The 55,239-nt window shown below is 63.0% G+C and carries 50 protein-coding genes, 4 tRNA genes, 1 other RNA gene and 3 pseudogenes (1 of these 58 running past the window's edge); 23 read left to right on the forward strand and 35 right to left on the reverse strand.

From position 1 onward, the window contains the following. Nucleotides 1–81: 81 nt before the first annotated feature. Entirely contained in the window at nt 82–495 is a 414-nt protein-coding gene (locus ACZ1G8_RS01140; protein WP_472680021.1) for a pyridoxamine 5'-phosphate oxidase family protein, read from the forward strand. A 67-nt stretch (nt 496–562) separates the two neighbouring features. Here ACZ1G8_RS01140 and ACZ1G8_RS01145 read toward each other — a convergent pair whose 3' ends face one another. Continuing rightward, nucleotides 563–1,993 carry a sodium-dependent transporter gene (locus ACZ1G8_RS01145; RefSeq protein WP_472680022.1) on the reverse strand — a complete coding sequence of 477 codons (1,431 nt, stop codon included), beginning with the start codon at nt 1,991–1,993 and terminating at the stop codon, nt 563–565. A gap of 131 nt (nt 1,994–2,124) precedes the next feature. Between ACZ1G8_RS01145 and panB the strand changes: the two genes are divergently transcribed. Together panB and ACZ1G8_RS01155 are read left to right on the forward strand one after the other, a co-directional pair. Then, a complete protein-coding gene (panB, locus tag ACZ1G8_RS01150) occupies nt 2,125–2,997 on the forward strand; it encodes a 3-methyl-2-oxobutanoate hydroxymethyltransferase (protein ID WP_472680023.1) in 873 nt (290 codons plus the stop codon). A 14-nt stretch (nt 2,998–3,011) separates the two neighbouring features. After that, nucleotides 3,012–4,079, forward strand: coding sequence for a DUF475 domain-containing protein (locus tag ACZ1G8_RS01155; protein ID WP_472680024.1), 1,068 nt, complete (start codon nt 3,012–3,014; stop codon nt 4,077–4,079). On the opposite strand, the gene ACZ1G8_RS01160 is transcribed toward ACZ1G8_RS01155, so the two are convergent. The 6 genes from ACZ1G8_RS01160 to ACZ1G8_RS01185 form a co-directional block, all read right to left on the reverse strand. Continuing rightward, nucleotides 4,012–5,013 carry a bile acid:sodium symporter family protein gene (locus tag ACZ1G8_RS01160; RefSeq protein WP_472680025.1) on the reverse strand — a complete coding sequence of 334 codons (1,002 nt, stop codon included), beginning with the start codon at nt 5,011–5,013 and terminating at the stop codon, nt 4,012–4,014. The two genes, ACZ1G8_RS01155 and ACZ1G8_RS01160, sit on opposite strands and share 68 nt — an antisense overlap. Nucleotides 5,014–5,051: 38 nt before the next feature. Next, a complete protein-coding gene (gene prsR, locus ACZ1G8_RS01165; protein ID WP_472680026.1) occupies nt 5,052–6,419 on the reverse strand; it encodes a PEP-CTERM-box response regulator transcription factor in 1,368 nt (455 codons plus the stop codon). Then, on the reverse strand, nt 6,419–6,718 hold the full coding sequence (locus ACZ1G8_RS01170; RefSeq protein ID WP_472680027.1) for an ATP-binding protein: 300 nt from the start codon (nt 6,716–6,718) through the stop codon (nt 6,419–6,421). The genes prsR and ACZ1G8_RS01170 overlap by 1 nt, the downstream gene beginning before the upstream one ends. Next, on the reverse strand, nt 6,630–8,531 hold the full coding sequence (gene prsK, locus ACZ1G8_RS01175; protein ID WP_472680028.1) for an XrtA/PEP-CTERM system histidine kinase PrsK: 1,902 nt from the start codon (nt 8,529–8,531) through the stop codon (nt 6,630–6,632). The genes ACZ1G8_RS01170 and prsK overlap by 89 nt, the downstream gene beginning before the upstream one ends. Before the next feature lie 148 nt (nt 8,532–8,679). Continuing rightward, complete coding sequence (locus ACZ1G8_RS01180; RefSeq protein ID WP_221428151.1) at nt 8,680–8,976, reverse strand: hypothetical protein; 297 nt, start codon at nt 8,974–8,976, stop codon at nt 8,680–8,682. Between the two features lie 82 nt (nt 8,977–9,058). Then, nucleotides 9,059–10,447: a helix-turn-helix domain-containing protein gene (locus ACZ1G8_RS01185; RefSeq protein ID WP_472680029.1), complete on the reverse strand. Its 1,389-nt coding sequence runs from the start codon at nt 10,445–10,447 to the stop codon at nt 9,059–9,061. Between the two features lie 147 nt (nt 10,448–10,594). Here ACZ1G8_RS01185 and ACZ1G8_RS01190 point away from each other — a divergent pair, with 147 nt between their 5' ends. Together ACZ1G8_RS01190 and ACZ1G8_RS01195 are read left to right on the forward strand one after the other, a co-directional pair. Then, nucleotides 10,595–12,193, forward strand: coding sequence for an isocitrate lyase (locus ACZ1G8_RS01190; RefSeq protein WP_472680030.1), 1,599 nt, complete (start codon nt 10,595–10,597; stop codon nt 12,191–12,193). Between the two features lie 20 nt (nt 12,194–12,213). Then, nucleotides 12,214–12,396 (forward strand): hypothetical protein, encoded by a 183-nt coding sequence (locus tag ACZ1G8_RS01195; protein WP_221429562.1) that lies wholly within the window; start codon nt 12,214–12,216, stop codon nt 12,394–12,396. An 80-nt stretch (nt 12,397–12,476) separates the two neighbouring features. Here ACZ1G8_RS01195 and ACZ1G8_RS01200 read toward each other — a convergent pair whose 3' ends face one another. The 7 genes from ACZ1G8_RS01200 to efp form a co-directional block, all read right to left on the reverse strand. Next, nucleotides 12,477–13,814, reverse strand: coding sequence for an amidohydrolase (locus tag ACZ1G8_RS01200; protein WP_472680031.1), 1,338 nt, complete (start codon nt 13,812–13,814; stop codon nt 12,477–12,479). Nucleotides 13,815–13,948: 134 nt separating this feature from the next. Continuing rightward, nucleotides 13,949–15,748, reverse strand: coding sequence for an SLC13 family permease (locus ACZ1G8_RS01205; protein WP_472680032.1), 1,800 nt, complete (start codon nt 15,746–15,748; stop codon nt 13,949–13,951). Between the two features lie 45 nt (nt 15,749–15,793). Continuing rightward, a complete protein-coding gene (locus ACZ1G8_RS01210; RefSeq protein WP_472680033.1) occupies nt 15,794–16,396 on the reverse strand; it encodes a hypothetical protein in 603 nt (200 codons plus the stop codon). Nucleotides 16,397–16,490: 94 nt separating this feature from the next. Next, nucleotides 16,491–16,575 (reverse strand) — tRNA-Leu (locus ACZ1G8_RS01215). Nucleotides 16,576–16,616: 41 nt separating this feature from the next. After that, nucleotides 16,617–17,438 carry an inositol monophosphatase family protein gene (locus tag ACZ1G8_RS01220; RefSeq protein ID WP_472680034.1) on the reverse strand — a complete coding sequence of 274 codons (822 nt, stop codon included), beginning with the start codon at nt 17,436–17,438 and terminating at the stop codon, nt 16,617–16,619. 9 nt (nt 17,439–17,447) lie between these two features. After that, nucleotides 17,448–17,804, reverse strand: a complete 357-nt coding sequence (locus tag ACZ1G8_RS01225) for a hypothetical protein (protein ID WP_472680035.1) — start codon at nt 17,802–17,804, stop codon at nt 17,448–17,450. Between the two features lie 24 nt (nt 17,805–17,828). Next, the gene (efp, locus tag ACZ1G8_RS01230) at nt 17,829–18,392 is read right to left on the reverse strand and encodes an elongation factor P (protein WP_222442633.1); all 564 of its coding nucleotides are present in this window, start codon (nt 18,390–18,392) and stop codon (nt 17,829–17,831) included. Between the two features lie 140 nt (nt 18,393–18,532). Between efp and ACZ1G8_RS01235 the strand changes: the two genes are divergently transcribed. After that, on the forward strand, nt 18,533–18,895 hold the full coding sequence (locus tag ACZ1G8_RS01235; protein ID WP_472680036.1) for an elongation factor P: 363 nt from the start codon (nt 18,533–18,535) through the stop codon (nt 18,893–18,895). Here ACZ1G8_RS01235 and ACZ1G8_RS01240 read toward each other — a convergent pair. The 5 genes from ACZ1G8_RS01240 to ACZ1G8_RS01260 are packed head-to-tail and all read right to left on the reverse strand — an operon-like array spanning nt 18,892 to nt 22,448. Beyond that, complete coding sequence (locus ACZ1G8_RS01240) at nt 18,892–19,221, reverse strand: M23 family metallopeptidase (protein WP_472680037.1); 330 nt, start codon at nt 19,219–19,221, stop codon at nt 18,892–18,894. The two genes, ACZ1G8_RS01235 and ACZ1G8_RS01240, sit on opposite strands and share 4 nt — an antisense overlap. Before the next feature lie 13 nt (nt 19,222–19,234). Continuing rightward, the gene (locus ACZ1G8_RS01245) at nt 19,235–19,582 is read right to left on the reverse strand and encodes a hypothetical protein (protein ID WP_472680038.1); all 348 of its coding nucleotides are present in this window, start codon (nt 19,580–19,582) and stop codon (nt 19,235–19,237) included. Between the two features lie 17 nt (nt 19,583–19,599). Further along, nucleotides 19,600–20,823, reverse strand: coding sequence for a L,D-transpeptidase family protein (locus ACZ1G8_RS01250; protein ID WP_472680039.1), 1,224 nt, complete (start codon nt 20,821–20,823; stop codon nt 19,600–19,602). Nucleotides 20,824–20,880: 57 nt separating this feature from the next. Then, entirely contained in the window at nt 20,881–21,513 is a 633-nt protein-coding gene (thiE, locus tag ACZ1G8_RS01255; protein ID WP_472680040.1) for a thiamine phosphate synthase, read from the reverse strand. Nucleotides 21,514–21,560: 47 nt separating this feature from the next. After that, nucleotides 21,561–22,448: a fructose bisphosphate aldolase gene (locus tag ACZ1G8_RS01260; RefSeq protein WP_472680041.1), complete on the reverse strand. Its 888-nt coding sequence runs from the start codon at nt 22,446–22,448 to the stop codon at nt 21,561–21,563. Between the two features lie 126 nt (nt 22,449–22,574). On the opposite strand from ACZ1G8_RS01260, the gene ACZ1G8_RS01265 reads away from it, so the two are divergent. Beyond that, on the forward strand, nt 22,575–23,330 hold the full coding sequence (locus ACZ1G8_RS01265) for a flavodoxin family protein (RefSeq protein ID WP_472680042.1): 756 nt from the start codon (nt 22,575–22,577) through the stop codon (nt 23,328–23,330). Here the strand turns inward: ACZ1G8_RS01265 and ACZ1G8_RS01270 are convergent. Genes ACZ1G8_RS01270 through tkt form a run of 4 tightly spaced genes read right to left on the reverse strand, consistent with a single transcriptional unit; the run spans nt 23,327 to nt 28,198 of the window. Continuing rightward, complete coding sequence (locus ACZ1G8_RS01270) at nt 23,327–23,968, reverse strand: 2OG-Fe(II) oxygenase family protein (protein ID WP_472680043.1); 642 nt, start codon at nt 23,966–23,968, stop codon at nt 23,327–23,329. The two genes, ACZ1G8_RS01265 and ACZ1G8_RS01270, sit on opposite strands and share 4 nt — an antisense overlap. A 4-nt stretch (nt 23,969–23,972) precedes the next feature. After that, on the reverse strand, nt 23,973–25,172 hold the full coding sequence (locus tag ACZ1G8_RS01275; protein WP_472680044.1) for a phosphoglycerate kinase: 1,200 nt from the start codon (nt 25,170–25,172) through the stop codon (nt 23,973–23,975). An 11-nt stretch (nt 25,173–25,183) separates the two neighbouring features. Next, nucleotides 25,184–26,191 (reverse strand): type I glyceraldehyde-3-phosphate dehydrogenase, encoded by a 1,008-nt coding sequence (gene gap, locus ACZ1G8_RS01280; RefSeq protein WP_221428133.1) that lies wholly within the window; start codon nt 26,189–26,191, stop codon nt 25,184–25,186. 27 nt (nt 26,192–26,218) lie between these two features. Then, nucleotides 26,219–28,198, reverse strand: coding sequence for a transketolase (tkt, locus tag ACZ1G8_RS01285; protein WP_472680045.1), 1,980 nt, complete (start codon nt 28,196–28,198; stop codon nt 26,219–26,221). A 179-nt stretch (nt 28,199–28,377) separates the two neighbouring features. On the opposite strand from tkt, the gene ACZ1G8_RS01290 reads away from it, so the two are divergent. From ACZ1G8_RS01290 to ACZ1G8_RS01315, 6 genes are all read left to right on the forward strand, one after another. Further along, on the forward strand, nt 28,378–28,572 hold the full coding sequence (locus ACZ1G8_RS01290; protein ID WP_472680046.1) for a hypothetical protein: 195 nt from the start codon (nt 28,378–28,380) through the stop codon (nt 28,570–28,572). 5 nt (nt 28,573–28,577) lie between these two features. Next, complete coding sequence (locus tag ACZ1G8_RS01295; RefSeq protein WP_472680047.1) at nt 28,578–28,895, forward strand: cell division protein ZapA; 318 nt, start codon at nt 28,578–28,580, stop codon at nt 28,893–28,895. A gap of 11 nt (nt 28,896–28,906) precedes the next feature. Then, nucleotides 28,907–29,078: non-coding RNA, 6S RNA (gene ssrS, locus ACZ1G8_RS01300), on the forward strand. Nucleotides 29,079–29,226: 148 nt separating this feature from the next. Further along, entirely contained in the window at nt 29,227–29,796 is a 570-nt protein-coding gene (locus tag ACZ1G8_RS01305) for a 5-formyltetrahydrofolate cyclo-ligase (RefSeq protein ID WP_472680048.1), read from the forward strand. Further along, nucleotides 29,796–30,011, forward strand: a complete 216-nt coding sequence (locus ACZ1G8_RS01310) for a DUF2842 domain-containing protein (protein WP_472680049.1) — start codon at nt 29,796–29,798, stop codon at nt 30,009–30,011. The genes ACZ1G8_RS01305 and ACZ1G8_RS01310 overlap by 1 nt, the downstream gene beginning before the upstream one ends. Nucleotides 30,012–30,059: 48 nt before the next feature. Further along, nucleotides 30,060–31,493: an MFS transporter gene (locus tag ACZ1G8_RS01315; RefSeq protein ID WP_472680050.1), complete on the forward strand. Its 1,434-nt coding sequence runs from the start codon at nt 30,060–30,062 to the stop codon at nt 31,491–31,493. A 44-nt stretch (nt 31,494–31,537) separates the two neighbouring features. Here the strand turns inward: ACZ1G8_RS01315 and ACZ1G8_RS01320 are convergent. The 5 genes from ACZ1G8_RS01320 to thyA form a co-directional block, all read right to left on the reverse strand. Further along, nucleotides 31,538–31,614, reverse strand: a tRNA-Asp gene (locus tag ACZ1G8_RS01320). Between the two features lie 360 nt (nt 31,615–31,974). Then, nucleotides 31,975–33,273, reverse strand: a complete 1,299-nt coding sequence (locus tag ACZ1G8_RS01325) for a dihydrolipoamide acetyltransferase family protein (RefSeq protein ID WP_472680051.1) — start codon at nt 33,271–33,273, stop codon at nt 31,975–31,977. A gap of 5 nt (nt 33,274–33,278) precedes the next feature. Further along, nucleotides 33,279–34,340, reverse strand: coding sequence for an alpha-ketoacid dehydrogenase subunit beta (locus ACZ1G8_RS01330; protein ID WP_472680052.1), 1,062 nt, complete (start codon nt 34,338–34,340; stop codon nt 33,279–33,281). After that, nucleotides 34,337–35,653, reverse strand: coding sequence for a thiamine pyrophosphate-dependent enzyme (locus tag ACZ1G8_RS01335; protein WP_472680053.1), 1,317 nt, complete (start codon nt 35,651–35,653; stop codon nt 34,337–34,339). Before ACZ1G8_RS01335 ends, ACZ1G8_RS01330 begins: the two co-directional genes overlap by 4 nt. Before the next feature lie 91 nt (nt 35,654–35,744). After that, the gene (thyA, locus tag ACZ1G8_RS01340) at nt 35,745–36,707 is read right to left on the reverse strand and encodes a thymidylate synthase (RefSeq protein ID WP_472680054.1); all 963 of its coding nucleotides are present in this window, start codon (nt 36,705–36,707) and stop codon (nt 35,745–35,747) included. Between the two features lie 110 nt (nt 36,708–36,817). On the opposite strand from thyA, the gene ACZ1G8_RS01345 reads away from it, so the two are divergent. The 4 genes and pseudogenes from ACZ1G8_RS01345 to ACZ1G8_RS01360 all read left to right on the forward strand — a co-directional run. Further along, nucleotides 36,818–36,894, forward strand: a tRNA-Pro gene (locus tag ACZ1G8_RS01345). Between the two features lie 112 nt (nt 36,895–37,006). Continuing rightward, nucleotides 37,007–37,480, forward strand: a complete 474-nt coding sequence (locus tag ACZ1G8_RS01350) for a low molecular weight protein-tyrosine-phosphatase (protein ID WP_472680055.1) — start codon at nt 37,007–37,009, stop codon at nt 37,478–37,480. Next, a pseudogene (locus tag ACZ1G8_RS01355) lies at nt 37,473–38,805 on the forward strand (ABC1 kinase family protein). Before ACZ1G8_RS01350 ends, ACZ1G8_RS01355 begins: the two are co-directional and overlap by 8 nt. A gap of 104 nt (nt 38,806–38,909) precedes the next feature. Beyond that, nucleotides 38,910–39,611 (forward strand): annotated as a pseudogene (locus tag ACZ1G8_RS01360) (fructosamine kinase family protein); the annotation flags it as partial. Here ACZ1G8_RS01360 and ACZ1G8_RS01365 read toward each other — a convergent pair. The 3 genes from ACZ1G8_RS01365 to recG form a co-directional block, all read right to left on the reverse strand. Continuing rightward, nucleotides 39,566–40,285 carry a hypothetical protein gene (locus tag ACZ1G8_RS01365; RefSeq protein WP_472680056.1) on the reverse strand — a complete coding sequence of 240 codons (720 nt, stop codon included), beginning with the start codon at nt 40,283–40,285 and terminating at the stop codon, nt 39,566–39,568. The pseudogene ACZ1G8_RS01360 and the gene ACZ1G8_RS01365 overlap by 46 nt on opposite strands. A gap of 52 nt (nt 40,286–40,337) precedes the next feature. Then, nucleotides 40,338–40,895, reverse strand: a complete 558-nt coding sequence (locus ACZ1G8_RS01370) for a hypothetical protein (RefSeq protein WP_472680057.1) — start codon at nt 40,893–40,895, stop codon at nt 40,338–40,340. A gap of 93 nt (nt 40,896–40,988) precedes the next feature. Then, nucleotides 40,989–43,052, reverse strand: a complete 2,064-nt coding sequence (recG, locus tag ACZ1G8_RS01375; RefSeq protein WP_472680058.1) for an ATP-dependent DNA helicase RecG — start codon at nt 43,050–43,052, stop codon at nt 40,989–40,991. A 54-nt stretch (nt 43,053–43,106) separates the two neighbouring features. Here recG and ACZ1G8_RS01380 point away from each other — a divergent pair, with 54 nt between their 5' ends. Together ACZ1G8_RS01380 and mfd are read left to right on the forward strand one after the other, a co-directional pair. After that, complete coding sequence (locus tag ACZ1G8_RS01380) at nt 43,107–43,385, forward strand: FAD assembly factor SdhE (RefSeq protein WP_472680059.1); 279 nt, start codon at nt 43,107–43,109, stop codon at nt 43,383–43,385. Nucleotides 43,386–43,421: 36 nt separating this feature from the next. Then, entirely contained in the window at nt 43,422–46,913 is a 3,492-nt protein-coding gene (gene mfd / locus ACZ1G8_RS01385; protein ID WP_472680060.1) for a transcription-repair coupling factor, read from the forward strand. Between the two features lie 11 nt (nt 46,914–46,924). Here the strand turns inward: mfd and ACZ1G8_RS01390 are convergent, their stop codons facing one another. After that, on the reverse strand, nt 46,925–48,244 hold the full coding sequence (locus ACZ1G8_RS01390; RefSeq protein ID WP_472680061.1) for an EAL domain-containing protein: 1,320 nt from the start codon (nt 48,242–48,244) through the stop codon (nt 46,925–46,927). A 128-nt stretch (nt 48,245–48,372) separates the two neighbouring features. Here ACZ1G8_RS01390 and ACZ1G8_RS01395 point away from each other — a divergent pair. Both ACZ1G8_RS01395 and ACZ1G8_RS01400 read left to right on the forward strand, forming a co-directional pair. Further along, nucleotides 48,373–49,156 (forward strand): annotated as a pseudogene (locus ACZ1G8_RS01395) (NAD kinase). A 96-nt stretch (nt 49,157–49,252) separates the two neighbouring features. Further along, nucleotides 49,253–49,327 (forward strand) — tRNA-Asn (locus tag ACZ1G8_RS01400). Nucleotides 49,328–49,334: 7 nt separating this feature from the next. On the opposite strand, the gene ACZ1G8_RS01405 is transcribed toward ACZ1G8_RS01400, so the two are convergent. Beyond that, on the reverse strand, nt 49,335–50,072 hold the full coding sequence (locus tag ACZ1G8_RS01405) for a sulfite exporter TauE/SafE family protein (protein ID WP_472680062.1): 738 nt from the start codon (nt 50,070–50,072) through the stop codon (nt 49,335–49,337). A 66-nt stretch (nt 50,073–50,138) separates the two neighbouring features. Between ACZ1G8_RS01405 and ACZ1G8_RS01410 the strand changes: the two genes are divergently transcribed. Further along, complete coding sequence (locus ACZ1G8_RS01410) at nt 50,139–50,753, forward strand: GNAT family N-acetyltransferase (RefSeq protein WP_472680063.1); 615 nt, start codon at nt 50,139–50,141, stop codon at nt 50,751–50,753. 28 nt (nt 50,754–50,781) lie between these two features. Here the strand turns inward: ACZ1G8_RS01410 and secA are convergent, their stop codons facing one another. Next, nucleotides 50,782–53,544, reverse strand: coding sequence for a preprotein translocase subunit SecA (secA, locus tag ACZ1G8_RS01415; RefSeq protein WP_472680064.1), 2,763 nt, complete (start codon nt 53,542–53,544; stop codon nt 50,782–50,784). Nucleotides 53,545–53,638: 94 nt separating this feature from the next. Then, complete coding sequence (locus tag ACZ1G8_RS01420) at nt 53,639–53,911, reverse strand: hypothetical protein (protein ID WP_472680065.1); 273 nt, start codon at nt 53,909–53,911, stop codon at nt 53,639–53,641. Between the two features lie 111 nt (nt 53,912–54,022). Between ACZ1G8_RS01420 and argJ the strand changes: the two genes are divergently transcribed. Then, nucleotides 54,023–55,239: the 5' portion of a bifunctional glutamate N-acetyltransferase/amino-acid acetyltransferase ArgJ gene (gene argJ / locus ACZ1G8_RS01425; protein ID WP_472680066.1), read on the forward strand. 10 nt of this gene lie beyond the right edge of the window; only the first 1,217 of its 1,227 coding nucleotides appear in the window; its start codon is at nt 54,023–54,025; its stop codon lies beyond the right edge, outside the window.

The raw sequence follows: 55,239 nt of genomic DNA on the forward strand, positions 1-55,239 counted from the left end.
GTACTCAAATGAAATATGCCGATGGCAACCCCGACGCGCTCAAGAAGAAGTTCTGGCTGGCGCTTTCCGATCTCGCCCTTTGTGTTCCTCGAACTCAAGGGTCAGTCGGACACTGCCGTGCCGATGACCGCGCAGCTCGACAAGGACGCCGACAGCGCGATCTGGTTCTTCACACACAAGAACTCGACCTTCGCCAAGCTGGGTAAAGTCACCGCAAGCTTCGCCGGCAAGGACCACGACATGTTCGCCCGTTTCGACGGCCGACTGTCGGTCGAAAACAGCAACGAACGTTTCGACCAGTTCTGGAACAACTTCGTCGAAGCCTGGTACGAAGGTGGACGGGACGACCCCAACATCCTCTTCCTGCGCATGGACCTCGGCGATGCCGAAATCTGGAGCGGCGACCTTGGCGTACTGAACACGGCCAAGATGGCGCTCGGAATGAATGTCCACGATGAAGCGGAAGAACGCCACGTGGAATCGGTCGATCTCTAAGACGACCCAATAACGACAATCAGAGTCGCGAAGGGCCGCTCCTTGCCGGAGCGGCCCTTTTTGTTCGTTACTCGCCCAGGATGGACGGGAAGAGGCCGGTCACCAGGATGATGGAGACGGCGATCGGGCAGAGCCACGCGATCAGGAAACGCCACAGGCTGAAGGCCCAGGGCGAAAGACCGGTAACAGTCCGCAGCAGATTGGCGTCAGCCTTCCACCCGATGAATATCGAGGTCAGCAGCGCGCCGACCGGCAGCATGACCTTGCCGGTGAAGCCGTCGATCGTGTCGAGGATGTCGGTATTCTCGAAGAGCGACCAGAAGCCGAGCGGGCGGACGTCCGAAAGGACATTGTAGCCCAGCAGGCACAGGATGCCGATCGCGAAGGCTCCGACACCGAAGATCAGCGCCGACTTGTGACGGCTCCAGCCGCGCTCGCCGATGCCCCATGCGGTAGGCACCTCGAGCAGCGAGATCGAGCTGGTGATCGCTGCGACCAGGATCAGCACGAAGAACAGGAAGCCGAACAGCGCGCCTGCAGGCATTGTCTGGAAAGCGAACGGCAGCGTCTGGAATACCAGCGTCGGGCCGGCAGCCGGGTCGAGGCCGACGGCCAGCACGATCGGGAAGATCATCAAGCCGGCGAGCAGTGCCACGCTGGTGTCGGCCACGGCGATCATCGCCGCGGTGCCGCCGAGGTTGCTCTTTTCCTTGATGTAGGAGCCGTAGGTGATGAGGCCAGCCACACCGAGCGAAAGCGAGAACAGCGCCTGTCCGAGCGCCGAGTTCATCACCTGAGGCGTCAGCTTCGACCAGTCGGGCGTGAAGAGGAATGCGACGGCATCGCCGATATCGCCCTCGATCGCGCCGTAGACCACAAGGCCCACGAGCAGCACGAAAAAGGCAGGCATGAGATAAGTTGCCGCCTTCTCGATACCCGAGCTGACGCCGCGCGCGACGATGAAGAGCGTCAGCCCCATGAAGCCGAGATGCATGGTGAGAAGCAGGCCGGGATTGGCGAACATGTCGCTCAGCCGCTGCTGGATTTGCGCCTCGTTTTCTCCTGCGAGCGCCCCACGGAAAGGATCGCCGGCCATGATGGCTTGCAGGAGGTCCCAGCCCATCACGCCTGCGTAATAGAGAACCCAACCGGCAACGACCGAATAAAAGGAGACGATGAGGAACGCCGCAATAGCGCCTATGCCGCCGAAAATGGACCAGCTGGGCGAAGCTTTCAGATCCTGCGCAACCTTGCGGATCGAGCCGACAGCGTCGGTCTGGCCCACGCGTCCGATGAAGATTTCGGAGAGAACCAGCGGAAGGCCGAGCAGGAACACGCAACCGATGTAGAAGATAACGAAGGCGCCGCCCCCGCTTTCACCTGCAAGCGTCGGAAAACGCCAGATATTTCCAAGGCCCACTGCGGCGCCGACCGCCGCGAGAATGAATGCAGTACGCGAGGACCAGCCCTCGCCCGTGGTTTTACCGGCAGCGACCATTGTCGTGTAATTCCTCTCCGTCCGCGACGCGCCCTCTCGCATCGCACCTGTGGCGGGGCTTAAAGCACGGAATTCCGCCACTGTCCAAGCCTTGCTTCCAACTGTCGACAGCACTTGCTAGGGCGCTGCGCATGTCGACTACATTCAAGCTCGATACGAGCACCAGCCGGGCCAATCCCACACCCCAGCCGATGAAGCGGCTGACGGTGCCCAAAATCCGCGCGCACAAGACGGATGGCGAGACAAAAGACCCGCTGGTGATGCTCACCGCATACACCGCGCGGCAGGCGCAGTTGCTCGACGCGCATTGCGACATGCTGCTGGTCGGGGATTCGCTCGGACAGGTTATCTACGGCCTGCCCTCCACCATTCCAGTGACGCTCGACATGATGGCAAACCACGCCGCCGCAGTCGTGCGCGGAAGCTATCACTCGGTCGTAGTCGTCGATATGCCGTTCGGCTCATACGAGGCCTCGAAGGAACAAGCCTTCGAAAGCGCCTCGCGCTTGCTCAAGGAAAGCGGCGCGGCCGCAGTGAAACTCGAGGGCGGCGAGCAGATGGCCGAGACCGTTTCCTTCCTAAACCAGCGCGGTATCCCTGTCATGGGCCATGTCGGCCTGACCCCGCAGGCGGTGAACGTCCTTGGCGGCTACATGGCGCGCGGACGCAGCGATGCCGAGGCGGAGAAGATCGTAGGAGATGCAAAGGCGCTCGACGAAGCCGGAGCCTTCGCAATCGTGCTCGAAGGTGTCCTAGAACCCATCGCGATTGAGGCAACCAAAGCGGTTTCCTGCCCCACGATCGGTATCGGCGCATCTGCTCAATGCGACGGGCAGGTGCTTGTCACCGAGGACATGCTCGGCATGTTCGAGCGCGTGCCCCGCTTCGTGAAGAAGTACGAGAATATCGCCGAGGTCATCGAAAAGACCGTCGCCCAATATGCCGAGGAAGTGCGCGCGCGCAGCTTCCCGACCGCAGACCAGACCTACCAGCCCAAGGGCTGAGGAAGCCCCGCTCCATGGAAACCATCCGCCAGTACTATACCTTTTCGCTCGCCTTCACAGCGGTCTGCTTCGTGCTGGCCGGCTGGTACGGCTGGAGCAGCACCGGTTCGATCACCGCGACGCTCGGCATCCTGTGGATCGTTCTGGTCCTGTCGATCCTCGAGGTCTCGCTGAGCTTCGACAATGCCGTCGTGAATGCGACAGTGCTGCGGGACATGGACCCGGTGTGGCAGCAGCGCTTCCTGACCATCGGTATCCTTATCGCCGTATTCGGCATGCGGATCGTTTTTCCCATCGCGATCGTGTCCATCGCCGCGCAGGTCGGCCCGATGGAGGCCATCTCGCTTTCGCTGAACGACCCGGCCGAATACGAGCGGATCGTCTCGGGCGCACATATCGGCATCGCCGGTTTCGGCGGTGCCTTCCTGGCGATGGTGGGTCTCACCTTCTTCTTCGAGGAGGACAAGGACGTCCACTGGATCGCGGCGCTCGAACGCACGATCAACAAGTTCTCGACTGTGCCCGCCGTAGAGATCGGGCTGGTCCTCGGCCTCGTCTACGGCGTTTCCACGATGCTTGCTCCCGAGGACGCGATCACTTTCCTGACCGCTGCCATCCTCGGCCTCGTGACCTTCATTGCGGTCCACGCCATCGCGGCAATCATCGAAGCGCGCGAAGCCCGCAAGAAGGCAGCCGGCGAGATCGTGAAGTCGGGACTTGGCGGCTTTCTCTACCTCGAGGTGCTCGATGCGAGTTTCAGCTTCGACGGCGTGATCGGCGCCTTCGCCCTGTCCAACAACATGGTCATCATCGCTCTCGGCCTCTCGGTCGGGGCGATGTTCGTACGCTCGATGACAATCCATCTCGTACGCACAGGCACTTTGGCGCAGTATCGCTATCTCGAGCATGGCGCTTTCTGGGCGATCATCGTGCTCGGCATCATCATGCTGCTATCGGCGCGCTGGCACATTCCGGAAACGATTACGGGCCTGCTAGGCGCGGTGCTGATCGGTCTCAGCTTCTGGTGGTCGGTGCGGCATAATCGCCGCCATCCTGAGGATGCGGTGACGACAGCCGACTAGCGAGCGGTGCGGCCAGCACGAGCTGGAAGAAGTGATACAGCAATAGCGGCAGGACGATGAACCCTGCCTCCTCGCGCGCGAACAGGATCGTAGCGAGCGGCACCCCGACCGCGGCACTCTTCTGCGCGCCTGCGAAGAGGAAGGCGATCCGGTCACGCCTCGGCAAGCGCAGCGCTCCCGATGCCAGCCATGCCCCCGCGTTACCGACCGCAAGGAACAGTGCAATTCCGAGGGCAAGCATCCCCCATGCGGCAGGATCGATCTTGCCCCAGATCCCCTGCTCTACGGCACCCGAGAATGCGACGTAGACGGCCAGGGCAATGACCAGCCGGTCAAGCCAGACCACCCGCGACTTGTGCCGGGCCACCCATTCGCTGGTCCATCCCTGCACCAGCTGTCCGATCACGAACGGCAGGAGCAGGATCAGCGCGATCCGCTCGATCGTCTCCATTCCTACCGCTCCCTCACCCGTGCCGCCAAGCAGGAGGAAGATCGGCACCGACACGAAGACTCCGAGGATGTTGAGCAGCGCCGCCGAGATAACCGATAGCCCCACATTGCCGTCTGCCAGCGTCGTGTACGAAGTCGCCGACTGGACCGTAGACGGCAGCACTCCGAGGTACAGGAAGCCGACCGCCACCAAGGGTGGCAGGCCTATTGCCAGCAACTTGCTCAGGCCCAAGCCTGCAAGCGCCATGGCTCCGAAGACCCACAGCACCATCGGCAGGATGAAGCGCCAGTTGAGCAGGCCGCGCCCGATCTCCCAGCGCGAAACCCGCATTCCGTTGAGCAGGAAGAGCACGAAGATGCCGACATTGGCGATGGTCTGCGCGCTGGCCGATTGCGCCGCGGGAATGGGCAGGATCGCAGCAAGCACGACCGCCGCCACGAGCAGGCGCAGCATCGGGTCGGCAATGATCGTGCGAAACGCCATGACGCAGCCCTAACGGGCCGGATCGCGCTTGTCGCGCACTAGGTGGCCTGCAGGTCGTACTGCTTGAGCAGGTCGTAAAGCGTCGGACGACTGATCCCGAGCAGCTTGGCGGTCATCGAGATATTGCCCTGGCTGCGCGCCATTGCCTGGCGGATCATCCGGCGATCGGCCGCCTCGCGCGCCTGCTTGAGGTTGAGCGCCTTCGCGTCCTCCTCTTCGCCATCGCCAAGGTCGAGATCCTCTGCATGGACGAGTTTGCCGTCCGCCATGATGACGGCGCGCTTCACCCGGTTCTCCAGCTCGCGCACGTTGCCCGGCCAGTTCCAGCTGTCGATTGCCGCCAGCGCATCGGGCGCAAAGCCCTTCACCTGCGGGTTCATTTCCTTCGCGAAACGGGCGAGGAAGTGCTTTGCCAGAAGCACGCTGTCTCCCGGTCGCTCGGAAAGGCTGGGGATCTTCACGACCACTTCGGCGAGGCGGTAGAACAGGTCCTCGCGGAAGGTGCCCTCGCCAATCATGCCTTCGAGGTCCTGGTGCGTCGCGCAGACGATGCGTGTATCGACCGGAATCGCTTTCCGTCCGCCGATCCGCTCGATAACCCGTTCCTGCAGGAAGCGCAGCAGCTTCACCTGAAGCGGCAGCGGGATATCGCCTACCTCGTCGAGGAAGAGCGTGCCGCCATTGGCCATCTCGATCTTGCCCTCGGTGGTTTTCACGGCGCCCGTGAAGGCGCCCTTCTCGTGACCGAAGAGCTCGCTTTCGAGCAGGTTCTCGGGGATCGCCGCGCAGTTGATGGCGACAAACGCCCCGTGCCGGCGATCACTGGAGTCGTGGAGACCCTTGGCGAGCAGTTCCTTGCCGGTTCCGCTCGCACCGAGCAGCATGACCGATACATTCGTCGGCGCCACGCGCTCGATCGTGCGGGCGACCTTCGCCATTTCGGGCGCTGCCGTGATCATCGTGCCGAGCACGGTCTGGTCTTCGCCGACCTTCTCCGAGAGCGAACGGTTCTCGCTCTCGATCTTGCTCAGCTTGAATGCGCGCTCGACGATCAGGCCGAGCTGTTCGATGTCGACCGGCTTCTGGTAGAAGTCATAGGCACCGCGTCCGATCGCTTTGAGCGCGCTCTCACGGGCTCCGTGGCCCGAAGCGACGACGACCTTGGTATCGGGCTTCATCTCCATGATCGCATCGAGCACAGCGAAGCCTTCGCTCGTCCCGTCGGGATCGGGCGGCAAGCCGAGGTCGAGCGTCACCACAGCGGGTTCGTCGGCGCGCAACGCGGCAAGTGCTTGGTCGCGGTTGCCGGCGATCACGACCTCGTAATCGTCGTAAGCCCATTTGAGCTGGGCCTGCAGGCCCTCGTCGTCCTCGACGATGAGCAGCTTGGGTTTCGCATCTGCCATCAGGCGCCCTTCCTTATCTTGTCGGTTTGCTGCGCTCCGGAGAGGAACTGTTGCGCCGATTTCAGCGGCAGCTTGATCAGGAAGCGCGTTCCAAGACCTTCACGCGACTCCACATCAAGCCTACCGCCCATCGCGCGGATCATCTCGCGCGCTTCGAAAGCACCGATGCCGAAGCCGCCCTCCTTCGAGGAAACGAAAGGCTTGAAGAGGCTATTGCGCACGAAGCTGGGGCTCATGCCCCTGCCGCTGTCGACGACCTGGATCGTGCCCGAGAGGCCGTCCGAGGAAATCTCGACCATGATCGGCGAGATCTTCCTCGCTCGCCTCAATGGCATTCTGTACGAGATGCGTAAGCGCCTGTTCCAGCGCCTCCGACTGGCCCGAAACCATCACCGGTTCGTGCCGCAAAAGATCGACACGGTGATTGCGAGAGGTCCGCTCGACAACCGTCCTCGCGACAACGCCAAGGTCGAAGTCCTGTGCCTTCTCGCTCGAATTCGATCCGTAGCGGCCAAGCCTAGCGAGCATCATGTTGAGCTTGTCCGCACTGTTCCTCAGCGTGACGAGCATGTCCTTGCGGAAATCGGGCTTGTCGGCGTGCTTCTCTGCGTTGCGAAGCAGCAGCGACATCTGGCTCGACAGGTTCTTGATGTCGTGCATGACGAAGGCCATCCGCCGGTTGAATTCGTCGAAGCGGGACGCTTCCGAAAGCGCTTCCTGACCGGCCTGTTCGGCGAGGTAGCTGGCGAGCTGCTGTCCGACGATACCGAGGAGGTCGAAATCCTCCCAGTCGAGCTTGCGCGGATGCAGCGGGCGAGCGAGCACGATGATACCGATGAGTCGCTCGAAATGGAGCAACGGCACGGCCGCCCACGCCCGCGGTTCCTCGCGTAGCCATTCGGGCACGAATGCGATCTCGCCATGATATTCGGTACCCTCTCGCACCTCGTCGAAATCGAGGATGAGATGCTCGCGCTCCATGATGGCGCTGAGTTCGGCCGGGATCGCATCGTTCGGCACAGGCAGTTGCGGCCAGCGCCAGTGTGCGGCGAGTTGCAGGACGCCGTCCTCGTCACCGGTCAGGAGCAACCCCGAGGGACTATCGGTGATATCGGCCATCGCCTTGATGGCGCGCTGCTGGAGGCTTGAGTCCTCCATGCCGCCCCTGCCGATCGTGTGAGTGAAGCGGATCCACTCGTTGCGGTAGTCATACCGGTGCTTAAAGAGGTGCTTGATCGCAGTCACCCGGAGCCAGCCGCGAAGCTTCTCCGAAGGCAGCCAGATCAGAGCCAGCGCGCCAGCTGCGATCACCAGTCCGACTTGCGTCAGGCGCGCGGCATTGCCGGCAAGGACGTCGAGCCAGCTGGCGATGGCCAGCATCAGCAGCATGTATGCGCCGATCACCAGCAGCGAAAGGAAGCGGAAAGTGACAGCGCGCGAAGGGCTGAAACTGAGGCCCGCAGCCTTGGTCGCAAAGCCGGTGGCGAAAGGCACGGCAATCACTGCGGCAGCCAAGCCGCGCAGGGCGAATATCTCGAGCGGATAGGCCTCGGCGAGAAACGCGATGAAGTGGTAGTTGAGACTGAATGCCCAGAGACCCGCAAGCGCAGCGCAGTTCCAGCGCAGCATGCGGCGCGAGGAAGGCGACGCGCCGACGTAGAGGTTGTGCAGCAGCACCAGCGCGCCGATCGCAACGAGTACCCGGAAAATTGCAGAAGTGCTGATGACCAGCTGGGCCAGCTCGGGCGTCAGCGAAAAGCGCAGCTGAATGACGATCAGCGCAACCTGGAGGCACTCGACGAAGCCGAGCGAAAACACCGCCGGACGGATGACTTTCAGATCTTCATCCCGTCCGTCGTTCGCGAAGAGGCGGAAAAGGACGAATATCCAGCCGAGATTTGCAGCGATCTCGGTGAACTGGACGATGATGTGCTGCGGCGGGAAGCTTGCAGCCGCGAAGCACCAGTTGGCGGTCAATGCGAGCGCGGCAGCTCCTGCCCAGCGATCGGTCCGGTCCTCTGCCCCCGCGCGCGCAATCCACGCCGCAGCGAGCACGCAGACAATCGCGCCGAGCGAGTAAAATACGTAGGCGAGCGTGCCTGCCCAGTCCATTTACGACAATCCTTCCTGATCGCAGTGAACATGGACTACGCAGAAAGGGTGAACTGTCGGTAAATTTTACAGCATTCCGGCGTAGGAAAGGCGACGCGTTCCTAGGGAAGCGTCGCCTTTCCTGACACTCTGCAATTTTTGGATGAGATCAGTTCTCGACCGCGTCCTGCACTGCCTCGCCTGCACTTTCTGCAGCGTCACCCACCTGGCCGGCCGCTTCGCCGACTTCATTGGCGGCGTCGGCGACGGCATTGTCCTTGGCGACTTCCGCATCACTCATCTGCGAAAAGATCACGAAAGCACCGATTGCGAGGACGATGAGGATGATGATCAGGCCCCAAGGGGTGCTGCTGCTCTTCGTTCCTTCCCCGTCGGTCACGACGGTGTGGGTCGTGTGGGTGTTACCCGCACTGTCGGTCGTCTCGGTGATGCGTTCTTCGGTCATCGCTAATTCCTTTGCTGGACCCTGGAATGTGGCGAAAACGCGGCGATAGCGATGCGGGTTCCCCGGAAAGAGGGTTAACGGGCTAGCCCTGGCGTTCGCCGAACTCGAACGGCGACGTGCCCCTGCGCAACCTGTCGAAATGCAGTTTGCGTCCCCTCGGTGGGAGCGAGCGCTGCGGACAACCCTCACGATAACAGCGGATACAGCCCGGTCCGATGCGCTGTGCATCCGCTGGCCTCAGGGAAAGACCTCGCGCCTGTGCAAGCTCGGTGGCGAGAACGGCTTCCACGCCTACGGCTACCACGAAACGAGCATCACCAGGTGCACCGCTGCCCTCCACGCTTCGCATCATCGTTAGCCAGCCGCCCTGCCCCTCTCCGGCATCGTCGAGGCTGACGTACTGGACAACCAGTTCTCCTGCGCGCTCGAATGCACGGTGCGCGTCCCAGAGCGGGCACGAAACTTCTTCCCCGGCAAAGCGCGCGGTGCTTGCGCCCATGAAGCTCTTGGAAAACTGCCCTGCGCGGTCGAGACGGACCATGAAGAACGGCAGCCCGCGCTGACCGACCCGCTGGAGAGTGGTGAGGCGGTGGGCCAGTTGTTCGAAACTGACAGAAAATCGGCGTTCGAGTACCGGCAGGTCGTAGCCGGTGGCATCGCAGGCGCGCAGGAACCTGCTGTAGGGCATCAGCAGCGCCGCAGCGAAATAGCCGTCGAGATGGCGCTTGAAGAGCGCACGCGCCGCCTCGTCGTCGAATTTGGCGCCCTGGGCGATCGACACGATCTCGTCCGACTTCTCCAGCTGCGCGATCTTGAGCGCAAGCTGGAAGTTGCGGGACGCCGGTCCGAGCATTTCGGAAAGCTGCACCTGGCGTGCATGCAGGTCGAGACGGCTTAGGCTGTCGGGCAGAACCTCGCGAGGGAGGATGCGAACTGAGAGCTGGTGGCGTTCGCGTAGCCGCTCAGTCAGAGCAAGCCCGATATCCCCGCGCGACAGGCGCATTTCGTCAGCGAGTTCCTCTGCCTCCCGGTCGAGATCCGCGAAATGGTTGCGCCATCGCTCGATCTCGCGGCGCGAGGCATCGAGCGGATCCTGATAAGCCTCCCCCGCAGGACCGGCGTTGTCGTAGAGCCGCGCAAAGGCTGCAGCAGCCTGGGGCGAAGTCGAAAGGAATTCGTCCAGTTCCTCGCGGTCGATGGCGAGATCGGCAAAACGTTCGTCGGCAAAGCGGCGCGCGAGCCCGTCCAGCCCGCCGATGGCTTCGTCCTCCCGCATGCTGCGCGGATCGAAATCGAATTGCTCGACCAGCGCCATCACGACGCGCGCGCTCACCGGTCGCTGGTTGCGCTCGATCAGGTTGAGGTAGCTCGGCGAAATCGAGAGGCGCGATGCCATGGCCGCCTGGGTCAGGTTTTCGCGTTTGCGCAGCCTCCTGATGGCTGGTCCGGCGCGCAATGCATCGTCGGCCATTTGTAAATTCCTTTACATACTTACAGGCCGACTATGCCGATGTCGCGTGTTTAGACAAGATATTTTGTAAATTTTCATGCCCGAATCGCTTCTTCGAGCGCATTACTCTTCGTGAGGCACACGCCAATCACGGACAGGAGAATACCCATGACCTACCAGAGCCACATCGCGAAGATGGGCGAAACCATCGCTGAGAACGGTGCACCCTGGGGCGCGATCGACGCTGCCAGCGCCGCTCGCATGGCTGTCCAGAACCGTTTTCCCACCGGGCTCGACATCGCGCGTTACACCGCGAAAATCATGCGCGAGGACATGGAAGCCTATGACAAGGACCCGGCGAACTACACGCAGTCGCTCGGTTGCTGGCACGGGTTCATCGCCCAGCAGAAGATGATCTCGATCAAGAAGCATTTTGGCAGCACCAAGCGCCGGTACCTCTACCTCTCGGGCTGGATGGTTGCCGCGCTGCGCAGCGAATTCGGCCCCCTGCCCGACCAGTCGATGCACGAGAAAACGAGCGTTCCGGCGCTGATCGAGGAGCTCTACACCTTCCTCAAGCAGGCCGACGCACGTGAACTCGGCGGACTGTTCCGCGAGCTCGACGAAGCCAAGGCCAATGGCGATGCGGTCAACACGCACCGCCTGCTGAAGGAAATCGACGAGCACCAGACGCATGTCGTGCCGATCATCGCCGATATCGATGCAGGCTTTGGCAATGCCGAGGCAACCTACCTTCTTGCCAAGAAGATGATCGAGGCCGGCGCCTGTGCGCTGCAGATCGAGAACCAGGTGTCGGACGAAAAGCAGTGCGGCCACCAGGACGGCAAGGTTACCGTTCCTCACGAGGACTTCCTCCAGAAGATCCGCGCGATCCGCTATGCCTTCCTCGAACTGGGCGTTCCGGACGGCATCATCGTCGCCCGCACCGACAGCCTCGGCGCAGGCCTGACCAAGCAGATCGCCTTCTCGAAGGAGCCCGGCGACCTTGGCGACCAGTACAACGCCTTCCTCGATTGCGACGAAGTCGATCCGGCCGACATCACCAATGGGCAGGTCTTCATCAGCCGCGACGGCAAGCTGATGGCGCCCAAGCGCCTGCCCAGCAATCTCTACCAGTTCCGCGCCGGAACGGGTGAAGACCGCTGCGTTCTCGACTGCATCACCGCGCTCCAGAACGGCGCCGACCTGCTGTGGATCGAGACCGAAAAGCCGCATGTCGAACAGATTGCCGGTATGGTCGACCGTGTCCGCGAGGTGATCCCCAATGCGAAGCTGGTCTACAACAACTCGCCCAGCTTTAACTGGACCCTCAACTTCCGCCAGCAGATCTTCGATGCGTGGGAGAAGGAAGGCAAGGACGTGTCGGGCTACGACCGCGCCAAGCTGATGAGCATCGACTACGACGGCACCGAACTTGCCGCCGAAGCCGACGAGAAGATCCGCACCTTCCAGGCCGATGCCGCGAAGCGTGCCGGCATCTTCCACCACCTCATCACGCTGCCGACCTATCACACGGCGGCGCTGAGCACCGACAACCTCGCCAAGGAATACTTCGGCGACCAGGCGATGCTCGGTTACGTCAAGAACGTCCAGCGCGAGGAAATCCGCCAGGGTATCGCCTGCGTGAAGCACCAGAACATGGCCGGTTCGGACATCGGCGATGATCACAAGGAATACTTTGCCGGCGAAGCCGCCCTCAAGGCCGGCGGCAAGGACAACACCATGAACCAGTTCGCAGCGGCGTAAGGAGAGGAAGGATGACTACGATGACCGAAGACAATCCGAAGACCGAGCCGGGACGCGCCCGTGCGCTGTTCTCGACTGCGGATTTCCGCCTCTTGCGCACGGCCCTGACGAGCTACGCGCGCCAGACGGAGGACCGTGAGGAGCTGGCGAAGATCAACGCCCTCCACCACCGCCTTGGCACCTACGTGCCCTCGGACGGCTGAACGACACCACCCGATCAACAGTTCTCCTGGGGAGGAGAAACGGCCGTCGCAGCACCCCCAATGCTGCGGCGGCCGTCAATTTATCCGCCCTTGGCAGGCATAAGGTCGAGCGCTGAGCTCGCGAGCGCCTCGGCGCCGGTCCTGACCACCGCCTCGGCATCGGGCGCCCAGAAGGGCGAATGGAGCGAGGGCAGCGGCTTGCCCTCTTCCTTCAGCGCGGCGAGCATTTCGGCGGGCGTGCCGCTGATCCAGAAGATCATGCTCTTCACGCCTTCAGGATCTGCACGGCGGAACTGGCTGAAGTCCTCGCCCCCCATCACTGCAGGCCATTGCATTACGCGGCCCTCGCCGAAGCGGCTGCGGAAGGCGGCGGCGCGTTCCTCGCTGAAATCGGGATCATTGTAGGTAGAGGGCGTATAGGGATCCTCGACCGTCACCACCGGCAGCATGTCCTCGGGCAGACCCGCTGTGATGGCTTCACCCCGCGCCACGCGGCGAATGCCGTCGAGCAGCTGCTGGCGGCTCTCGTCGGAGTAGCTGCGCACCGTCAGCTGCAGTTTGGCCTCGTCCGAGATGATGTTGTGCTTCGCGCCTGCGTGGAAACTGCCCACTGTGATCACCGCCGGATCGAGCGGCGAGGAGTTCCGGCTCACCACCGTTTGCAGTTTCATCACAATGCCGCTCGCGAGCACCACCGGATCGATCGTGGTGTGCGGATAGGCGCCGTGGCCGCCGATACCCTTCACGGTGATGTCAACGCTGTCGACATTGGCGAGCGCATAGCCCGGCGTATAGCCGATCGTGCCTGCCGGCGCGGGCGCGGCGGCATCATGGAAGGCAAGAACGTATTCGGGCTTCGGAAAGCGTTCGTAAAGGCCGTCCTCGATCATGGCGATCGCGCCGAGCCCCAGTTCCTCTGCCGGCTGCAGGATCATCACCAGCGTGCCCGACCACTCGTCCTTGCGCTCGGCAAGAAGCTGCGCAGCGCCGATGAAACCTGCCATGTGGGTATCGTGGCCGCAGGCGTGCATCACGCCGGTGGTCACGCCGCTCGCTGGCGTTGCAGTGACCTTGCTCGCATAGGGAAGCCCCGTCTGCTCGATGACGGGAAGCCCGTCCATGTCGGCGCGCAGCATCACTACCGGCCCGTCGCCGTTCTTCATGACCGAGACGACGCCGGTCTGGCCCACACCCTCGGTCACCTCGAAACCGAGATCACGCATGCGCTTGGCGAGCTTGGCGGCGGTCTGGTGTTCCTCGAAGCTCAATTCCGGATTGGCGTGGAGATCGCGGTAGAGCTCCATCAGGCCGGGCATGTCCTCTTCGAGGCTGGCGCGCAGGTCGTTTGCCTGTGCAGGCGTGGCGAAAGTCAGCGCGGCCGCGGCGGCTGCGAGCAGTGTTGGACGCAAGTTGGACATTGTCTGGGCTACCCCCTCAGCTTGGAACACATGGAACACGGTCCTGGAGCAAAATTCTCCGGCCGTGCCCGAACCTCTCGATCTAGAGCGAAGACTGGCAGAGCCTGCGCGATTAGGAAAGTCAGCGGACGTCTCTAGAGACCGTAAGTGAGCACGAGGCCCACCGAAAGCGCCGTGACCATGATCAACACCAATGGCACGCCGGTCTTCACATAGTCGCCGAACTGGTAATCGCCCTCGGCCATGATCAGCATGTTGGTCTGGTACGCGATCGGGGTCGCGTAGGAGAGATTGCAGCCGAACAGCACCGCAAGCACCAGCGGCTCCGGCGGCAGGCCGAGCTGCGCTGCAACGGCAAAGGCGATAGGCGTGCCGACCGTGGCCGCCGTAGCGTTGGAAGCGAAATTGGTGAGGATTGTCACGAAGACCATGATCGCCGCGAGCACCAGCGCAGGCGAAAGGAACTGGAGGCCGTAGGATAGCAGCTCGCCCAGCCAGGCCGCTGCCCCGCTTTCATCGATGATGCGGCCGATCGCGATACTGGCCGCCACCAGAACGATGACCTGCGCGGACAAGGCTCTTCCCACCCGATCAAATTTCACGCAGCCGGTCACGAACATCAGGATCGCACCGCCCAGCGCGGCGATGGCAATGGGCAGGACGCCGATTGATGCGAGCAGGACCGATACGCCCATGATCGCGGCCGCGAGCAGCGCCTTGGACCGACGCGGCAGCTCGCGGCGGCCTTCGAGCTGGAGCAGGCTGTCGGCTGTGGCGAAGTCCTCGAGATCCTTCTGGATACCCATGACCAACAGCACGTCGCCTTCACGCATGCGGATATCGCCGACGTCGCTGTACTGGTCCTTCTGGCCTATCAGCGTGTCTGGGCGATGGATCCCCACCACGGCCACGCCGTAGAGGTCGGCGATGCCCGAGGTCGGGAGCGTGCGGTTGATCAGGCGGCTGTCGGCGGTGACCGTCATCTCGACCACCTCGATGTCTTCGCCAGTCTCGTTATGCGCGCGTTTGATGCGCTCGAGAACCCAGCTCGGAGCAGCCTCCCCACGCATGACCTGGATGGCTTCCTCGATTGCCTCGTGGGTGCCCGAAACCTTGATCCGCTGGCCGGGACGGAAGAGCCCGGGCTTCACATCGTGGAACTCGATGCCGGATGGCAGCCGCGGCGCGATCTGGGAAAGCTCGCGCCCGTTCATGAGGCTGCCCTCGGTGACGCGGAGGCGAGTATAGAACCGTCGCTGGTTGTGTTCCAATTCGACCCGGTTGTCGGCCAGCATCCTGGGCATGGCGAGCCAGATGTAGGGTAATGCAACAAGCGCGGCACCAAGCACGATTGGCGTGAAATGAAACACGCTCATCATCGGCATGCCGAGATCGACAGCAATCGAGACAACGAGGATGTTGGTCGAAGTACCGATGGTCGTGGCCAGACCCCCGATCAGCGAAGCCGAATTGAGCGGCATGAGGGTCTTGGAGGCAGGCAAGGCGCCGCGTGCCGCCAGCGTCACGAAGATCGGGATCAGCAGCACTAGCACCGGCGTATTGTTGACGAACATCGACAACACGAAAGCGATCAGGAGCGAGAACAGCAGGCCGAGCTGGAGGTTGAACTTGAACATCCGCTCGAGGAGGCGCGCGGCAGGCTCCAGCGCGCCGGTCACGATCAGGCCACGCCCCAGGATCATCAAGGCGCAAATGGTTATCAGTGCGTAGTGGCCGAAGCCGCCGAAAGCTATGGCGAGGCCATCGGTTGGTGACTGGCCGTCGAGCGGGAAGAAATAGAGACCGACCGCGATCACCGCGATGGTGAGCAATGAAATGATCTCGATGGACATCCGCCCGCGCGCAAAAGCGACGAACATTGCGACTGTCACGGCCATGGCCGCCATCGCGTGATAGGATGGGATCCCGATCATCCGGGGCGTTAAATCACACCCCTATCGCGGAATTACAAGCGGTTTTCAGGCCGCCGGCGTCACCTCGGGCTGCGGCCTGACAAGCAGGACGAAGGCGAGAAGAGCGGTCACGGCGGTGCCTGCGGCGCCAGCCGGGAAGGTCCAGCTTTCCGAATCCATCATCGCTGCGAGCGAAAGGCCGATCGCGGCAAGCCCTGCCAGAGCTGCCAGCCCGCCAGCACCCTTCACGAGCGCACCTTCCGCTGAGAACGCCGAGAGGCCGAGCGCCAAGGCAGCGCCTCCGAGCAGAAGCTTGGCGAAGAAGTAGAAGAAGAAGGCACCGGCAAGGATAGCCGAGAACAGTTGCGGCACCGCCTCTTGCGCTTCCATCGCCGGGGCGAACATCGAAAGGCCCATGGCCACCTGGATCACGTTCAGCACGCCAGCGAGCGCAATCGTGGACCACAGTACCGCCTCAACCGGGCGACGCGCGGCCAGAGCGTGGGCGAAGATCGCGGAAACCGAGAAGGCGAAGAGCTCGGTAAACCAAGTCAGCGGGCGAAGCATCTCGTTCTCGGAACCCGAGACGACGGTGATGTAGAAAATCTGGCTCGCCACCGTCACGAGAAGCACGGCAGCAAGGCCCTTGGTGAGGCCGCGATCGGTCATGGTCAGTCCCTTGTATATCGTGAAGCGCAGCATGCGCCCTTGCGACCCAATTCGAAAGGGCGCGCGAAAGGTTACGCGGGACTTGAAAAAAGAGTGGTACCCCCGGCCGGACTCGAACCGGCACTTCGTAAGAAACTCGATTTTGAGTCGAGCGCGTCTACCAATTCCGCCACGGAGGCACGTGTTGGAGCGCGGGAACTAGCCGCGCTCCGGTTACGCATCAAGCTTTCAGCGCATTCGCGAGCAATTTGTGCAGCTTGGAATGCAGCGCGTCATTGGCTGCGAGCACCTGCTTCGAGTGGATCGGCTGCGAACGCCCACGGTAGTCGGAGACGAAGCCGCCCGCCTCACGCACGATCAGGCAGCCGGCGGCCGTATCCCAGTCATTAAGACCGCTTTCCCAGAAACCGTCGAAACGGCCGGCTGCGAGCCATGCAAGGTCGAGCGAGGCGGCGCCGAAGCGGCGGATGCCAGCGACATTGGGACCGATGGCACTATAGATTTTCGACCACTCGGCGAAGTCGCCGTGTCCGGCGAAGGGAATGCCCGTCGCGATCAGCGCTTCGGAGGGATTGCGGCGCGAGGACACGCGCAGGCGGCCATCGTGCAGCCATGCGCCGCGGCTCTTTTCCGCCCAGAAGGTCTCGTCGGTTACGGGATTGTAGACCACTGCAGCAGTCACATCGCCCCAGTCGTCGCTGCCTAGCTTGCGCTCCTGCACCGCGATGCTGATCGCGAAATGCGGGATGCCATGAAGGAAGTTGCTGGTCCCGTCGAGCGGGTCGACGATCCAACGCGGCGCGCCGTCGGCACCGTCGATCGTGCCGGCCTCTTCCATTTCGAAGCCCCAGTCGGGGCGCGCGGCGAGCAGCTCGTCATAGATCGTACGCTCGGCACGCATGTCAGCCTTCGACACGAAGTCGGCAGGACCCTTGCGGCTCACCTGCAGGTGTTCGATCTCGCCGAAGTCGCGGCGCAGGCGGCCACCCGCCTTGCGCGCGGCTTTCTCCATCACGCGGATCAGTCCGGAAATTGCTGCCATTTCAGTCTCTTACTCGGTGAGGACGCGGATCGAGCGGGCTGCAAGGTGGATGTCGCCCCACTCGCATTCCATGTCGAATTTCGTGCCCTCGATGTTGAATTTCTCGATGGCGAAGCGGCGTTGCATCGCTTCGCCCTGCTCGACCTCACGGCGGTCGAGCTGTAGCTTGGTGATCCCGGCGAACTTCAGGAGGCCCGGGTGCCAGCAGCACTCCTCGTCGGCGCCCGGCGCCTCGTACTCGGGGTGGTCGGGCTCGAGGCAGAAATCCATCTCCAGCGTCAGCTCGTCATCGTTGATGATGACGGCCCGCAGGGTGCTCTTCGCGATATCGATATTGTCGAAACGGCTGGCGATGGATTTGCCCATGGATGCGACTCCTAAACGGCCCTGTTAGCTGGCTTTGCCGACGTAGGTCTGCTCGTAAACGTCGACCACGATCCGCGTGCCGCTTTCGATGTGCGGCGGGACCATGATGCGAACGCCGTTGTCGAGGACGGCGGGCTTGTAGCTGGACGAAGCGGTCTGGCCCTTCACCACGGCGTCTGCCTCGACGATTTCGGCTTCGACCTGCTGCGGAAGCTCGACCGAGATCGGCTTTTCTTCCCACAGTTCGAGCTTCACCTGCATGCCGTCCTGCAGGAACGGGCGTGCATCGCCGAGCAGGTCGGCGGGCAGGTTGATCTGCTCGTAGGTGGTCTGGTCCATGAAGACGAGCATGTCGCCGTCTTCGTAAAGGAACTGGTAGTCCTGCGTATCGAGGCGCACCTTCTCGACCGTGTCGGCGCTGCGGAAGCGGACGTTGGTCTTTCGGCCGTCCTGCAGGTTTTTCATCTCGACCTGCATGTAGGCACCGCCCTTTCCGGGCTGCGTATGCTGGATCTTGGCGACCTTCCAGATGCCGCCTTCGTATTCGATGATGTTGCCCGGACGAATGTCCACGCCGCTGATCTTCATGGGAAATGCCTCGATGTGAAAGAGCGCTGGCGCGAGAGTGCCCAGCCGTGTGGGGCGCGCCTTACAGCCATGCGGTGAGAACGGCAAGGTTATGGAAATTTTGCCCTCCCTACCCTATGTCGAAGGCAAGAGGGAAAGACATGAGATACGCAGCTCCCATAGCAATCGCGATCGCCGCAGTGGCGGCCGGCCCTGCGCTGTCGCAGGGCAGTCTTGGCGTTTTGCCGCAGGGCGAATATGTCTGCGCGCTTCCGGGAACCGCTGCCGGCCCCGCCTGGAACGAGGTCGAAGGCCATGGCTTCTCGATTACCGGCGCATCCAGCTACAAGACCGACAAGGGCTCGGGCACCTACCTCCTCGAAGGACGCCGCGTGACCTTCACTCGCGGCCCCCTGAAGGGCCACAAGATGATGCGCGTGTCTTCCGGATTGCTTCAGGAGCTCGGCAAGGACGACAAGCTTGGTCGCCTGCGCTGCCATCGCGCAGGCCCTGTCGCCGACTAGCGCTGCGTCAGCAACGGATAGGGATTGACCGCGTTGGCGGGCTCCCACCACTCGGCATCCTCGGTCGTCTGCAGGATCGCAAAATGCAGGTGCGGTGCTTCATCCGAAGCATTGCCCGAAGATCCCACCGTGCCCAGCCGCTGGCCGCGTCGCACGCGCTGCCCCTCTTTCAGCCCTTCGGCATATTTGTCGAGATGGGCGTAGTAGTGAATCGTCTCACGGTCCTGCGAACGCACATAGATCGTCAGCCCGCCCGCATCCGACCGGAACAGCTTTTCCACCGTGCCCGGTGCAGCAGACACCACTGCGGTGCCCTTGGGCGCCATGATATCGATCGCTTCATGCAGGCGCTGGCCGCCGGCACGCGAGATCGCTGAATGTGTCGGTGAGGTCAGACGCGCGGATATTGCGCACGGGAATGAGGAGCTGGCGCGTATCGGTCTCGCTCGGCGCCGAAGCGGTGCGCGTATCGAGCGCCGTAGCCGCCGGTGCATCGGTGGCCGCATCGGCAACCCCGCTGGCCGTCTGGCTCGGCGATGGACTGGGCGCAGCCTCGGCAGGCCGCGTTGCGTCGCGCTGGCCTGCGCTGGTTGCATTCTCGATAAGTGAGCCTCCGGCCACGATCCAGACGGCACTGGTGATCGTGGCCGTGATGATGATGGTCAGCAGTCTGTCGATGAACTTCATGATCCCTCCCTGCCCTCTCAGGCCTCGAATATCACACGCGTCGACTGCGAGACCATCCCCGCAAGCCGTGCCGCATCCCAATTCGTAAGGCGCACGCAGCCGCTCGACTGCGCACGCCCGATCGTTTCGGGGTCAGGCGTGCCGTGAATACCATAATGCTCCTTGGACAGGTCGATCCAGATCACCCCAACCGGAGAATTGGGCCCCGGGGGCAGCATCTGGACGTTGTCCTTGGCATCGTCATTGCCGAGCACCTTGGGATCGTAGCGATAGGGTGGATTGTAGGCTTCTCCCACGATATCCCATTCGCCCAGCGGCAGCGGGAATTCGCTCGAACCCGAGCTGACCGTGAACAGCGCCACCAGCTTGTCGCCCTGGTATGCCTTCAACGTCTTGCCCGCCTTGCTGACGACAATGCGGTCGACCTCGGTCTGTTCGCTGCCGACACCCAGGCTCGCAAGCGTACGCTGCCAGTCGCGGTCCTCAATCTTGCCCTTCTCGATGCGGTCCCCGCCGATATTGGGCACGCGGATCTGCTGTCCGGCCTGGAAGAAGCTGGGCTCCTCACCATCGGGCCGCTCGATATCGGGCGTTGGCGTGGGCTGCGGGTTAGGCCCTTCGCTCCCGCCCGCACCGGCAGGCTGGCCGCCGGGATTGAGCTGCTTGAGCACCTCGACAGTCGTATGGAAGCGCTCCGCCAAGCGTTCGTCGAGCGACTTGTAGCCAAGTCTTTCGAGCTCGGCCTTGCCTTCGGGCTCTTCGGGAATGTCGGTGTATTCCGTCTCGCCCCAGCTTGCAGGGATCGTGACGACACGGGTGGCAGGGATCGCATCCCAGTCCGAGAGCGCCGTCTTGGTCGCTTCGTCTAGCTTGCCGGTGGTCTCGAGGTCGTTGGCCTCCTGGAAGCCCAGGATCGCATTCTCCGTGCTCATGCCCATCTTGCCGTCGATCACGCCCGGGCCGAAGCCCACGCGGTCGAGCACGACCTGCGCCTGCATGATCGGTCGCTCTTCGCTATCGGGGATGTCCTGGTCCTCGTTGGCAACGCTGTCGCCCATGCCGGCGGCATCGTCGTTCGAGGCCATGCTGTCGGCGAGATTATCCTCGTCGTAGGTCTCGTAGCCGTAGTGTTCGGCGGGTTCGGCCTGGGCGGTCGTGGGTTCGCCCTCCTCTTCCGCGCCATTGAGGCCGCAAGCGGCCAGCGCGAGGGAAGAAACAGCGACGATCAGCAGGTTACGCATTGAGGGACCTCTCCTGAATTCGGCGGGACGCGACCCGGCCCGTTCAGGTGAGACAACTCACGCGGTTGCGATTTGCTCCGCGAAAGCTTCGATGGCGGCAACTTCGTCACCGCTCCACACGGCGCCCGACACTGCGAGAAAGTCGGCGCCCGCCTCGATCAGCGGCCGACAGTTTTCCGGCGTGATGCCGCCGATGGCGACGGAGGGGATCTCGACCATCTGGTGCCACCACTCGAGCAGGTCCGTGCCTGCGCGATGTTCGGTATCCTTGGTGCTGCTCGGGAAATAGGCTCCGAAAGCAACGTAGTCCGCGCCTGCTTCGCCAGCTTCGAGGGCAAGGTGACGCGAGGCGTGGCAGGTTACGCCGATCTGCGCCTCCCGGCCCAGCTCGTCGCGGGCTTCGCGCACATCGCCATCGCCCTGCCCCAGGTGTACGCCATCGGCCCCGAGACGCTTTGCCAGCGCGATGGAATCGTTGACGATGAAAGCCACCTCGCGGCGCGCGCAGATCTCCTGCAGCGGCTCTGCAAGCGCGGCGGCCTCGTGCTGGTCGAGACCCTTCACGCGGAACTGGAAAGCGGTCACCATGCCCTTGCCGGCTGCGAGCGCACGCTCGAGCCGGTCGGGAAAATCGCCGCCCACTTCGAGCGGCGAGATCAGGTAAAGCTGGGTGGGAACAGTATCTTCCATGCCCGCCCTCTATCGCCGGAAGGGCGCCGCGTCACCCACCAGTTCGATCAGGTGACGCTCGCGGCGTGGATCTGGTCGATCGCGCCCGACAGTGTGCCGTCGAATTCGCCATCGTCCTGCTGCTTGCGCAAGTCCTGCAGAAGACCGCGGCTGAAGCTGGCGATCATGCCCGGGTTCTTGGCGAGTTCGCTGCAAGCCTCGTCGGTCGAATAGCCGCCCGACAGCGCGACCACGCGCAGCACCTTGGGGTGCTTGATGAGGTCGGAGTAGAGACCCGCTTGCTTGGGGATCGAGAGCTTGAAAATGACCTGCTGGTCGTCGCGCAGCGTGTCGAGACCTGCGATCAGCTCTTCGAGCAGGATCTTCTCGCCTTCCGCGCGGTCGGCGGCGGTGATGTCATATTCGGGCTCGAGGATCGGGACGAGACCGCTGGTGAGGATGCGCACGCCGTCAGCGAACTGCTGGCGGACGTTCTCGCGGATGCCCTTAGGATTGGCCGACTTGATGACGCTGCGCATCTTGGTGCCGAATACACCGAGCTGCTTGGCGCGGGCGCACATGGCTTCAAGACCCGGATTGGGCTTCATAAGCTGGACGCCGTCACGCTCTTCCTCGAGGCCCTTGTCGACCTTGAGGAACGGGACAATGCCACGTTCGGCGAGGCGTGCCGGCACGGTCTTGCCGCCACTTTCGCCTTCCATGGTCTTCTCGAACAGAATCGCGCCGATGACCTTGCCGTTGCCGAAGCACGGAGCTTCGATGATGCGCTGGCGCATTTCATGGATCATGCCGAACATTTCGTCGTCGCCGTTCCACTCATTGTCTTCCACGCCGTAGCCACGCAGCGCCTTGGGGGTGGAGCCACCCGACTGGTCGAGTGCGGCAATAAAGCCCTGTCCGTTGGCGATGCGGTCGCGCATTTCTTCGAAGGTCATTTTGGTATCCCGTGTCCGTGCAAACGTATGCGAGCGCCAATAGCCTTGCCCCCTGCTGCCTGCAACGCCTTGCAGGTAACTATTCCCGGTCTGGGGCGTATCTCTTCGGGATAAGGAGAAAATGCCATGCTCGATGCGACGCAGGACCGTTTGTGCGCGGAAAACACGACCGATTTTTCGGACCTGAAGGCATTGTGCATCAACTGCACTCTCAAGCGCTCTCCCGAAGGCTCGCATACGGGCAAACTGCTCGGCGTAGTCGAGGCAATCCTGGTTCGAAGTGGCGTTCAGTTGGAACAATTACGGCTCGTCGACCACGAGATCGCGCCGGGCGTCTATCCGGACATGACCGAGCACGGAGCAGAGAGAGACGACTGGCCGGCGATCTGGGAGAAGGTCGAGGCAGCAGACATCCTGATCGTCGGCACGCCGATCTGGCTCGGCGAGAAGAGCTCGGTCTGCCAGCGCCTGATAGAGCGGCTCTATGCGCATTCGGGCCAGACGAACGACAAGGGCCAGTATGTGTTCTACGGCAAGGTCGGCGGCTGTATCGTCACCGGCAATGAGGACGGGATCAAGCATGTCGGCATGGGCGTGCTCTATTCGCTCCAGCATGTAGGCTACACCATTCCGCCGCAGTCCGACGCCGGCTGGATTGGTGAGGCAGGCCCGGGTCCGAGTTACGGCGATGCCGAAGAAGGCGGTGGCTATGCCGGGTTCGACAACGAGTTCACCCGCCGCAACACCACCTTCATGACCTGGAACCTCATGCACATGGCGCGCATGCTTAAGGATGCGGGCGGCATTCCTGCGTGGGGCAATTCGAAGGAGCTGTGGAACGAAGGCTACAGCTTTGACGCGCCGAACCCGGAATATCGCTAGGCTTGGCTTTTCAACACCGCGACGAGGTTGATCGCGATCGAGATGCGCGTTCCGCTGCCGTGGAACGGCCGCACCGCGTGCTGGAGCCAGCTGGGGAACATCACGATCATGCCCGTCTTCGGTCGCAGCGAAACCTCGCTGTGCATCGCCTGGCCGTCGGGCAGCTTGAGCCGGAGATCGGGCGCGCCCATGCGGATCATCGGCATGCGCGGGTCCTGCAATTGCAGTTCGCCACCGAGATCGGGGTCCGTATCTCCCTCGTAGCCATCGTCGATATAGGCGACTGCCGACCAGAAGCTTCCTGGGTGGAAATGGTACTGGTTGGCTGCACCCTTGCCGCTGACATTGGCCCACATCTCGGGGTGCCAGGTGAAGCGGCTGTCCTGCGGGCTCTTGTTGTCGATGGTCTGCCCGTCCGCGAGCGTCATCGCCTTGTGGGCAAGCGCCCGCGCGGGCTCACCGCCCCATTCGAGCATCTGCGTGTTCGAATGCCAGCCGCCGATGTTGGAGATATCGACCCCCGCCGCATCGCGCGCCTTCTCCTTCTCGATCGCCTCGCGCAGGAGACTCAGCCCCTCTGCGCTCTGCAGCATGTCGGCGACGAAGGGCGTGGAGAAGAGGTGGCGGGTGGTGGCCATCGGCTCAGGCCGTCAGCGCTGCCACGCCCGGAAGCGCCTTGCCTTCCATCCATTCGAGGAAAGCGCCGCCTGCGGTCGACACGAAGGTGAAATCGTCCTTCACGCCTGCATGGGCGAGCGCGGCAACGGTATCGCCGCCGCCTGCGACCGAGGTCAGCGAGCCGCCTTCGGTCAGCGCGGCCGCAGTCTTGGCGAGCGCCACGGTGGCGGTGTCGAAGGGCTCGGTCTCGAAAGCGCCCATCGGGCCGTTCCACACCAGCGTGCGGCAGGTCTTGAGCACATCGCCAAGCGCCTCGACCGCCTGCGGGCCGACATCGAGGATCATCTCGTCCGAGGCGACCTCGTGGACGTTGCAGACGCGCATGCTTGGCGGGTTGGCCGCGAATTCCTTCGCCACCACGACGTCATAGGGCAGGTGCACTGTGCAGCCGGCATGATCGGCCTGGTCCATGATGCGGTTGGCGGTGTCGGTGAGGTCATGCTCGCACAGCGACTTGCCGACATCGACCCCGCGCGCAGCGAGGAAGGTGTTGGCCATGCCGCCGCCGATGATCAGGTGCTGGACCTTGCCGACGAGGTTTTCGAGCACGTCGAGCTTGGTCGAGACCTTCGCCCCGCCAACGACAGCCGCGACGGGCTGTTCGGGATTGCCGAGGGCCGCGTCGAGCGCCTTGAGTTCAGCTTCCATCGCACGGCCTGCATAGGCGGGCAGGCGGTGCGCCAGCCCCTCGGTCGAAGCATGCGCGCGGTGCGCAGCGGAGAAGGCGTCGTTGACGTAGAAGTCGCCGTGCGCGGCCATGCCCTTGGCGAATTCGGTATCGTTCGCCTCTTCGCCCGGCCAGAAGCGGACATTGTCGAGCAGGCCGATATCGCCATTCCTGAGGATGCCGATCGACTGTTCAACCACGGGGCCCATGACCTCGGGGATGAACATGATCTCCTTGCCGAGCACTTCTTCGACGTCGCCCTGCACGAAGCTGGTCGACATGGTCGAATAGCGCTTGCCCTTGGGGCGGCCGAAGTGGGCGAGCAGCAGGACCTTGGCGCCCTTGTCCGCGAGTTCGAGGATGGTGGGTTTCACCGCCTCGACACGGGTGACGTCGGTGGCCGAACCGTCCTTCATCGGAAGGTTCAAATCAACGCGCACCAGCGCGACCTTGCCGGTCACATCGCCAAGGTCGTCCAGGGTCCTGAAGCTGCTCATCGTGTCGTCCTTTAGAGGAACTTCGCCATCACGCCGGCGGTGTCGATCATGCGGTTCGAGAAGCCCCACTCGTTGTCGTACCAGCTGACAACGCGGCAGAGCTTGCCTTCCATCACGCTGGTTTCGAGGCTGTCGATGGTCGAGCTGGCCGGATAGTGGTTGAAGTCCGAGCTGACGAGCGGCTGGTCGGTGTAGTCGAGCACGCCCTTCATCTTGCCTTCGGCCGCGGCCTTGAGCGCAGCGTTAAGTTCCTCGGCGCTGGTATCGCGGCCGGGGGTGAAGACGAGGTCGACGAGGCTGACGTTCGGGGTCGGCACGCGGACCGAGCTACCGTCGAGCTTGCCCGCCAGTTCGGGCAGGACGAGGCCGACAGCACGGGCCGCGCCGGTAGTGGTCGGGATCATGTTCTGCGCACCGCCACGGGCACGGCGCATGTCGCCATGCATCTGGTCGAGCATGCGCTGGTCGTTGGTGTAGCTGTGGATCGTGGTCATGAAGCCGCGCTCGATGCCGACCGTGTCGTGCAGGACCTTTGCCATCGGCGAGAGGCAGTTGGTGGTGCAGCTGGCGTTCGAGACGATCACGTCGTCGGCGGTCAGCGTTTCGTGGTTCACGCCATAGACGATGGTGGCCGAAACGTTCTTGGCCGGTGCCGAGATCAGCACGCGCTTGGCACCCGCCTTGAGGTGCGGTTCGGCAGCTTCGTGGCTCTGGAAGAAGCCGGTGCATTCGAGAACGATGTCGATGCCCTGGTCGGCATGCGGCAGGTTGCCCGGATCACGCTCGCTGGTCACCGCGATCGACTTGCCGTTCACGATGATCGCGTTGTCACCCACTTCGACGGTGCCGGGGAAACGGCCATGCGTGCTGTCGTACTGGAACAGCAGCGCGTTCGATTTGGTGTCCGCGAGATCGTTGATCGAGACGAGGTCGAGATCGTGGTCGTCACGCTCTAGGATCGCACGCGCCACGAGGCGTCCGATGCGTCCGAAACCGTTGATTGCAACCTTGGTAGCCATGCGAGAAGCTCCTGCTTAAGTCCTGAATTACTTGGGCAATTTGTTCATGATTTGCGGAACGATAGCGTCCGCCGTGAGACCGAATTTCTTGAAGAGATCGCCTGCCGGCGCGCTGGCCCCGAAGCTGTCGATCCCGATGTTGAGGCCGCCTTCGCCGGTGTAGCGTTCCCAGCCAAAGGTGGTGCCCGCCTCGATGCTGACACGCAGCGTATCGGCGGGGATCATGTCAGCGCGATAGGCATCGTCCTGCTCGTCGAACAGCTGGGTGCAGACCATCGAGACGACGCTTGCGCCGACGCCCTGCTTTTCCAATTCCTCGGCACAGGCGAGCGCGAGGTGCACTTCGCTCCCGCTTGCGACCAGCGTGACCTTGGCAGCGTTACCGGCCTTCTTGAGGCGATATGCGCCCTTGGAACACATGTCGGTCTCTTCGGGATGGTTGCGCACCTGCGGCAGGCCCTGACGGGTCAGCGCGAGCACGGTCGGACGGTCTTTCTCGCGCAGTGCAATTTCCCAGCACTCGGCCGTTTCGACCGCGTCGGCAGGGCGCATCACGAGGAGGTTCGGAATCATGCGCAAGCTCTGCACATGCTCGACCGGCTGGTGTGTCGGGCCGTCTTCGCCAAGGCCGATGCTGTCATGCGTCATGACATAGATCGCACGGACCTGCTGGAGGGCCGAGAGGCGGATTGCCGCGCGGCAATAGTCGGTGAAGACGAGGAAGGTGCCGCCATAGGGGATAACGCCCCCGTGCAGCGCCATGCCGTTCATTGCGGCGGCCATGCCGAATTCGCGGATGCCGTAATAGATGTAGCGGCCCGAATAATCGTCCGCCGTGAACGGCCCGATCCCGCCTGCCTTGGTATTGTTCGAACCGGTAAGGTCGGCGCTGCCGCCGATCGTGTCGGGAAGCTGGCCGTTGATCTGCTCGAGCGCCATTTCGCTGGCCTTGCGGGTCGCAACCTTGACCGGCTCCTTCATCAGCGACTGGATGTAATTGTCGAGGCTGAACTTGGTCGGCAGGTCGCCCGACATGCGGCGCTCGAAGTCGGCGCGCTGGCTGTGAGCCGCGAGGCGCTCGTTCCACTCGCCATGAGCCCGGGCACCTTCGTCGGCAGTGCTGCGCCAGTCTGACAGGACCTGCTCGGGGATCTCGAAAGGTTTCGCGTCCCAGCCCAGCACGTCACGCGTTGCGGAGATTTCGTCGTCGCCGAGCGGCGCGCCGTGGGTCGAGCTTGTGCCCTGTTTGTTGGGCGAGCCCTTACCGATGACGGTGCGGCAGGCGATCAGCGAGGGGCGGTCGTCCGCCAGGGCTTCGTCCAGCGCGCGGCGGATATCGTCGAAGTCATGGCCATCGCAGCTGACGACATGCCAGCCGGTCGCCGCGTAGCGCGCCTTGATGTCTTCGCTGGTCGACAGGTCGGTGCCCCCGTCGATGGTGATCTGGTTGTCGTCCCAAAGCACGTTCATGCGGCCTAGCTTCAGGTGACCTGCAAGGCCGATCGCTTCGTGGTTGATGCCTTCCATCAGGCAGCCGTCGCCGGCGATGACCCAGGTCTTGTGGTCGACGATGTCGTCACCGAAGTCCGCGTTGAGCTTGCGCTCCGCAATCGCCATGCCGACCGCCATGGCAAGACCCTGCCCCAACGGGCCGGTGGTGCTTTCCACGCCTTCGAGGAGGAAGTTTTCGGGGTGTCCGGCGCAAGGGCTGCCGAGCTGGCGGAAGTTGCGGATGTCGTCCATTGTCGGGCGCGCATATCCGGACAGGTGGAGCAGGCTGTAGATCAGCATCGAGCCGTGGCCTGCGGACAGGACGAAGCGGTCGCGGTCGGCCCAGTCGGGCGCCGCCGGGTCGTGCTTCAGGTATTCGCTCCACAACACGGTCGCCACATCGGCCATGCCCATCGGCATGCCGGGATGCCCCGAATTAGCCTCCTGCACCGCATCCATCGAAAGCGCCCTGATGGCATTGGCCATCTGGACCATGCGAGCGGGGTCGAGACTCATGGGGATTCTTCTCCGAAATATGTGGCGATTCGACGCGGGGAGACCCTTCGCGGATGGGCTAGGCAAGGTCAAGCCGAGCGCGGCGGCGATCCGCGGCTCGCTATCCTTGGTGCGATTTATCAACAGGCGCGCCCAAGCCTTTGCCCGCACGCGCCAATCTTGATATTTGCACAGCTGTCATGAGCGAAACACGTATCCACGGCGCATTGGAGAGGATCGAGAAGGCCCTCTCTCGCATCGAGACGCAGGCCACTTTGCCGCGTGCCGGCGCAGGTGCCGACAGCGAACTTGCGGCGCGGCACGAAGCTCTCAAATCCCGCGTTGCTGCCAATCTCGGCGAGCTCGACAAGCTGATCGGGAGCCTCGAACAGTGAGCGACGTGAAACTTCAGGTCGGCGGGCGTGTCTACACGGTCTCGACTGCCGACGGGCAGGAAGAGAAAGTCCGCGGCCTTGCGCGCATGGTCGATGACAAGCTCACCGGAATGGGGGCCAACGTCACCGGTAACGAGGCGAAGAACCTGCTGTTCGCCGCGATCCTGCTCGCCGACGAGCTCAACGACGTAAAGGCCACCGCCGCTTCGCATCCGCCCGACCCGGGTCTGGACACCGACGCCATGGCCGCGCGGCTCGAACGCGTGGCAAATGCACTCGAAGGTGCTGCATCTGCCCTTGAGAGCGGCGCCGAGGCATCCTAGATAGGCGCTCGGCGGGGCTGCCCGGCACGAGCCGCACGAATATCCCTGAGGCTATAAGCAATCCATGGGAGCTGTCCCTGCCTGGGCTTGCGGGTTTGTCCTGGAGGCTCGGGTATACGGCGCCCACCTGACGTAACTTGGCGTCAGAGGATTTCAATGGCACCGACCCATGGTGGTCCCGCTACTTGTTTGCTGCGCCTCAGGCGCCGGCGTTCGCGTCCGCTCACTTGGCTTTTCTCGCTCTCACGGCCTGAAGGCCGTGTCGCTGCGGGCGGGCGGTCGCCCTTGCGGGCCAATTGGCCCGTTTCGTAACGGGAAGGTTTGAAGAGGCGTGACCAAGGACCAGCTTCGAAAAATCCTGAGATCGCTTCGGCGTGATCATGTCGCCGAATTGCCCGACAGCATGCGCGGACTGGTTTTCCACCGTCCTCCGGCGCCCCTCCTCGACCTCGTGCCTGAGGGCGCAACGATCGGCCTCTATCGTGCCGATCCTTTCGAGGCACCGGCTGCTTCCTATGCAAAATTCTTCCTAGAACGCGGGCACGAGATCGCTCTCCCGCGCTTCGCAACGCGCAATTCGCCGATGGAATTCGCGGCACATTCCGACCCCTTCGACGAAGAAGACCTCGAGGTAGGCCCGTTCGGGCTCCTGCAACCTTCTCCCGATGCGCCCGTTCTGGAACCGGACGTGCTGTTCGTCCCGCTGGTCGGCTTCACCGATAGCGGCGAGAGGCTCGGCCAAGGTGGCGGGCATTACGACCGTTGGCTGGAAAGGCGCGACAACGTAACCGCGATCGGGCTTGCCTGGGATTGTCAGCTGGCCGAAGATCTGCCCGTCGAACCGCATGATCGCAGCCTCACGGCGGTGGTCACCCCTACCCGCCTCTACGGACCGTTTTGATGAGAGAAGAACCGACCTGGCGCATTCCCGTAGGCCTTCTCGGCCTGCTCATCGGCCTGCTGGTCTATGGCATCGTCATCGCGCGCTACCTGCCCGGGTTGATCGGCGACTGGCCGACCCTCGCGCAGACGGTGGTCTACGTGTTCCTCGGCCTCGTCTGGCTCCTTCCGCTGGGCCGCTTCCTCAAATGGATGGAAACCGGCAACTGGCGCTGATTGCCAAGCGCGAGGCGTTATCCTAGCCTCTCTCGTCAGGGAGAGAGCATGGCCACAACTGCCGGGGTTCAAGACAAGCCGACCGTCTGGCTGAAGCTGGCGCACGGTTCCGGGGCTGCAGCCTTCGGGATCAAGAACAACGGCTTCGATTATTTCCTGCTGCTGTTCTACGGGACGGTGATCGGGCTTGAGCCGGGCCTCGTCGGCCTAGCGATATTCATCGCCCTTACCTTCGATGCCGTCTCTGATCCGCTGGTCGGCTACTGGTCGGACAATTTCCGCAGCAAGTGGGGTCGGCGTCACCCCTTCATGTACGCTGCCGCCCTGCCGGTGGCGCTGAGCTACTTCATGCTGTGGAACCCGCCGGAGCTGGGCCAGACCGGGCTCTTCTTCTACCTCACCGGCCTCGCGGTACTGATCCGCACCTTCATCACCTTCTACGAAACACCAAGCTCCGCGCTGATCCCCGAACTGACATCGGATTACGAGGAGCGCACCAGCCTTCAGTCGTACCGCCTGTTCTTCGGCTGGACCGGGGGCACGATGATGAGCATCATCATGTTCGGCGCGCTCATGACCGGCCCGCTCGGCATGCTCGATCCGCAGGCCTACGCTACTTACGGCGTGGTCGGTTCGCTGATGATCCTCGTTGCCATTCTCATCTCGGCCATCGGCACGCACCACCGTATTCCCCACCTGCACCGGCCTGTAGCGACGGGAGAGCGCTATACGGTGCGGCGCATCTTCCGCGAGATGTTCGAAACACTGAGCGAAAAGAGCTTCATCGCGCTGTTCTTCGCGACGGTGCTGTTCGCCATCGCATCCGGCCTAGCCGCGGCGCTGTCCTTCCTCATGCTGCGCTATTTCTGGGGCTTTGCAGAGTTCCAGATCTTCGTCTGGACCTGCACGGTCGTACTGTCCGCCCTGATGGGATTCCTCATCGCGCCATGGAGCGTGCGTAAGATCGGGAAGAAGCAGTCCGTGGTCGTGCTGGGCGTGCTCGCCTTCACGATCCAGCCTTCACCGGTTCTGCTACGGCTCTTCGGTATGATGCCCGAGAACGGCGAGCCGCTGCTCTTCCCGCTTGTCCTTGGCATCAACGTGATCGACCTCGCGCTGATCATCGCGACGCAGGCGGTGGCCTATTCGATGATCGCCGATCTCGTCGAATCGAACCAGGTCAAGACGGGCAGGCGCAACGAAGGCGTCTACTATGCTGCGACCACCTTCACCCGGAAGGTGACGCAGGGCATCGGAGTCGCGGCAGCGGGCGCGATCCTCTCGATCATCGCCTTCCCCGAAGGAGCCGAGCCGGAGGCGGTGCCCGCAGAGACGCTGTGGAAGCTAGGGGCTTTCTACGCCCCATCGCTGCTGGTTCTCTATCTCGGCGCGCTCTACTGCATATCGCGCTACCGGATCGACAAGGCGGGACACGAGGAGAACCTGCGCAAGCTCGCTGAAAGCAGCGCCCAGCAGGCATGAAAAAAGCCGCCCGGAAGGCGGCTTTTCGAAGAATAATCCCAAGGTGGCGCGAGTGACGGGACTCGAACCCGCGACCCTCGGCGTGACAGGCCGATACTCTAACCAACTGAGCTACACCCGCGCATTGCGCTGTAGCGCCCCCTTGGGAGCCGCGCATCTAGTGGAGGCTCCGATTCCTGTCAACGCAAATTGAGCCGCTTTTTTCGCACTTTTTGCCAAGGTCCCCAAAGCCCGCGATTTTTACCGAAAAGTAACCCTGTGAGCGCATCCTCACCCTCGAATTTCTACGTGGGGGACGGGAGGTTCGTATGTTGCAGACGGCTTTTCTGGCGTTTTCACTGGCCATGCTTGGCGGGGGCGCATTTGCCGCGCAATCCGCTATCGATATCCAAGATTCGGTCAACCAGACCGCGGACGCAGGCCGCTGACGCCGCCGCAAGAAAAAAGCCCCGCCGGATCGTCCGACGGGGCTCTTTGCTGATCAATCCACCAGGATTAGCGCCGGTGTCTCCAGCAGCTTCTTCAGCGACTGGATAAAGCTCGCCGCATCCCAACCGTCGACCACGCGGTGATCGCAGCTGATCGAGATATTCATCAACTTGCGCTTCTCGATCCGCTCCACGCCATCGCTGCCGGTGACGTACATCGGACGCTCGATAATGCGGTTCGGGCCGATGATCGCGACTTCGGGGCGGTTGATGACCGGCGTGGTAGCCACGCCGCCCAGCGGCCCCAGCGAAGTAACGGTCAGCGTGCCGCCTTCCATCTCTTCCTTCTTTGCGGTGCCGTTGCGCGCCGCATCGGCAAGACGCGAGATCTCATTGGCGAGCTGCCACAGGTTCATGCCCTGCGCATTCTTGATGACCGGCACCATCAGGCCTGCATCGGTCTGCGCCGCCATGCCCATGTTGACTGCGCCGTGGCGCGTCACCACGCCCGCTTCATCGTCGTAGCGCGCGTTGATCATCGGGAAGTCGGGCAGCGTCTTGCAGATCGCGGTGATCAGCATCGGCAGGATCGTCAACTTGGGCTTTTCGCCCCGGCTGGCGTTGAGCTGCGCTCGGAGCACCTCGAGATCGGTGACGTCGCATTCCTCGACATAGGAGAAGTGCGGGATGTTCCGCTTCGAGGCAGCCATGTTCTCGGCGATGCGGCGACGCATGCCGATGACCTTCTTTTCCTCGTCCTCGCGCGGCTTGGCGGCTGCGCCATAGCCCGAGTTGTAAGAGAGGAACTGGTCGAGATCGCCGTGACGGATGCGGCCCTCTTCGGAAGGCTTCACCTGGCTCAGGTCGACACCCAGTTCCTTGGCACGCTTGCGCACCGCAGGAGTGGCCAGCACCTTTGCCTGGTGCCTGGGTTCGGGCGCCGGGGTCGGCGCGGGCAGCGGTTCGGGCTCGGGATCGGCGGCCAGCGCATCGTCGGCATCGCTGGCGTCAGAGGTTTCGACCTCGATACGCTCTTCGACTTCCTTGGCCTTCGGCGCGGGTGCGGGCGAAGGAGCCGGGGCTTCCTCGGCCACGTCCTCTGGCACTTCACCCTCGACCTCGATCACGACCAGCATCGAGCCGATCGAGACCATGTCGCCTTCTTCACCGGCGATCTCGAGGATCTTGCCGTCGACAGGGCTTTCCATGGGCACGGTGGCCTTGTCGGTCATCATGTCGACGAATTCCTCGTCTTCCTTGACCGTGTCGCCGACCTTCTTGTGCCACTGGACGATTTCCGCCTCGGCGATGCCTTCGCCGATGTCGGGCATGTTGAATACAAATTTCGCCATGTCGATTACTCGCTCAGGATCTTGTCGAGGGCCTCGCCGATGCGGATCGGGCCGGGGAAATAGGCCCATTCGAGGCTGTGGGGATAGGGCGTGTCGAAGCCGGTCACGCGTTCGACCGGTGCTTCGAGGTGGTAGAAGCAGCGCTCGGTCACCAGCGCGGAGAGCTCGGCACCGAAACCGGCGGTGCGGGTCGCTTCGTGGACGATCAGGCAGCGGCCGGTCTTCTTGACCGATTCCTCGATCGTCTCGATGTCGACCGGAACGATGGTGCGCAGGTCGACGATGTCGGCCTCGACGCCCTTCTCGCGGCAAACTGCCTCGACCACATGGACCATGGTGCCGTAGGCGAGGATGGTGAGTTCGTCGCCTTCGGTGGCGTAGCGCGCCTTGCCGAGCGGGATTTTGTAGTGACCCTCGGGCACCACGCTCGCATCAAAGCGCTTCCACGGCTCGACCGGCTTGTCGTAATAGCCCGAGAACGGGCCGTTGTAGATGCGCTTGGGCTCGAAGAAGATGACCGGGTCATTGTCTTCGATCGCGCTGATGAGGAGGCCCTTCGCGTCATAGGGCGTCGCCGGAATGACAGTCTTCAGGCCGGAGACATGGGCGAAGATCGCCTCGGGACTCTGGCTGTGCGTCTGGCCGCCGAAGATGCCGCCGCCGAAGGGGCTGCGCACGGTGATCGGCGCAATGTATTCGGCCGCCGAACGGTAGCGCAGGCGCGCCGCTTCGGAGATCAACTGGTCGAGCCCGGGATAGATGTAGTCGGCGAACTGGATTTCCGGCACCGGACGAAGGCCATAGGCCCCCATCCCGACTGCCGCAGCGATGATGCCGCACTCGGAAATCGGCGTGTCGAACACGCGGGTCTTGCCGTATTTCTGCTGGAGGCCGGCCGTGCAGCGGAACACGCCGCCGAAATAGCCGACGTCCTCGCCCATGATGACGATATTCTCGTCACGGCCCATCGACACGTCGAGCGCGTCGTTGATCGCCTCGATCATGTTGAGGCGGCGTTCGGTGCCCTGCTCTGCCGCGGCCGCAGTCTTTGTTGCGGTGTCGCTCATGCGCCCTTCCCTCCGTTCGGAAGTCCTTCGGGGAACTTGGTCTCGCGCTCGCGGATCGCCTGTTCGCTCTGTTCCCTGAGATGCCAGGGCAGCTCTTCGAACACGTCTTCGAACATGGTGCGGAACGGGTGGTGGAGACCGTGGCCCAGGATGCCGTTCTCTTCGGCTTCCTTGGTCGTCTTCTTCACGTACTCGGCGGCCTCGAGGTCCATCTTTTCCTGACGCTCCTCATCCCATTCACCGATCTCGATGAGGTGGTTCTTGAGGCGCATCACCGGATCACCGAGCGGCCACTCGTCGCGCTCCTGCGCGCTGCGATATCCAGAGGGATCATCCGAGGTGGAGTGTCCCTCTGCGCGGTAGCTGAAGAACTCGATCAGCGTGGGACCGGCATTGGCGCGGGCGCGGTTGGCGGCCCACTGCTCGGCTGCATAGCAAGCGAGTGGGTCGTTACCGTCGACCCGCAGCGAGGCAATGCCATAGCCGAGACCGCGCGCAGCGAAAGTCGCGCGCTCTGCGCCGGCGAAACCGCTGAAGCTGGAGATCGCCCACTGGTTGTTGACCACGTTGAGGATGACCGGCGCGTTGTAGACGGTCGCGAAGAGGCAGGCGGAGTGGAAGTCGCCTTCCGCCGTGCTGCCCTCGCCCACCCAGGTCGCCGCGATCCGGCTGTCGCCCTTGATCGCCGATGCCATCGCCCAGCCGACCGCCTGCGGGGTCTGCGTGGCAAGGTTGCCCGAAATGGTGAAGAAGCTGTGCTCCCGCGAGGAGTACATGATTGGCAGCTGGCGCCCCTTCAGCTTGTCGCCCCGGTTCGAGTAGATCTGGTTGATCATTTCGATCATCGGGTAGCCGCGCTGGATCAGTATGCCCTGCTGGCGATAGCTCGGGAACACCATGTCGTCCGCAGCGAGCGCCATCGACGCCGAGACGCTGGTCGCCTCTTCGCCGGTGCACTTCATGTAGAAGCTGGTCTTACCCTGGCGCTGTCCGCGGAACATGCGCTCGTCGAAAGCGCGCGTCATGGCCATGTGGCCGAGCATGCTGCGCAGCGTTTCGGGATCGAGCTTGGGGTCCCACGGACCGTGGGCCTTGTTGTCCTCGCCCAGCACGCGGATCAGGCCATGCGCGAAATCGAGCATGTCTTCCGGCTTGGTGGTCTCGTCAGGGCGCGGCTGCTGGCCGGCCTCCGGAACCTCGATGTGCGAAAAGTCGACCGCATCACCGGGTCGGAACTTGGGTTCTGGCACGTGAAGCGAAAGCTTCGGGCGGTTATCGCCAGCTTTCGCAGTACCTTGAGGCCTGTCGGCCATAGAATCGTCTCCCAGACGTAATCTTACGCTTGCGCGTTATTTTATTTCGCGCGGGAGAAACGGTCAAGTACGCCTATGCATACGATTTCGGTCACACCGCGACGGGGGCCTTGATGGCTCCGAGCGGCGTGTAGTCGTGAACCGCGAAATCCTCAATCCGATAGTCGAAGATAGTCGCCGGGCGCCGCAGGATTTCAAGCCGCGGGTGGCCTTGCGGTTCCCGTGAAAGCTGCTCTTTCACAAGGTGCTCATGATTAAGATAGAGGTGCGTATCGCCGCCCATCCACACGAATTCGCCCGGCTCGAGCCGCGCCTGGTGGGCGAGCATGCGCTGGAGAAGCGCCGCCGACCACAGATTGAAGGGCAGACCGAGCGCGACATCGCAACTGCGCTGGTAGAGGAGGCCATTGAGGCGCGGCTTGCCGTCGCGGCCTTCCGATACGTGGAACTGGTACGTCTTGTGGCATGGCGGCAGCGCCATGCGCGGCACGTCGGCGACGTTCCAGCCCTCGATGATGTGACGGCGGCTGCCCGGATTTTCCTGCAGCGATTCGACCACCTCGGCGACCTGGTTGATGCCGCGGCCCTTGCGGAAAAGCCCGCCCTTCACCGGCTGGTAGGTAGGCCAGTCGACCCACTGCTTACCGTACACGGGTCCGAGATCGCCCCACATGGCAGCAAAGTCCTCGTCGTCGGCGATGCGCTGGACGAAATCCTCGAGCGAGATCTCGTCGCCCGTCTGCTCGACATACTTCGCGTGCGGCCACTCGTTCCAGATCTTCACGCCCTGCAGCACGAGCGGGCGGATGTTGGTGTCGCCGGTAAGGAACCACAGCAGCTCGCGCGTGGCGGTCTTCCAGTAGACTCGCTTGGTGGTGATGAGCGGCATCGCGCCGTCGGAAAGGTCGAAACGCAGCATAGCGCCGAAGACCGAACGCGTGCCGATACCAGTGCGGTCGCGCCGCTCGTCGCCCTCGAGCCAGATGCGGCGCATCAGGTCGAGATATTGGGTTTCGAAATGGGTGTCCGGCATGGCCGAGTTGTCGCTCTTCATCTTATTGCGGCCCTAGGCCCAAAATAACGCAAAAGCCCGCTTGCACCAGTCGCAATCCACACCTATAGGGCCGCCTCTGCCTCGCGGGGTCCGCCCCGCAAGCATCCGGTCGGGGAGTAGCTCAGCCTGGTAGAGCACTGTCTTCGGGAGGCAGGGGCCGGAGGTTCGAATCCTCTCTCCCCGACCATTTCACTTTCCAGAACATCAGGGCGCATTGTCTGCAAATGCGCGGAACAAGCGCAATTGCGGGCGATTGAATGACGGTATCCATCCGTCATCGAAGGTCTCGCCGCATAGCCGTGTCCAAACCTGCCGTCCTGTTCGTCTGCCTCGGCAACATCTGCCGCTCTCCGCTCGCAGAAGCCGCCTTTCGCCATGCCGCTTCGGAAGCTGACATCGACGTTCGCGTCGATAGCGCCGGTACGGCCGGATATCACGTTGGCGAGCCGCCCGATCCGCGCAGCATCGACGAGGCCCGCCGCAGGGGTATCGACATTACCGGCTATCGCGGACGCCAGTTGGGTGAGAGTGACTTCCACGAATTCGACTACATCCTCGGCATGGATGCATCGAACATGGCGAATATCGCGCGTGTCGATCCGGGCAACGGCAAGGCCCGCGTGGCCATGCTGCTCGACCTCGTGCCCGGACAGGAAGGGCGCGAAGTCGGCGATCCCTATTACGGCGGCGCGGAAGGCTTCTCGATCACATGGAGCGAAGTCAGCGCCGGTGCGAATGCATTGCTGGCAGTCATGATCGAAGAACATGGCTGACGAAGACTCCAGCCGGCACCGCTCCGTCCCGGCCTCGCGCATCGGACGCCTCGGCGGTTTCACGCGCCTTGCGGGCGGCCTTGCGGGCGGTGCGCTGAGCGAAGGTGCGCGGCGGATCGCCAACGGAGAGCGCCCGCGCCTCGACCAGCTCCTGCTCACCCCCGCGAACGCGAAGCGGCTTACCGACAGGCTCGCGCACCTTCGCGGCGCGGCGATGAAACTGGGCCAGATGATCTCGATGGATGCGGGCGACCTCTTGCCGCCCGAGCTTTCCGAAATCCTTGCCCGCCTCCGAGAGCGCGCAGATTTCATGCCGCCAAAGCAGCTCGACAAGGTCCTGGGCGCAGAATGGGGCAAGGACTGGCGCAAGCGTTTCCGCCGCTTCGAACCGCGCCCGATCGCGGCCGCATCGATCGGACAGGTACACCGTGCCATGCTGCCCGACGGCCAGCTTCTGGCGATCAAGGTGCAGTATCCCGGGATCGCACAGAGCATCGACAGCGATGTCGACAATGTAGCCGGTCTCCTCAAGCTGACCGGGCTGCTCCCGCCTGAGCTAGATATCGCGCCCCTCCTCGCTGCCGCGAAGGAACAGCTGCACGAAGAGGCCGACTACCTGCGCGAAGGCGCGATGATGACGCGCTTCGGCGAGCTGCTGGAAGGGCGCGAAGGAATCGTCGTGCCGGAACTTCACGAAGAACTGACCACCCGCCGCATCCTTGCGATGAGTTTCGAGGAAGGCGGGCCGATCGAAGCTCTTGCCAGCGAGCCGCAGGAGCTGCGTGACGACGTCTTCGCACGCATGATCGAACTCGTCGCCCGCGAACTGTTCGACAGCCGCCTGATGCAGACCGATCCGAATTTCGCCAACTACCGCTGGCAGGCAAAGACGGGCCGGATCGTGCTGCTCGATTTCGGTGCCGCACGAGAGGTCTCGAAAAGCATCTCGACGGATTACCGCAGACTGATCAATGCCGGCCTTGCCGAGGACAGGGAGGCCGTCATGGAGGCAGCAATCGAAGCAGGTTTCATGAACCCCCGCGCCCTCGAACGCCATCCGGAAGCCATGCGCCGTGCGGTCGACATCGTGGTCACCCAGATGGCGAGCGACGACCATCTCGATTTCGGCGACCGCGCCTTCGTCCCCGAGATCTCGCGAAACGGTCATGCCGATCGCACGCGACCGCGAGAGCTGGCACCTGCCCCCTGCCGAAACGCTGTTCGTCCAGCGCAAGGTCAGCGGGACGGCACTGCTGGGAGCAAGGTTGAACGCGCGCGTCGACGTGCGCGGGATCGTCGAAAACGTCTTGGCGGAGACGGCATGAGCGACACGCTCGCAGACGCCATAGAACGGCTTGTCGGCAAGCGCCCGGCCGACATCCGCCGCTTCGCGGGCGGGGATATTTCGGGCGCATCGCTTGTGACCTTCGCCGATGGCGAAACTATCGTGGCGAAGTCGGGCCCGGTGGTCGGCATCGAGGCGCGGATGCTCGAAGCGATGGCGCAATCGGGCGCCCCGACGCCGGAAGTTATCGCGGCAGATGAAGAGGTCATGCTGATCGAGCACCTGCCGAGCGATGCGGGTCTGTCGGGGGCTGCCTGGAATTCGCTGGCCGAGGCGCTTGGCAAGTTGCACGCGGAAACCGGCGAAAATTACGGCTGGTCCGAGGATTATGCACTTCGTCATGTGACGGTCGAGAACGCCGTCTGCGACAGCTGGCCGCAATTCTGGGGGGAGCGGCGTTTGCTGTGCCACGCCCCTCACCTCCCCGCAGAATTGGCGAGGCGGCTGGAAGACCTGGTCTCGAAGCTGGGCGAAATGCTGCCTCACTCACCCAAGCCAGCATTGCTCCACGGAGACCTCTGGGGCGGCAACATCCTCGTATCGGGCGGCAGGATCAGCGGACTGATCGACCCTTGCGCCTATTACGGCGACCGCGAGGTCGATGCGGCCAGCCTCACCGTGTTCGACCATCCGCCGGGCAGCTTTTTCGCCTCGCTTGGATTGGAGCCGGGATGGAGCGAACGGCAGCCGGTCTACCGGCTGTGGATGTGGCTGCTTCACGTTCGCCTGTTCGGCGACGGCTATCGCCCCGCGGTCGAGCGCGAGCTGGAGATGCTCGGCTTCTGAGCACCGGGGCGGCCGTACTTTTGCCGGAAGTACACGATCATTGCGACCCCCAGAAGGATGGGGCCGACGATTATGACGGGTTGGGGAACCGGAAGTCCCGCAGCGGCAAGTTCTACCAGCGGCGCTCGAAGCACGACCACAAAGGCCCAGACCATCCGTGCCAAATGTCGGCGCACCCGAAGCTCTTCCCGTCGGTCACGATTGATGAACCAGTTCAGGTCGCCAAGAATAAGCAGAACAGGAATGAGGCCGATCACCGCCGGTGCGATCGGCGGAATAACACCGTCTGCAACGGCCGGGAGCGCGAAAGATAGAAAGAGTGCCAGGCCCGCGATTTCGAAGATCGTCAGAGCGACTTCTGCTCGCCGCACGCGGGTCGTTGCTCTCTGTAGTGCGAGCCATGCACCGCCCGCTGCATAAAGAGCGGTGAATACGGCCATGAAAAGCGGCGGAATGAAAACATTTGCAAGCATCGAAACCGAGGTGAGGCACACCACGAGGACGCCTGCGAGGAAAACATGTCCCGCAGTGCGGTGGGGAAGGCTCCCCTTCCGGCTTGAAAGTGCCACCATTGCGGCGACGAGCGTCACCGTGCCAATCAACAGGTGACCGTAGTACGCCAGAGCGCTATATGGCGACGGATCCGCCAGATCGATTGGATCGGGACCAAACATTTGCGCAGCCTCCCTCTAGCGGGATTTAACGCAGAAGCTTCAAAACAGGAAGTCAGAGCCCCTTGCGGCCGAAACCTCCGCCGCGCATCTGCGGGGCGGCAGGCATCGGCGCTTCACCGATTACGCCCTGCGAGCGCGCAGCTGGCGCAGCATTGCCGAAGCCCTGCGGACGAGCGGGCTGTTGCGGGACTTCCTGCTGCTGCTCGGCGCCTTCAAGGTAGTCGACGATCTCGTCGAGCAGGTGCTCTGCCGAGCGATGCTCGCGTGCGAGCAGGCGCTGCGTGATGCTGGCATAGCCGAGGAAGGAGAATGGCCCTTTGATCTTGAGGAAGGTGTTGGTCGCGATCCAGTTGTAGGTCTGCTTTTCGACCTCGAAACCGTGCACGTCTTCCCAGCGCAGGCGCGTGCTGCCGAGCACGCCGTGGTAAGTCACAAAATTGCGGTCGTATTCGAGGATCTTGCCGCCATCGAGGAGATAGCGCGCGCCCATCGGAAGGCAGATCATGAAACAACCTGCGATGAGCCAGCCGGCGAAGGAGGCCTTGCCGTAAAACGCGCTCCCGGCCCAGACACCGAGAAAGATGAAACCGATCATGAGGACGCAGGCCATGGCGACGCGTGTCCTTGAATATCTTACGACCTGCATTGTAATTCCCCCGTTTGGCCGAGGGTTTAATGCGAAAATCTTAGCAAAAGCCTGACGTTACCCGCCGCGCAGTGTCTTCACGCCGAAATCGCGCTCGAACAGGTAGAGCAGGATGCGGGCAGCATCGCCGCGCTTACCCTCCAGCCCCCCATCGCGTTCCATCAACACACGCGCATCGTCGTGCGCCTTTGGCAGCAATTCGCTAATCTGCTCGAAACTCGCTACGTTGAAGGGCGTATCGCCTGATTGCCGCGTGCCGAGCAGTTCGCCGCCGCCACGCAGTTTCAGATCCTCTTCGGCGAGCAGGAAACCGTCCTGGCTCTCGCGCATCAGGGCGAGCCGCTTCTGCGCGGTTTCGGACAGCGTCTCGCCGTGGAGAAGGACGCAGAAGCTCTTCTCGCTCCCCCGCCCCACGCGGCCGCGCAGCTGGTGGAGTTGGGCCAGACCGAAGCGTTCGGCCTGTTCGATCACCATGAGCGTTGCGTTGGGCACGTCGACGCCGACCTCGATCACCGTGGTCGCGACCAGCAGCCGCGCGTCGCCGCGCGCAAACCGCTCCATCGCTGCGTCCTTCATTTCCGGCGTCAGCTGGCCGTGGACCATCACCACATCGTCGCCGAACCGCTCTTTCAGTGCCGCATAGCGCGCTTCGGCGGCGGCAATCTCGTCGGGGCCATCCATTTCGCGGACCATCGGACAAACCCAGAAGGCCTGTCTCCCTTCCGCGAATTGCGCGGCGAGGCGCTCGACCAGCGCGGGAATCCTGTCCTGCCCCATCACAACCGTGTCGATCGCCTGCCTGCCGGGCGGCAGTTCGTCGAGCTTGCTGACGTCGAGCTCACCATATTGCGCGAGTGTCAGCGTGCGCGGGATCGGCGTGGCCGTCATGGCAAGGACGTGCGGCGCGCGCTTGCCTTTGTTAGCAAGCATGAGCCTTTGGCCGACACCGAAACGGTGCTGCTCGTCGATCACCACCATCGCGAGGTTCTTGTAGGCAACCTTGTCCTGGAAGATCGCATGCGTGCCGACGACGATGTCGATGCTCCCGTCGAGCAGTCCCATCAGCGTCGCCTCGCGCGCCTTGCCCTTGTCGCGCCCGGTCAGCAGCGCGACTTCCGCACCGGTAGGCTCGGTCATGCGGCGCAGGCTTTCATAGTGCTGGCGAGCGAGGATTTCGGTAGGCGCGAGCAGCGCAGCCTGCGCGCCCGCCTCGACAGCGATAAGCATGGCTTCGAGTGCAACCACGGTCTTGCCCGCGCCAACGTCGCCCTGCAGCAGGCGGAGCATCGGCGCTTCCTGCGCCATGTCGCCTTCGATTTCGGCGATCGAGCGTTTCTGCGCGCCAGTCAGCGGAAATGGCAAGTCGAGCTTACCGCGATAGCTGCCGTCTCCCTGAAGCGGTTGGCCCCTGCGCTTGCGATTGTCCGCCCGCACCAGCATCAGTGCGAGACTGTTGGCGAGCAGTTCGTCATAGGCCAGCCGGTCGCGCGCCAGTTTGTGTTCGCCCTTGTGCGCAAAATGCAGCGCATCGCGCCAGCCGGGCCAGTCCGACTTCTCGAATTGCGCGGGCTCGATCCATTCGGGCAGCTCGGGAGCCTTTGCCAGCGCCTGTTCGACCAGACCCGCAACGCGCGGCTGGGTCAGTCCTTCCGACAGGCGATAGATCGGCTCGCACAGCCGCTGGAGCGTATCGCCGCCTTCCTCGACCACGTGGTCGGGATGCACGATCTGGAGCATATCGCCATAGCGTTCGAGCTTGCCCGCAACCCATCGGGTCGCGCCGACAGGCAGCTGCTTCTTCGCAGTATAGGAAGCGCGGCCGAAATAGGTGAGCGCGATGATGTTGCCCGCGCTGTCCTGCGCCAGCACGCGGTAGGGTGCACGCGCCGATCGGCCGCCCCGATGTTCGGTCACGGTCAGCTTGAGGACGATATTCTCGCCCTCGCCCGCCTTGTCGACCGTTTCGACCGAGCGCCGTGTCACGAACCGTTCCGGCAGGTGGTAGATGAGGTCCTTGAGCCGCGTCAGTCCCAGCTTGTCGAGCGGCTTCTTCAGCTTAGGCCCGACGCCATCGAGCGTTTCGGTCTCTGCGAAAAGCGGATTGAGGACGTCGGGGCGCATGCGCTCACGCTATAGCCGCTTGCACGGCTTTGGCGAGTGCCCTACCCGCGCGTCATGCCGGAAATGCTTACAACCGAAGGTCGCCTCGCCCGCTGCAAGTTTCGCAGCTGGCACCGCGGCACGCGCGAAGCCGATTACATGATCGGCGGCTTCTTCGATCGCTACCACCAGGAATGGGGCGAGGAGGAACTCGCCTGGTTCGAAGCGCTGCTCGAGGAAGACGACGTCGATATCATGGCCTGGGCCCTGAAAACCCAGCCCACACCGCCCCGTTTCCAGGGCGAACTTATCGAGAAGATGCAGAAGCTCGACTACGTCGACATTCCGCGTTGACGGGAACACGGGGGGCGCTACGGCGCTGAACCCGTAATGCCCGACCTTTCCCGCATCCTCAAAGCCGACACGCAACTCACGCTGGCGCAGGTCGCCCGCGGTGCCCAGCCGCTGGTGATGGCCGACCTCGCGCGCGCCGGAACCGGGCGCGCGGTCTTCATTGCGCCCGACGACGCAGCGATGCGCTCGGTCGCGGATGCGGCGCAATTCTTCGCACCCGAACTGGAAGTCATCGAATTCCCCGCATGGGATTCGCTCCCGTACGACCGGGCAAGTCCTGCTCTCTCGGTCAGCGCGAAAAGGCTTGCCGCCCTGTTCCGCCTGCAGGCCGGCAAGGCGAAGGCGCAGCTGGTGGTGACCACCGCCAATGCGGTGCTGCAGCGCGTCCTCACCCCGTTCCGCATTCGCGAGAGTGTGCGCGAATTCAAACCGGGCACCGAGATCGGGCGCGAGAGCCTGTCGCTACTGCTCCAGAAGCAGGGCTACAGCCGCACCGACACGGTGATCGACAAGGGCGAATACGCGATCCGCGGGTCGATCGTGGACGTATTCCCCTCCGGTCTCGACGAAGCGCTGCGTCTCGATTTCTTCGGCGACGAGCTGGAGAGCCTGCGCAGTTTCGACCCGAACACGCAGATGAGCACGGGGCGGCTCGCCAACCACTTGCTGCTGCCCGCCAGCGAAGCGCTGCTCGACGAAGACAGCATCAAGCGCTTCCGCAGCCGCTACCGAGAAATGTTCGGCGCAAATGCCACGCAAGACCCTCTTTACGAGGCTGTTAGCGAAGGTCGTCGGCTTGCCGGGATGGAACACTGGCTGCCGCTGTTCGAGGAGAAGCTGGTCACGCTGTTCGACCACCTCGACGACAAGGACACGGTGGTCATCGACAATGCCTCGCTTGCCGCGGCGGACGAGCGCATCAAGGACATCACCGACTATTACGAGCAGCGCAAGGCGGCGAGCGGACAGGCCAAGGGCAGCTATCGCCCACTCGATCCCAAATCGCTCTATTTGACCGGCGACGAGTTCAAGTTAGCGGTTGCAGAAACACCGGCTCACCGCGCAACCACATTCGACGAGCCGGAAAACGACACGGTCATCGATTTCGGCTTCCGTTCGGGCCGTGACTTCGCACCTGAGCGTGCGCGCGGCGACAACGTGTATCCCGGTCTCGCCGATCACCTGAAGGCGCTTGGCAAGGCGGGCAAGCGACCGCTGCTCGCGGCCTACTCGACCGGCAGCCGCGCGCGTATCGCCTCGATCCTGACCGAGGCCGGCGCAGATGTGCAGCTGGCCGACAGCTGGCAGGAAGCGCTCGGCCTGTCCGCCAAGGGCAAGCCCGCAGCGATGGTGCTGCCGCTCGAAGCCAGTTTCGCCAATGACGAGATGGAGCTGCTCACCGAGCAGGACATCCTCGGCGACCGGCTCGTGCGCCGCAAGAAGAAGCGCAAGGATGCGGACGCCTTCCTCGCAGAGCTTCAGGCCCTCGCGGTCGGCGACCTGATCGTCCATACCGAACATGGCATCGGCAAGTACCTCGGCCTGCAACCGGTCCCCGTCGGCAAGTCGCAGCACGATTGCGTCCAGCTAGAGTACAAGGGCGGCGACAAGCTCTTCATCCCGGTAGAGAACATCGACGTCCTCAGCCGCTACGGTTCTTCCGAGGAAGCGGTCATGCTCGACCGGCTGGGCGGCGAGGCATGGCAGAAGCGCAGCGCCCGCCTCAAGGAGCGCATCCGCGAGATCGCCGGCGAGCTGATGCTGGTGGCGGCCCAGCGCGCGCTCAAGAAGGCACCGGTGCTCGAAGTCGAGGACGGCGTCTACAACCAGTTCCTCGACCGCTTCCAGTACGAGGAGACTGACGACCAGGACCGCGCAATCGCTGATGTGCTGAGCGATCTGGAAAGCGGCAAGCCGATGGACCGCTTGGTCTGTGGCGATGTCGGTTTCGGCAAAACCGAGGTCGCGCTGCGCGCCGCTTTCGTCGCGGCGATGAACGGCCAGCAGGTCGCGGTGGTCGCGCCCACCACGCTGCTCGCCCGCCAGCACTACCAGAACTTCGCCGAGCGTTTTGCGGGCTTCCCGCTCAAGGTCGGCCGCCTTTCGCGCCTCGTGCCCGCGAAGGAAATGAAGGACACGCGCGAGGGGCTGGCCAAGGGCGATATCGACATCGTCGTCGGCACGCACGCGATCCTGTCGAAGCAGACCAAGTTCAAGAACCTGGGGCTGGTCATTGTCGACGAGGAACAGCGCTTCGGTGTGACGCACAAGGAGAAGCTCAAGCAGCTTCGCGCAGACGTGCACATGCTCACGCTGACCGCCACGCCGATCCCGCGCACGCTGCAGATGGCGATGACGGGCCTGCGCGAACTCTCGACCATCCAGACCCCGCCGGTCGATCGCCTCGCGGTGCGAACCTACGTCATGGAATGGGACGACATGGTCATGCGCGAGGCACTGCTGCGCGAACACCATCGCGGTGGGCAAAGCTTCATCGTAGTCCCGCGCATTTCCGACATGGAACAGGTCTCCGACTGGCTGCACGAGAATGTGCCCGAAGTGAAATTCGTGGCCGCCCATGGCCAGATGGGTGCAGGCGAGATCGAAGAGCGGATGAGCGCCTTCTACGAGGGCAAATACGATGTCCTCCTCGCCACGACCATCGTCGAAAGCGGGCTCGACCTGCCGAGCGCAAACACCATCATCATCCATCGCGCCGACATCTTCGGCCTAGCCCAGCTCTACCAGCTGCGCGGCCGCGTGGGTCGCTCCAAGCTGCGCGCCTATGCCTATCTCACCTACGAGAAGGACGTCGCGCTGTCCGAAGTGGCCGAGAAGCGCCTCAAGGTCCTCGGCGATCTCGACAGCCTCGGCGCGGGCTTCCAGCTTGCGAGCCACGATCTCGACATCCGCGGTGCGGGCAACCTCCTTGGCGACGAACAGTCCGGCCATATCCGCGAGGTCGGTTTCGAGCTCTACCAGTCGATGCTGGAAGACGCGATTCTCGCCGCCAAGGCCGGCGAACTCGGCCTCGAGGCAAAGCCCGAACGCGTCAGCCCGCAGATCACGGTCGATGCACCTATCATGATTCCGGAGGACTATGTCCCCGACCTCGCCGTGCGCATGGCGCTCTACAGGCGCCTAAACGACGCGGAAAACATGGGCGAGATCGAGGCTCTGGCAGCCGAGATGATCGACCGCTTCGGTCCACTACCCTCGGCGACGGAGAACCTCGTCCGGCTTATCCAGATCAAGCTGCAGGCAATCGAAGCGAATATCGCGAAGATCGACGTGGGTGCGGCCGGCACGCTCGTTACCTTCCACAATGACGACTTCCCGGACGGTCCGGGCCTGATCGCCTATGTCGATCGCCTGAAGGGCACGGCCAAGCTGCGGCCCGACATGAAGCTGGTCATCAGCCGCGCCTGGAATTCGCCCGAAAGCCGCCTCAATGGGCTATTCCAGCTGACAAAGGGCCTTTCGGGAATCGTGCGCAAGGCAAAGAAGCGCGAGAAGGCTGCCGCCTAAGCCACCGCACTTTAGCGGGTGACGAGATTCAGGAACTGGTGCGGCGCCATCGGCTCCGCACGGAAGAAGCCCTGATAATATTCGCAGTCCTCGGCAGCGCAGAAATCGCGCTGCTTCTGCGTCTCGATACCTTCGACGAGCACCCGCAGGTCGAGTGCCTGCGCCATGCCCATGATTGCACGGAAGACGGCCCGGTCGCGTTCGTCCTCGATCACGCCTTCGACCATCGAGCGGTCAAGTTTGAGGCAATCGATCGGCAGCACCTTGAGGTAGCGGAAATTGCAGAAACCCGCGCCGAAATCGTCGAGCGCAATGGTGACGTCGAGGACCTTGAGCTGCTGCAGTACGCGGCTGACACGCTCGAGATCGGCCAGAAGCACCTGCTCGGTGATTTCCAGCGTGATCCGGTTGAGCGAGAACCCGATACGTTCAGCTAGGCGGGCGAAGTCGATCGCGAAATTGTCGACCGCGAGGTCGGCGGGCGTGATATTGAGCGAAAGCTGCATGCCTGGCGGCCAGGACGTGGCCTGCTCCAGCGCCCGACTGGCGATATGCCGCGAGAGTTGCGCGACATGGTCGGCCCGTTCGGCAATTTGGAAGAGCGTGCTCGCTCCGATCAGGCCCACCACCGGGTGGTGCCAACGCGCAAGTGCCTCCGCTCCGATGATGCGGTCGTCGACAAGCGAGTACTGCGGCTGGAACAGGATTTCGATCTCGTCACGGTCGATCGCGGCAAGGAGATCGGCCTCGAGCTGGATGTTGGAACGCGGCGCAGCTTCTATGACTCCGCTCGACCAGCCGATGCGGCGGCCGTGCGACTGGCGCATCTGCGAGGATACTTCGGAAAGCCGGTCGAGTATGCTGTCGACATCATCATTCTCGCCAGACCGCATCAGCGCAATTCGCGGTGAGAGACGCAGGCTACCAACGCCGTCCGGATTCGCGATCGGCGCGGCGAGAGCGTCGGCCAGCGCCTCCGCCAGCCACTGCCAGCGCTCGCGGCTGCATTCGCCCAGTGCGACCAGCATGAAATTACTTCCCGAAAGGCGCGAGGCGAGCGAGCCGCTGCTTTCGAATTCGTCGACTGCAAAGTGACGGATACGCTGCGCGGCTTCCACCAGCGCGCCATCGCCGGCGTCTTCGCCGAAGGCGACATTGACGGTCTCGATCCGTCCGAGCGTGATCAGCATGGCATGGATCGGACATGTCCCGCCATCGTGTGGCCAATCCGCGCACCATTCGGCGACTGTGCGGCGCAATTGCTGCACGTCACCGAGCCCGGTCAGGGCATCGCGCGAATCGTTGTCTACCGTGTCGGCCACACTTGCCATCGACCTCCCTTAGCAGCGGTTAACGATATGTTAGCCATGTTTTAGCGTTTGTTGCCAAATGGGACAGCGGCCCATAGGGGTTAATCAGGCCCCGCAAAGGTAGTGGCGGCAGGCAGACGGAACGGGTGATGGCCGAATTCAATCGACTTGCACTGCTCGTATCGGATTCCGACCGCGCACAGGAGGCGGCGGATACGATCATTCGACCGCTAACCGATTGGGTTTCCATCGAAGATGCGGACGCAGTTGTCGTACTCGGCGGCGACGGATTCATGCTGCAGAGCCTGCACGGGATGCTCGACGAAGGGATTATCCGGCCGGCCTATGGCGTGAATCTGGGTACGGTCGGCTTCCTGATGAACAGGAATCGACAGCCCGACAAACTGCTCGGACAGAATCGCTCGCGCCAAGCCCCACACCATTGCACCGCTTGCAATGGAAGCGGTGACGGAGGACGGTGAAGTCCATCGTTTCTGTGCCATCAACGAGGTCTCGCTGCTGCGTGAGACTCGCCAGACCGCGAAAATCGAAGTGTCGGTAGACGACAAGGTGCGCATCAAGGAACTGGTGTGCGACGGCGTCCTGCTTTCGACCCCAGCGGGCTCGACAGCATACAACCTGTCCGCAGACGGCCCGATCCTGCCTCTCGATTCCCAGCTCCTCGCGCTGACCCCGATCTCGGCCTTCCGCCCGCGGCGCTGGAAGGGGGCAATCCTGCCCGACCGCAGCCAGGTCACCTTCACGGTGCTCGAATCCGAGAAGCGTCCGGTTTCGGCCGTCGCCGACCAACGCGAGATCCGTCACGTCGCCGAAGTACGGCTGAAAATCTCACGCGAGAACGAGCTGACCCTGTTATTCGACCCGGGTCACGCACTCGACGAGCGCATCGTTTCGGAGCAGTTCGTGGTGTGATTGCGACGGTGTTGCAGCACGCGCCCAATTTTTTGCAAAACCCCGCTTGCAAAACCGGAATCGCCCCCATATACGCGCGGCCTGCCTTCGGGCTGCTCCCCGATAGCTCAGCGGTAGAGTAGGTGACTGTTAATCACTTGGTCGTTGGTTCGAATCCAACTCGGGGAGCCATTTTTCCTTACATTGCAAGCAGCAGTCTCAGCCCTACCACCAGGGTGAGAGCAGCCGTGCCCCAGCGGATCCAGCGCTGCGGCATGAACTTGAGCGCGAGCAGGCTGCCGATCTGGCCGCCGATGGCGACCGCGACGAGGAGCGGCAGGCCGATATCGAAAGCCGCCAAGAAGCGCCCTTCCCCGCCTTTAAGCGCCTGACCTGCAAGCCCGAAAAGCGAGTTCACAAGGATGAAGAAGCTGGCCGTGGCTGCGATCGCGCGCGCTTCGCGCCAGCGGGCAAGGTGCAGCAATGGAGCGAGGAATATCCCCCCACCGATGCCGACCAGGCCCGCGAGATAGCCGAGGGGTGCCGCACCAAGCGGGATAAAGCGGGCCCAGCGCCGTGCTTCGCCCTCCCCTTCGCTTACTGGCAGGAGCATGGTCATCGCGGTGATGACGAGACTGGCGCCAAGGATTGCAAGGAAAGCGCCCTCGCCGATGGGTGTCAGCCCGCCAAGGAGTGCGGCAGGCGCAGCAAGTGCGGTCATGAACAGGGCACCGCGCCATGGCGTGATCCCGGAACGTGCGAAGCGCAGGGTGCTGCCCGCGACCACGATGATATTGCAACTCAGCGCCAGCAGCGGGAGTATGCGGTAGTCGACACCCGACAGCGCCAGCAGCGCATTGTAGGTCGAGCCGCCGCCGAAGCCGACGCTCGCGTAAAGCAGTGCCGTTATGAAAAAGGCGGCAATGAGCAGCGGCATGGCAGTTTCCTAGACCGCGTGCATTGACACGGCTAGTCTCGCTGCATCACGGGAGGGGAACGCACTGTGGAAGCCGCCAATATCGAATTGCCTGATGGCTTCAGCTGTGCACACGCGGAGGACGCCTTCGCAGTCGGCGAGATAACTGCCGACGCCTTCCGCAACGATCCGTTCAACCTGTGGCTGTTCAAGCGTTACGCAGGCATTCGCGCACTCTTCCACGCTCAGGCGAGGCGCATCTACGTGCCGCGCGGCTATACATATCGGATCGGCGACAGCGGCGCGGCGATGTGGATGTTACCGGGAGGCAATTCCTCGCTCTCGCTCATGGACTATGCGGCCATCGTGATGCCGACGCTATGGCATTCGGGCGTCGGCGCAGTCGGTAAGGCGCTTAAGACTGGCGAGGCGATGGAAAGGGCCCACCCCCAGTTCGAGCACGCCTATCTCTTCAGCATCGGTGTGAGACAGTCCGAGCAAGGCAAGGGATTGGGGCGCAAGCTGATCCAGCCGGTGCTCGACGCCTGCGACCGCAAGGGCGTGCGCGCCTATCTGGAGAATTCGAACCCGGCGAATACCGGTTTTTATTCGAGCTGCGGTTTCGAGGTGTGCGGCGAAATTCGCCCGACACCTGACGCACCGCCGCTCGTGCCCATGGTCAGGGAGCCGCGCCAGGCCTGAAGCCAAGCGCGGCTCTCCGAATACTGGATCAGGCCTTCACGCCCATGGCGCCGTGGCAATGCTTGTACTTGTTGCCCGAGCCGCAAGGACAAGGCGCGTTCCGGCTGATGTCCTGATCGGCATAGGGATTGTCGACGAAGGCACCGCCCGGACCGGCCGCCGCGCGAGCACTTCCGGCGAGCGCACCGAAGAGTTCGGGACGTTTTTCCGAACCATCGCCGTCACCTGAATTGTCGAGCCCGGTAAGCGGGTCGATGTGGCCGGTGAGGAAGTCGGGCAGTTCGGGCAAGTCGATCTGCGGGAGCGGTGCCGGTTCTGCCAGCTCGATACGCAGCAGCTTTGCGGTGATGTCCTCGCGTAGCTTGTCGAGCATGCGTTCGAACAGGCCGAAAGCTTCCTGCTTGTACTCGTTGAGCGGCTGCTTCTGCGCGTGCGAGCGCAGCCACACCACTTGGCGCAGCGCGTCGAGCGTAGCGAGGTGCTCCTTCCACTGGTGGTCGAGTTCCTGCAGCAGCAGGCTCTTCTCGATCCGGCGCCACATGTTCGGGTCGGCCTTCCCGATCTTCTCTTCCATCCGGCGGTCCGCTTCCTCGCGGATACGCTCTTCGATGATTTCCGGCTCGATGTGATCTTCCTCGAGCCATTCTTCCATCGGGAAGCGCATATCGAATACTTCGTCGACCTTGGTCTTGAGACCGTCGATATCCCACTGTTCCGGATAGGAACCCGGCGGGCAGTGTTCGCCGACCATCGCGTTGATCGCGTCGTGGCGCATGTCGACCACGACATCGTCGACCGCTTCGCTGTCCATGATTTCCGAACGCTGTTCGTAGATAACCTTGCGCTGGTCGTTCATGACGTCGTCGTACTGGACGACCTGCTTACGCACTTCGTAGTTTCGCGCTTCGACCTTCTTCTGCGCGGTCTCGATAGCCTTGGAGAGCCACTTCGAACCGATCGCCTCGCCGTCTTCGAGATTGGCGTTCATCATGCGAGCGAACAGCGTGTCCGGCCCGAAGATGCGCAGGAGATCGTCTTCGAGACAGAGGTAGAAGCGCGAAAGGCCCGGGTCGCCCTGACGGCCCGAACGACCGCGTAGCTGGTTGTCGATGCGGCGGCTTTCATGGCGCTCGGTCGCGAGGACGAAAAGGCCGCCTGCTGCGAGGACCTTTTCCTTTTCCGCTGCGACTTCGGCCTTGATGCGGTCGATCTCGAGCTGGCGCTTGGGATCGTCCTCGGCGAGGTCGGCAAGCTCTTCCTCGATGCGGAACTCGACGTTGCCGCCGAGCTGGATGTCGGTACCGCGGCCGGCCATGTTGGTCGCGATGGTAACGGCGCCGATACGGCCCGCCTGCGCGACGATATACGCCTCACGCTCGTGCTGGCGCGCATTGAGGATTTCGTGCTTCACACCTTCTTCGTCGAGGAAGCTGGAAAGCAATTCGCTCTTCTCGATCGAGACAGTACCGACCAGCACCGGCTGGCCGCTGTCGTACTTTTCCTTGATCGCCTTGGCGATGGCTTTGAACTTGTCCTGCGTGTTCTTGTAGAACTCGTCTTCCTCGTCGACGCGTTGGACGGGGACGTTGGTCGGGATTTCGACCACACCCATCTTGTAGATGTCCCAGAATTCCGCGGCCTCGGTGGCAGCCGTACCGGTCATGCCCGAGAGCTTGGGATACATGCGGAAGTAGTTCTGGAAGGTGATCGAGGCGAGCGTCTGGTTCTCCGGCTCGATCTTCACGCCTTCCTTGGCCTCGACAGCCTGGTGCAGGCCGTTCGACCAGCGGCGACCGTCCATCATGCGGCCCGTGAATTCATCGATGATGACGACCTTGTCGTCTTTCACGATGTAGTCGGTGTCCTTCTTGAACATGATGTTGGCCTTGAGGGCCTGGTCGAGGTGGTGGACCACCTGCGTGTTCTCAACGTCGTAGAGGTTGTCGGTCTCGAGCAGTCCGGCTTCCTTGAGCCGCTCCTCGATCGCGTCGGTGCCCTCTTCGGTCCAGGTGATGTTCTTGGTCTTCTCGTCGGCTTCGTACCATTCGGGATCGATATCCTTCACGATCTCGTCGATGGCGACGTAGAGCTCCGACTTGTCTTCTGTCGGTCCGGAAATGATCAGCGGCGTACGCGCTTCGTCGATCAGGATCGAGTCGACCTCGTCGACGATGGCGAAGTTGAAGGGGCGCTGCACCATCTGGCTGCGCTCGTGCTTCATATTGTCGCGCAGGTAGTCGAAGCCAAACTCGTTGTTCGTGCCGTAGGTGATGTCCGAACCGTAGGCATCGCGGCGTGAGAACTCGTCGAGGTTCGGCACGATCACGCCGACCGACAAGCCGAGGAAATTGTGCAGCTGGCCCATCCATTCCGCGTCGCGGCGGGCGAGGTAGTCGTTCACGGTGACGACGTGGACGCCCTTGCCCTCGATTGCGTTAAGATAGGTGGCGAGCGTTGCGACCAGCGTCTTACCTTCACCCGTGCGCATTTCCGCGATCTCGCCGCGGTGGAGCACGATGCCGCCGATCATCTGCACGTCGAAGTGACGCATGCCGAGGACGCGAACCGATGCCTCGCGCACGGTGGCGAAGGCTTCCGGCAGGATATCGTCAAGCGTCTTGCCATCGGCGAGCTGCTGGCGGAACTTGTCGGTCTGCGCGCGCAGTTCCTCGTCGCTGAGTGCCTGGAGCTGCGGCTCGAGCGCGTTGATCTGGTTGACGATCTTGCCGATGGATTTGACGTAACGCTCGTTGGACGAGCCGAAAACGGACTTCACGATTGCATTGAACATGGGTGGGCGCGTGCCTCGAGAATAGAAGGAATGTATGGAAAATGCCCGCGCACACCGAAGGTGCCGGGCATGGATCGGGAGTCAGCCTGTCAGGCTATTCGTAGGCGCGATCGGCGCCGAACTGGACCGTGGGCAGGTAGATGACGACCGGTTCCTGCTTCTTGCAGGGGGTCACCTTTTCGCCGCGCAGCTTCTGCTTGCGCTGCTTTTCCTCGCACGGACACTTCGCTTCGCGGGCATCGCTTGCGCCGGAAGCGGATTGTTCGAAGCCGACGCCGATTTCACCGCCCAGCGCGGCATGCGCAGGCACACCGACGGCAGCAAGGCCGGTCAGGAGTGCAATAAGGGCGAGCAATTGGCGTCGCATAATCGAGCGTAGAGATAGCGCAGAATGCTTAAGGTTTAAAGTCAGGCGGCCTATTTTTCCTACGTGCGGCGCCGCTTGCAGCGCGCCTTCGCCCGTTCTAGCTGCAAATGCATGGATCTCGAACGCTCGCCACTCGCCCGCGCCTTTCCCGAAATGCCGACCATCTCCGGCGTCGAGCTGCGTGTTGCCAAGGCTCGATACAAGGAGTGGGACAGGGCTGACCTGACCTTCGCCAGACTGGCCGAAGGAACGAGCGTGGCAGGGGTTTTCACCAAGTCCGCCTGCGCTTCGAGCGAGGTCGAGCTGGGCCGGGACCAGGTGGAACTCGGCAGTGCGCGCGCGCTGATCGTCAATGCGGGCAATTCGAACGCTTTCACCGGCGTGCGCGGGCGCGAGGCGGTCGAGCAGATTATGGCGCAGGTGGCCGACGCACTCGGCTGCAAGCCGAGCGAGGTGCTCGTCTCATCAACCGGCGTGATCGGCGTGCCACTACCCAAGGACAAGGCACGTGCAGGGATCGCCGCGGTCCTCGACGCGGGCACCTGCAGCTGGGAAGAAGCGGCGTCGGCGATCGGCACCACCGATACCTTCACCAAGGGTAGCGCCGCGTCGGCCATGCTCGGCGAGACACGCGTCGAACTGGCGGGCATCATCAAGGGCAGCGGCATGATCGCGCCCGACATGGCGACCATGCTGGGCTATATTTTCACCGACGCAGCGGTCGAACCGGCTTTCCTCCAGGAAATGCTCTCCAAGGCCAATGACGCGACATATTCGTGCATCACGGTCGATGGCGACACCTCTACCAGCGACACCGTGCTGGCCTTCGCGACCGGCAAGGCAGGCAATCCGCCGCTCGCATCATGGGACGATGCCGGCGCGGACGCGTTCTACGCGGCCCTTTTGCAGGTCTGCCGGGATCTAGCGCAGCTGGTCGTGCGCGATGGCGAAGGCGCGCAGAAGTTCATCGAGATCGCGGTCAGCGGCGCCGATTCCGACGAGAGCGCGCGCCGGGTCGGTCTCTCTATCGCCAACTCGCCCCTGGTGAAGACGGCAATTGCAGGCGGCGATGCCAATTGGGGCCGCGTGGTCATGGCGGTCGGCAAGGCCGGCGAACCGGCCGACCGCGACAAGCTCTCGATCGGCTTCGGCGGCACCTGGGCGGCAAAGGACGGCCAGCCGCTCGCCGACTATGACGAGGCACCGGTCGCGAAGCATCTCGAAGGGCAAGACATTCGCATCGATGTCGACCTTGGCGTCGGTGACGGACGCGCGACCGTGTGGACCTGCGATCTCACCCACGGATATATCTCGATCAACGCGGACTA

It is taken from the genome of Qipengyuania sp. BR81-2 (genome assembly GCF_055693895.1).

Excerpts from the sequence above, each read along its gene's own strand:
- ACZ1G8_RS01180 (WP_221428151.1), bottom strand. The coding sequence starts at position 8,976 with ATGACCGAAGAACGCATCACCGAGACGACCGACAGTGCGGGTAACACC.
- ACZ1G8_RS01200 (WP_472680031.1), bottom strand. The coding sequence starts at position 13,814 with ATGTCCAACTTGCGTCCAACACTGCTCGCAGCCGCCGCGGCCGCGCTG.
- ACZ1G8_RS01315 (WP_472680050.1), top strand. The coding sequence starts at position 30,060 with ATGGCCACAACTGCCGGGGTTCAAGACAAGCCGACCGTCTGGCTGAAG.
- ACZ1G8_RS01420 (WP_472680065.1), bottom strand. The coding sequence starts at position 53,911 with ATGCGACGCCAATTGCTCGCCCTTATTGCACTCCTGACCGGCCTTGCT.
- ACZ1G8_RS01270 (WP_472680043.1), bottom strand. The coding sequence starts at position 23,968 with ATGGCCACCACCCGCCACCTCTTCTCCACGCCCTTCGTCGCCGACATG.
- ACZ1G8_RS01220 (WP_472680034.1), bottom strand. The coding sequence starts at position 17,438 with ATGGCAGCAATTTCCGGACTGATCCGCGTGATGGAGAAAGCCGCGCGC.
- ACZ1G8_RS01205 (WP_472680032.1), bottom strand. The coding sequence starts at position 15,748 with ATGATCGGGATCCCATCCTATCACGCGATGGCGGCCATGGCCGTGACA.
- ACZ1G8_RS01250 (WP_472680039.1), bottom strand. The coding sequence starts at position 20,823 with ATGCGTAACCTGCTGATCGTCGCTGTTTCTTCCCTCGCGCTGGCCGCT.
- ACZ1G8_RS01235 (WP_472680036.1), top strand. The coding sequence starts at position 18,533 with ATGAGATACGCAGCTCCCATAGCAATCGCGATCGCCGCAGTGGCGGCC.
- prsK (WP_472680028.1), bottom strand. The coding sequence starts at position 8,531 with ATGGACTGGGCAGGCACGCTCGCCTACGTATTTTACTCGCTCGGCGCG.
- thyA (WP_472680054.1), bottom strand. The coding sequence starts at position 36,707 with ATGAAGAGCGACAACTCGGCCATGCCGGACACCCATTTCGAAACCCAA.
- ACZ1G8_RS01325 (WP_472680051.1), bottom strand. The coding sequence starts at position 33,273 with ATGGCGAAATTTGTATTCAACATGCCCGACATCGGCGAAGGCATCGCC.
- ACZ1G8_RS01195 (WP_221429562.1), top strand. The coding sequence starts at position 12,214 with ATGACCGAAGACAATCCGAAGACCGAGCCGGGACGCGCCCGTGCGCTG.
- thiE (WP_472680040.1), bottom strand. The coding sequence starts at position 21,513 with ATGGAAGATACTGTTCCCACCCAGCTTTACCTGATCTCGCCGCTCGAA.
- ACZ1G8_RS01330 (WP_472680052.1), bottom strand. The coding sequence starts at position 34,340 with ATGAGCGACACCGCAACAAAGACTGCGGCCGCGGCAGAGCAGGGCACC.
- ACZ1G8_RS01170 (WP_472680027.1), bottom strand. The coding sequence starts at position 6,718 with ATGGTCGAGATTTCCTCGGACGGCCTCTCGGGCACGATCCAGGTCGTC.
- ACZ1G8_RS01155 (WP_472680024.1), top strand. The coding sequence starts at position 3,012 with ATGGAAACCATCCGCCAGTACTATACCTTTTCGCTCGCCTTCACAGCG.
- ACZ1G8_RS01335 (WP_472680053.1), bottom strand. The coding sequence starts at position 35,653 with ATGGCCGACAGGCCTCAAGGTACTGCGAAAGCTGGCGATAACCGCCCG.
- recG (WP_472680058.1), bottom strand. The coding sequence starts at position 43,052 with ATGCGCCCCGACGTCCTCAATCCGCTTTTCGCAGAGACCGAAACGCTC.
- secA (WP_472680064.1), bottom strand. The coding sequence starts at position 53,544 with ATGTTCAATGCAATCGTGAAGTCCGTTTTCGGCTCGTCCAACGAGCGT.
- ACZ1G8_RS01370 (WP_472680057.1), bottom strand. The coding sequence starts at position 40,895 with ATGGCCTGCGTCCTCATGATCGGTTTCATCTTTCTCGGTGTCTGGGCC.
- ACZ1G8_RS01380 (WP_472680059.1), top strand. The coding sequence starts at position 43,107 with ATGCCGGAAATGCTTACAACCGAAGGTCGCCTCGCCCGCTGCAAGTTT.
- ACZ1G8_RS01275 (WP_472680044.1), bottom strand. The coding sequence starts at position 25,172 with ATGAGCAGCTTCAGGACCCTGGACGACCTTGGCGATGTGACCGGCAAG.
- ACZ1G8_RS01145 (WP_472680022.1), bottom strand. The coding sequence starts at position 1,993 with ATGGTCGCTGCCGGTAAAACCACGGGCGAGGGCTGGTCCTCGCGTACT.
- ACZ1G8_RS01260 (WP_472680041.1), bottom strand. The coding sequence starts at position 22,448 with ATGACCTTCGAAGAAATGCGCGACCGCATCGCCAACGGACAGGGCTTT.
- ACZ1G8_RS01365 (WP_472680056.1), bottom strand. The coding sequence starts at position 40,285 with ATGTTTGGTCCCGATCCAATCGATCTGGCGGATCCGTCGCCATATAGC.
- prsR (WP_472680026.1), bottom strand. The coding sequence starts at position 6,419 with ATGGCAGATGCGAAACCCAAGCTGCTCATCGTCGAGGACGACGAGGGC.
- ACZ1G8_RS01245 (WP_472680038.1), bottom strand. The coding sequence starts at position 19,582 with ATGAAGTTCATCGACAGACTGCTGACCATCATCATCACGGCCACGATC.
- ACZ1G8_RS01310 (WP_472680049.1), top strand. The coding sequence starts at position 29,796 with ATGAGAGAAGAACCGACCTGGCGCATTCCCGTAGGCCTTCTCGGCCTG.
- ACZ1G8_RS01390 (WP_472680061.1), bottom strand. The coding sequence starts at position 48,244 with ATGGCAAGTGTGGCCGACACGGTAGACAACGATTCGCGCGATGCCCTG.
- ACZ1G8_RS01290 (WP_472680046.1), top strand. The coding sequence starts at position 28,378 with ATGAGCGAAACACGTATCCACGGCGCATTGGAGAGGATCGAGAAGGCC.
- ACZ1G8_RS01405 (WP_472680062.1), bottom strand. The coding sequence starts at position 50,072 with ATGCCGCTGCTCATTGCCGCCTTTTTCATAACGGCACTGCTTTACGCG.
- ACZ1G8_RS01160 (WP_472680025.1), bottom strand. The coding sequence starts at position 5,013 with ATGGCGTTTCGCACGATCATTGCCGACCCGATGCTGCGCCTGCTCGTG.
- efp (WP_222442633.1), bottom strand. The coding sequence starts at position 18,392 with ATGAAGATCAGCGGCGTGGACATTCGTCCGGGCAACATCATCGAATAC.
- ACZ1G8_RS01185 (WP_472680029.1), bottom strand. The coding sequence starts at position 10,447 with ATGGCCGACGATGCATTGCGCGCCGGACCAGCCATCAGGAGGCTGCGC.
- panB (WP_472680023.1), top strand. The coding sequence starts at position 2,125 with ATGTCGACTACATTCAAGCTCGATACGAGCACCAGCCGGGCCAATCCC.
- tkt (WP_472680045.1), bottom strand. The coding sequence starts at position 28,198 with ATGAGTCTCGACCCCGCTCGCATGGTCCAGATGGCCAATGCCATCAGG.
- mfd (WP_472680060.1), top strand. The coding sequence starts at position 43,422 with ATGCCCGACCTTTCCCGCATCCTCAAAGCCGACACGCAACTCACGCTG.
- gap (WP_221428133.1), bottom strand. The coding sequence starts at position 26,191 with ATGGCTACCAAGGTTGCAATCAACGGTTTCGGACGCATCGGACGCCTC.
- ACZ1G8_RS01210 (WP_472680033.1), bottom strand. The coding sequence starts at position 16,396 with ATGACCGATCGCGGCCTCACCAAGGGCCTTGCTGCCGTGCTTCTCGTG.
- ACZ1G8_RS01240 (WP_472680037.1), bottom strand. The coding sequence starts at position 19,221 with ATGGCGCCCAAGGGCACCGCAGTGGTGTCTGCTGCACCGGGCACGGTG.
- ACZ1G8_RS01265 (WP_472680042.1), top strand. The coding sequence starts at position 22,575 with ATGCTCGATGCGACGCAGGACCGTTTGTGCGCGGAAAACACGACCGAT.
- ACZ1G8_RS01190 (WP_472680030.1), top strand. The coding sequence starts at position 10,595 with ATGACCTACCAGAGCCACATCGCGAAGATGGGCGAAACCATCGCTGAG.
- ACZ1G8_RS01225 (WP_472680035.1), bottom strand. The coding sequence starts at position 17,804 with ATGGGCAAATCCATCGCCAGCCGTTTCGACAATATCGATATCGCGAAG.